The 56247-nt window shown below is 61.3% G+C and carries 50 protein-coding genes, 1 tRNA gene and 2 pseudogenes (2 of these 53 only partly in view); 24 read left to right on the top strand and 29 right to left on the bottom strand.

Annotation, left to right across the window (positions count from 1 at the left end; all coding sequences use genetic code 11):
• From htpX to purH, 4 genes are all read left to right on the top strand, one after another.
• Positions 1-641, top strand: partial view of a zinc metalloprotease HtpX gene (gene htpX / locus ABIE40_RS19145; protein WP_199628016.1) — the 3' portion only. 322 nt of this gene lie to the left of the window's left edge; only the last 641 of its 963 coding nucleotides appear in the window; its start codon lies off the left edge, out of view; the stop codon is at positions 639-641.
• Entirely contained in the window at positions 632-2017 is a 1386-nt protein-coding gene (locus tag ABIE40_RS19140; RefSeq protein WP_199628015.1) for an RsmB/NOP family class I SAM-dependent RNA methyltransferase, read from the top strand. The genes htpX and ABIE40_RS19140 overlap by 10 nt, the downstream gene beginning before the upstream one ends.
• Before the next feature lie 112 nt (positions 2018-2129).
• Entirely contained in the window at positions 2130-3803 is a 1674-nt protein-coding gene (locus ABIE40_RS19135) for a heparinase II/III family protein (protein WP_199628014.1), read from the top strand.
• Positions 3804-3900: 97 nt separating this feature from the next.
• Entirely contained in the window at positions 3901-5517 is a 1617-nt protein-coding gene (gene purH / locus ABIE40_RS19130) for a bifunctional phosphoribosylaminoimidazolecarboxamide formyltransferase/IMP cyclohydrolase (RefSeq protein ID WP_199628013.1), read from the top strand.
• 36 nt (positions 5518-5553) lie between these two features.
• On the opposite strand, the gene ABIE40_RS19125 is transcribed toward purH, so the two are convergent.
• Complete coding sequence (locus ABIE40_RS19125) at positions 5554-6954, bottom strand: MFS transporter (RefSeq protein ID WP_112718093.1); 1401 nt, start codon at positions 6952-6954, stop codon at positions 5554-5556.
• Positions 6955-6985: 31 nt separating this feature from the next.
• Complete coding sequence (locus ABIE40_RS19120; protein WP_199628012.1) at positions 6986-11764, bottom strand: NAD-glutamate dehydrogenase; 4779 nt, start codon at positions 11762-11764, stop codon at positions 6986-6988.
• 277 nt (positions 11765-12041) lie between these two features.
• On the opposite strand from ABIE40_RS19120, the gene pdxY reads away from it, so the two are divergent.
• From pdxY to ABIE40_RS19105, 3 genes are all read left to right on the top strand, one after another.
• A complete protein-coding gene (pdxY, locus tag ABIE40_RS19115; protein WP_199628011.1) occupies positions 12042-12920 on the top strand; it encodes a pyridoxal kinase PdxY in 879 nt (292 codons plus the stop codon).
• A gap of 62 nt (positions 12921-12982) precedes the next feature.
• The gene (locus tag ABIE40_RS19110) at positions 12983-13624 is read left to right on the top strand and encodes a carbonic anhydrase (protein WP_112718099.1); all 642 of its coding nucleotides are present in this window, start codon (positions 12983-12985) and stop codon (positions 13622-13624) included.
• A gap of 91 nt (positions 13625-13715) precedes the next feature.
• Positions 13716-15305: a GGDEF domain-containing protein gene (locus ABIE40_RS19105; RefSeq protein WP_199628010.1), complete on the top strand. Its 1590-nt coding sequence runs from the start codon at positions 13716-13718 to the stop codon at positions 15303-15305.
• A 57-nt stretch (positions 15306-15362) separates the two neighbouring features.
• Here ABIE40_RS19105 and ABIE40_RS19100 read toward each other — a convergent pair whose 3' ends face one another.
• The 3 genes and pseudogenes from ABIE40_RS19100 to ABIE40_RS19090 form a co-directional block, all read right to left on the bottom strand.
• Complete coding sequence (locus tag ABIE40_RS19100; RefSeq protein ID WP_112718103.1) at positions 15363-16184, bottom strand: lytic murein transglycosylase; 822 nt, start codon at positions 16182-16184, stop codon at positions 15363-15365.
• 190 nt (positions 16185-16374) lie between these two features.
• Positions 16375-17409, bottom strand: a complete 1035-nt coding sequence (locus ABIE40_RS19095; RefSeq protein WP_112718105.1) for an aspartate-semialdehyde dehydrogenase — start codon at positions 17407-17409, stop codon at positions 16375-16377.
• 111 nt (positions 17410-17520) lie between these two features.
• Positions 17521-17710: pseudogene (locus ABIE40_RS19090) on the bottom strand (hypothetical protein).
• Positions 17711-17821: 111 nt separating this feature from the next.
• Between ABIE40_RS19090 and ABIE40_RS19085 the strand changes: the two are divergent.
• From ABIE40_RS19085 to ABIE40_RS19065, 5 genes are all read left to right on the top strand, one after another.
• Positions 17822-19570, top strand: coding sequence for an alkaline phosphatase (locus ABIE40_RS19085; protein WP_199628009.1), 1749 nt, complete (start codon positions 17822-17824; stop codon positions 19568-19570).
• An 82-nt stretch (positions 19571-19652) separates the two neighbouring features.
• Entirely contained in the window at positions 19653-20114 is a 462-nt protein-coding gene (locus ABIE40_RS19080) for a hypothetical protein (protein ID WP_199628008.1), read from the top strand.
• Positions 20114-20803 carry an ABC transporter ATP-binding protein gene (locus tag ABIE40_RS19075; protein WP_199628007.1) on the top strand — a complete coding sequence of 230 codons (690 nt, stop codon included), beginning with the start codon at positions 20114-20116 and terminating at the stop codon, positions 20801-20803. The genes ABIE40_RS19080 and ABIE40_RS19075 overlap by 1 nt, the downstream gene beginning before the upstream one ends.
• The gene (locus ABIE40_RS19070) at positions 20800-22059 is read left to right on the top strand and encodes an FtsX-like permease family protein (RefSeq protein ID WP_199628006.1); all 1260 of its coding nucleotides are present in this window, start codon (positions 20800-20802) and stop codon (positions 22057-22059) included. The genes ABIE40_RS19075 and ABIE40_RS19070 overlap by 4 nt, the downstream gene beginning before the upstream one ends.
• Positions 22060-22240: 181 nt before the next feature.
• Positions 22241-24124 carry an MFS transporter gene (locus ABIE40_RS19065; RefSeq protein WP_130283015.1) on the top strand — a complete coding sequence of 628 codons (1884 nt, stop codon included), beginning with the start codon at positions 22241-22243 and terminating at the stop codon, positions 24122-24124.
• Positions 24125-24178: 54 nt separating this feature from the next.
• Here the strand turns inward: ABIE40_RS19065 and lpxE are convergent, their stop codons facing one another.
• The 3 genes from lpxE to leuB all read right to left on the bottom strand — a co-directional run bounded on the left by lpxE (position 24179) and on the right by leuB (position 26973).
• Positions 24179-24907, bottom strand: a complete 729-nt coding sequence (gene lpxE, locus ABIE40_RS19060) for a lipid A 1-phosphatase LpxE (RefSeq protein ID WP_130283016.1) — start codon at positions 24905-24907, stop codon at positions 24179-24181.
• An 81-nt stretch (positions 24908-24988) separates the two neighbouring features.
• Entirely contained in the window at positions 24989-25747 is a 759-nt protein-coding gene (locus ABIE40_RS19055) for a phosphatase PAP2 family protein (protein ID WP_199628005.1), read from the bottom strand.
• A gap of 113 nt (positions 25748-25860) precedes the next feature.
• Positions 25861-26973, bottom strand: coding sequence for a 3-isopropylmalate dehydrogenase (gene leuB, locus ABIE40_RS19050; RefSeq protein ID WP_130283018.1), 1113 nt, complete (start codon positions 26971-26973; stop codon positions 25861-25863).
• Positions 26974-27148: 175 nt separating this feature from the next.
• Between leuB and ABIE40_RS19045 the strand changes: the two genes are divergently transcribed.
• Positions 27149-28081, top strand: a complete 933-nt coding sequence (locus ABIE40_RS19045; protein WP_199628004.1) for a pyridoxal-phosphate dependent enzyme — start codon at positions 27149-27151, stop codon at positions 28079-28081.
• Between the two features lie 58 nt (positions 28082-28139).
• Here ABIE40_RS19045 and leuD read toward each other — a convergent pair whose 3' ends face one another.
• From leuD to ABIE40_RS19030, 3 genes are all read right to left on the bottom strand, one after another.
• Complete coding sequence (gene leuD, locus ABIE40_RS19040; protein ID WP_199628003.1) at positions 28140-28748, bottom strand: 3-isopropylmalate dehydratase small subunit; 609 nt, start codon at positions 28746-28748, stop codon at positions 28140-28142.
• Positions 28749-28884: 136 nt separating this feature from the next.
• Positions 28885-29304 (bottom strand): VOC family protein, encoded by a 420-nt coding sequence (locus ABIE40_RS19035; protein ID WP_112718123.1) that lies wholly within the window; start codon positions 29302-29304, stop codon positions 28885-28887.
• A gap of 126 nt (positions 29305-29430) precedes the next feature.
• Positions 29431-29664 carry a hypothetical protein gene (locus tag ABIE40_RS19030; RefSeq protein ID WP_112718125.1) on the bottom strand — a complete coding sequence of 78 codons (234 nt, stop codon included), beginning with the start codon at positions 29662-29664 and terminating at the stop codon, positions 29431-29433.
• A gap of 111 nt (positions 29665-29775) precedes the next feature.
• Between ABIE40_RS19030 and ABIE40_RS19025 the strand changes: the two genes are divergently transcribed.
• Positions 29776-30678 carry an HpcH/HpaI aldolase/citrate lyase family protein gene (locus tag ABIE40_RS19025; RefSeq protein ID WP_112718127.1) on the top strand — a complete coding sequence of 301 codons (903 nt, stop codon included), beginning with the start codon at positions 29776-29778 and terminating at the stop codon, positions 30676-30678.
• Position 30679: 1 nt separating this feature from the next.
• Positions 30680-30886 (top strand): DUF1737 domain-containing protein, encoded by a 207-nt coding sequence (locus ABIE40_RS19020; RefSeq protein WP_112517868.1) that lies wholly within the window; start codon positions 30680-30682, stop codon positions 30884-30886.
• A gap of 3 nt (positions 30887-30889) precedes the next feature.
• Here ABIE40_RS19020 and ABIE40_RS19015 read toward each other — a convergent pair whose 3' ends face one another.
• Positions 30890-31327 carry a metallopeptidase family protein gene (locus ABIE40_RS19015; RefSeq protein WP_112718129.1) on the bottom strand — a complete coding sequence of 146 codons (438 nt, stop codon included), beginning with the start codon at positions 31325-31327 and terminating at the stop codon, positions 30890-30892.
• Positions 31328-31491: 164 nt separating this feature from the next.
• Here ABIE40_RS19015 and ABIE40_RS19010 point away from each other — a divergent pair, with 164 nt between their 5' ends.
• The 5 genes and pseudogenes from ABIE40_RS19010 to bfr all read left to right on the top strand — a co-directional run bounded on the left by ABIE40_RS19010 (position 31492) and on the right by bfr (position 38272).
• Positions 31492-32427 carry an ImuA family protein gene (locus ABIE40_RS19010; protein WP_354541055.1) on the top strand — a complete coding sequence of 312 codons (936 nt, stop codon included), beginning with the start codon at positions 31492-31494 and terminating at the stop codon, positions 32425-32427.
• 40 nt (positions 32428-32467) lie between these two features.
• Positions 32468-33878 (top strand): annotated as a pseudogene (locus ABIE40_RS19005) (Y-family DNA polymerase).
• Complete coding sequence (locus ABIE40_RS19000; protein ID WP_199628001.1) at positions 33875-37330, top strand: error-prone DNA polymerase; 3456 nt, start codon at positions 33875-33877, stop codon at positions 37328-37330. Before ABIE40_RS19005 ends, ABIE40_RS19000 begins: the two are co-directional and overlap by 4 nt.
• A gap of 86 nt (positions 37331-37416) precedes the next feature.
• Entirely contained in the window at positions 37417-37815 is a 399-nt protein-coding gene (locus ABIE40_RS18995; protein WP_112718135.1) for a (2Fe-2S)-binding protein, read from the top strand.
• A complete protein-coding gene (gene bfr / locus ABIE40_RS18990) occupies positions 37781-38272 on the top strand; it encodes a bacterioferritin (protein WP_130283029.1) in 492 nt (163 codons plus the stop codon). The genes ABIE40_RS18995 and bfr overlap by 35 nt, the downstream gene beginning before the upstream one ends.
• A gap of 207 nt (positions 38273-38479) precedes the next feature.
• Here the strand turns inward: bfr and ABIE40_RS18985 are convergent, their stop codons facing one another.
• From ABIE40_RS18985 to rsfS, 6 genes are all read right to left on the bottom strand, one after another.
• A complete protein-coding gene (locus tag ABIE40_RS18985) occupies positions 38480-39013 on the bottom strand; it encodes an RNA pyrophosphohydrolase (RefSeq protein WP_199628000.1) in 534 nt (177 codons plus the stop codon).
• 9 nt (positions 39014-39022) lie between these two features.
• On the bottom strand, positions 39023-40225 hold the full coding sequence (locus ABIE40_RS18980; protein WP_199627999.1) for a divergent polysaccharide deacetylase family protein: 1203 nt from the start codon (positions 40223-40225) through the stop codon (positions 39023-39025).
• A 78-nt stretch (positions 40226-40303) separates the two neighbouring features.
• Positions 40304-41626, bottom strand: a complete 1323-nt coding sequence (locus ABIE40_RS18975) for a S41 family peptidase (protein WP_112718143.1) — start codon at positions 41624-41626, stop codon at positions 40304-40306.
• A complete protein-coding gene (locus ABIE40_RS18970; protein WP_502944810.1) occupies positions 41616-43040 on the bottom strand; it encodes a murein hydrolase activator EnvC family protein in 1425 nt (474 codons plus the stop codon). The genes ABIE40_RS18975 and ABIE40_RS18970 overlap by 11 nt, the downstream gene beginning before the upstream one ends.
• A gap of 129 nt (positions 43041-43169) precedes the next feature.
• Positions 43170-43652 (bottom strand): 23S rRNA (pseudouridine(1915)-N(3))-methyltransferase RlmH, encoded by a 483-nt coding sequence (gene rlmH, locus ABIE40_RS18965; RefSeq protein WP_112718145.1) that lies wholly within the window; start codon positions 43650-43652, stop codon positions 43170-43172.
• A 121-nt stretch (positions 43653-43773) separates the two neighbouring features.
• Entirely contained in the window at positions 43774-44220 is a 447-nt protein-coding gene (gene rsfS, locus ABIE40_RS18960) for a ribosome silencing factor (protein WP_112718147.1), read from the bottom strand.
• A 199-nt stretch (positions 44221-44419) separates the two neighbouring features.
• Between rsfS and ABIE40_RS18955 the strand changes: the two genes are divergently transcribed.
• Complete coding sequence (locus ABIE40_RS18955; protein ID WP_130283037.1) at positions 44420-44797, top strand: winged helix-turn-helix domain-containing protein; 378 nt, start codon at positions 44420-44422, stop codon at positions 44795-44797.
• Here the strand turns inward: ABIE40_RS18955 and modC are convergent, their stop codons facing one another.
• From modC to modA, 3 genes are all read right to left on the bottom strand, one after another.
• Positions 44798-45865, bottom strand: coding sequence for a molybdenum ABC transporter ATP-binding protein (gene modC, locus ABIE40_RS18950; RefSeq protein WP_199627997.1), 1068 nt, complete (start codon positions 45863-45865; stop codon positions 44798-44800).
• A complete protein-coding gene (modB, locus tag ABIE40_RS18945; protein WP_112718153.1) occupies positions 45862-46563 on the bottom strand; it encodes a molybdate ABC transporter permease subunit in 702 nt (233 codons plus the stop codon). The genes modC and modB overlap by 4 nt, the downstream gene beginning before the upstream one ends.
• 91 nt (positions 46564-46654) lie before the next feature.
• Positions 46655-47446: a molybdate ABC transporter substrate-binding protein gene (modA, locus tag ABIE40_RS18940; protein WP_130283043.1), complete on the bottom strand. Its 792-nt coding sequence runs from the start codon at positions 47444-47446 to the stop codon at positions 46655-46657.
• A 315-nt stretch (positions 47447-47761) separates the two neighbouring features.
• Between modA and ABIE40_RS18935 the strand changes: the two genes are divergently transcribed.
• Positions 47762-48547 carry a class I SAM-dependent methyltransferase gene (locus ABIE40_RS18935; protein WP_199627996.1) on the top strand — a complete coding sequence of 262 codons (786 nt, stop codon included), beginning with the start codon at positions 47762-47764 and terminating at the stop codon, positions 48545-48547.
• Positions 48548-48812: 265 nt separating this feature from the next.
• Here ABIE40_RS18935 and ABIE40_RS18930 read toward each other — a convergent pair whose 3' ends face one another.
• The 4 genes from ABIE40_RS18930 to obgE are packed head-to-tail and all read right to left on the bottom strand — an operon-like array spanning position 48813 to position 52949.
• Positions 48813-49397: a nicotinate-nucleotide adenylyltransferase gene (locus tag ABIE40_RS18930; RefSeq protein ID WP_210341129.1), complete on the bottom strand. Its 585-nt coding sequence runs from the start codon at positions 49395-49397 to the stop codon at positions 48813-48815.
• 37 nt (positions 49398-49434) lie between these two features.
• Complete coding sequence (locus tag ABIE40_RS18925) at positions 49435-50718, bottom strand: glutamate-5-semialdehyde dehydrogenase (RefSeq protein WP_199627994.1); 1284 nt, start codon at positions 50716-50718, stop codon at positions 49435-49437.
• Positions 50711-51880, bottom strand: coding sequence for a glutamate 5-kinase (proB, locus tag ABIE40_RS18920; protein WP_199627993.1), 1170 nt, complete (start codon positions 51878-51880; stop codon positions 50711-50713). Before proB ends, ABIE40_RS18925 begins: the two co-directional genes overlap by 8 nt.
• A complete protein-coding gene (gene obgE, locus ABIE40_RS18915; protein WP_199627992.1) occupies positions 51867-52949 on the bottom strand; it encodes a GTPase ObgE in 1083 nt (360 codons plus the stop codon). Before obgE ends, proB begins: the two co-directional genes overlap by 14 nt.
• A gap of 83 nt (positions 52950-53032) precedes the next feature.
• Between obgE and ABIE40_RS18910 the strand changes: the two genes are divergently transcribed.
• Positions 53033-53896: an endonuclease/exonuclease/phosphatase family protein gene (locus ABIE40_RS18910; protein ID WP_199627991.1), complete on the top strand. Its 864-nt coding sequence runs from the start codon at positions 53033-53035 to the stop codon at positions 53894-53896.
• Positions 53897-53933: 37 nt separating this feature from the next.
• On the opposite strand, the gene ABIE40_RS18905 is transcribed toward ABIE40_RS18910, so the two are convergent.
• From ABIE40_RS18905 to rplU, 4 genes are all read right to left on the bottom strand, one after another.
• Positions 53934-54521 carry a GNAT family N-acetyltransferase gene (locus tag ABIE40_RS18905; protein ID WP_502944795.1) on the bottom strand — a complete coding sequence of 196 codons (588 nt, stop codon included), beginning with the start codon at positions 54519-54521 and terminating at the stop codon, positions 53934-53936.
• Complete coding sequence (locus ABIE40_RS18900) at positions 54518-55174, bottom strand: GNAT family N-acetyltransferase (protein WP_112718169.1); 657 nt, start codon at positions 55172-55174, stop codon at positions 54518-54520. Before ABIE40_RS18900 ends, ABIE40_RS18905 begins: the two co-directional genes overlap by 4 nt.
• Positions 55175-55298: 124 nt before the next feature.
• Complete coding sequence (rpmA, locus tag ABIE40_RS18895) at positions 55299-55568, bottom strand: 50S ribosomal protein L27 (RefSeq protein WP_112718171.1); 270 nt, start codon at positions 55566-55568, stop codon at positions 55299-55301.
• A 36-nt stretch (positions 55569-55604) separates the two neighbouring features.
• Positions 55605-55922 (bottom strand): 50S ribosomal protein L21, encoded by a 318-nt coding sequence (gene rplU / locus ABIE40_RS18890; RefSeq protein WP_112385937.1) that lies wholly within the window; start codon positions 55920-55922, stop codon positions 55605-55607.
• A gap of 303 nt (positions 55923-56225) precedes the next feature.
• On the opposite strand from rplU, the gene ABIE40_RS18885 reads away from it, so the two are divergent.
• Positions 56226-56247, top strand: a tRNA-Ser gene (locus ABIE40_RS18885) (it continues 68 nt past the right edge of the window).

Here is a 56247-nt window from a genome sequence, read left to right as displayed (position 1 = left end):
CCGTTGCCGCCTCGACCGGCCTTCTCCAGGTTCTGTCGCCGCAGGAAGTGGCTGGCGTCATGGCGCATGAGCTCGCCCATGTTCAAAACCGCGACACGCTGACAATGACGATCACTGCAACACTCGCCGGTGCGATCTCGATGCTCGGCAATTTCGCCTTCTTCTTTGGCGGCAATCGCGGCAACAACAACAATCCGCTCGGCTTCATCGGCGTTCTCGTCGCGATGATCGTGGCGCCTTTGGCCGCCATGCTGGTGCAGATGGCGATCAGCCGCACGCGCGAATATTCGGCCGATCGGCGCGGTGCCGAGATTTGCGGCAATCCGCTTTGGCTCGCCTCGGCGCTTGGCAAGATCGCCCGCGGCGCGGCGCAGGTGCCGAATTATGACGCGGAGCGCAATCCGGCGACGGCGCATATGTTCATCATCAATCCGCTCTCCGGCGAGCGCATGGACAACCTGTTTTCGACCCATCCGAACACCGAAAACCGCATCGCCGCGCTGCAGGAAATGGCCCGCGGCGGCATGAATGTCTCGACTGCACCGGTTCGGACTGCTAATCCGTCGCGGAAATCGCGCTCTGTTCCGGATACCGGCCTTGGCCGCGGTGATTCCCAACCGCCTAAAGGTCCGTGGTCTTGAATTCGAACGGCAAGAAGCCAGCCAACAAGAACAGCAACAAACCGGGTGAGCGCCCGCCGGCAAAGCCCGGTCTGCAGGCGCGCTCCGCTGCGGCCAAGATTCTTGCTGCGGTCGTCGACAAGAAGCTGCCGCTCGATGGCGCTCTCGATCACGAGCACGGCAATCCGGCCTACAAGGCGCTCGGCGAAAGCGACCGCGCGCTTGTCCGCGCGATCCTGAATTCGGCGCTCCGGCATTTGCCGCGCATTGATGCAGCGATTGCCTCGCTTCTCGATTGCCCGCTGCCGGATGGCGCACGCGCTCTGCATCACGTTCTCGTCGTCGGTGCGGCGCAGATCCTTTATCTCGACGTGCCCGATCATTCGGCCGTCGACCTCGCCGTCGAGCAGGCGAACAACGATCCCCGCAACCGCCGCTTTGCCAAGCTCGTCAACGCCATCCTGCGCCGTCTCGGCCGCGAGAAGGAAGCGGTCCTGGCCTCCGTTGCCGATGTTCCGGCCATGCCGGACTGGTTCCTGGCGCGTCTAAGCAAGGCTTACGGCAGGCAAGCGGCGCTCGCCATTTCGGATTCCCAGCTGGAACCCGCGGCAATCGACCTGACCGTGAAAGCCGATGCCGCCGCCTGGGCAGAGCGTCTGAACGGCGCCGTGCTGCCGACGGGCGGTGTGCGGCTAGCCGCCTTCGATGGCAGCATTCCCTCGCTTGAAGGCTTCGAGGACGGCGCCTGGTGGGTACAGGATGCTGCAGCCAGCATCCCTGCGAAACTGTTCGGCGATCTCACCGGCAAGCGCGTTGCCGATCTCTGCGCTGCGCCGGGCGGCAAGACAGCCCAGCTGATCCTTGCCGGCGGCAAAGTCACGGCCATTGATCAGTCCGAAAACCGCCTGAAGCGGTTGCGTTCCAATCTCGCGAGGCTCGGGCTGGAAGCGGAAACGCTGGTCACGGATCTCACCAAGTTCCAGCCTGAAGAAGGTTTTGATGCGATCCTGCTCGACGCTCCCTGCTCCTCGACCGGCACGACCCGGCGCCACCCCGATGTGCTCTGGACCAAGGGGCCGGAGGAGATCGAGAAGCTGGCCGGTGTCCAGGAGCGGCTGCTGCGTCACGCGCTGGCGTTTCTGAAGCCCGATGGCGTCATCGTCTTCTCGAACTGCTCGCTCGATCCCACCGAAGGCGAGGATGTGATTGCGCGTGTTCTGGCCGATGTGCCCGGCATTGCCCGGGTACCGATCGAGGCGGCATCCTGGCCAGGCCTTGAGCAGGCCATCAGCCCGCTTGGCGATTTCCGCACGACCCCCGTCATGCTGCCGATGCCTGATGGGATCGCTTCGGGGCTGGATGGTTTCTATGCCGCGGTGTTGCGACGTGTTGCCTGATTGCAAGGCAGCTTCTTATATTTCATCTTTGTCACGAATTAATGCAGCCCACCCGGTGAAAGCGGCTCTCGTTCACCTATTCTTAATCACGAGGGTCAATAGAAAATAAATTATGCAATCCGGCGGGCGTTTTTGGACTTTGTATGTTCGGGAGGCTTGGCGGCGCGTGTCGCGCCGTGCTGCTCTGCTGCGCCTGCGCGCCTTCCGTCATACCATTCAGGCGCCGGAGCGCCTGATCGTTGCGCCGACCGATCTGCGCGCCATCGATTCCCATGTCGCCGACGAGATCATGAATGGGCGCTTTCCGCTGGCGGGGCGGATGCTTGAGACCAACGGCAAGTCGCCCTTCGCTTTCACCCTGCCCTCGCGCGCCTTCGCCAATCGCCTGCATGGCTTCGGCTGGCTGCGGCATATGCGGGCCTACAAGAGCGATCGTGCGTCGCTGATCGCCCGGTCGATCGTCGATAGCTGGCTGTCCCTGCATTCCGGCCGCATCGAAGGCGTGGCCTGGGAAATCGATGTCACGGCGCAGCGGGTCATCGCCTGGCTGTCGCATTCGCCTGTCGTGCTGCACAATGCCGACCGCGGTTTCTATCGCCGCTTCATGCGCTCGCTTGCCTTTCAGGTGCGGTATCTGCGGCGGATGGCGCCTTATGCGCCTGCGGGCGAAGTGCTCTTCCGCCTGCGGATTGCGCTCGCCATGGCGTCGATCTCCATGCCGATGCGCGCTGGTGTGCTGCGAAAGGCCGCGCTGGCGCTCGACAATGAATTCGATCTGCAGATCCTTCCCGATGGGGGACACATCTCGCGCAATCCTCGCGCCGGGCTTGAACTCCTGCTCGATCTGCTGCCGCTTCGCCAAACCTATGTGAATCTCGGTCACGACCTGCCGCAGAAGCTGATTTCCGGCATCGACCGGATGTATCCGGCGCTGCGCTTCTTCCGGCATCAGGATGGTGATCTTGCGCTCTTCAACGGCGCCACCTCGACGCTTGCCAATGAGTTGATGTCGGTGCTGCGCTATGACGAGACCGCGGGCCAGCCATTCAAGGCGATGCCGCATTCGCGCTATCAGCGGCTGGCGGCAGGAAAGACCGTCGTCATTGCCGATACCGGTACTCCTCCGGTAGGTCCGTTGTCCCGCACCGCGCATGCCGGTTGCCTGTCTTTCGAGATGTCGTCCGGGCGCCATCGCTTCATCGTCAATTCCGGTTCACCGAAATTTGCCGGAAAGCGCTATGTGCAGATGGCACGCACCACGGCGACGCATTCGACGGTGACGCTGAACGATACGTCCTCCAGCCACTTCTCGCCTTCGGAATTCCTTGGTCACGTGATGACCGATATGGTGGATACCGTGACGGTAGAGCGTGCCGAGACGGAAGACGGACGTGATGGGCTGAAGATGGTTCACGACGGCTATCTGCGCGACTTCGGCGTGCTGCACGAGCGCGAGTTGTCGATGAACTCTGCGGGCGCTATCATCGCCGGCCGCGACCGGCTGATCCTGCCGGGCGAGAAAGTCAGCGACGAGCCGCTGAAGGCGGCGGTGCGCTTTCACATCCACCCGTCGATCAATCTGAAACAGAACGACCGGGAATCCATTCTGCTGACCGCGCCGGATGGCGAGAGCTGGCTGTTTTCCTCTCCCGGCAACGAAGTGCTGATTTCGGAAGACATCTTCTTTGCCGATGCCTCCGGCATCTGCGGTTCCGATCAGATCGAAATCGACTTCGATTTCGCTGAAAAGCCGGAAATTCGCTGGTTTCTGTCCCGCAAGAGCTAGTCGGCATTTACGCGGCGGCAGCGCTCGTGCTAACGCGGCGCCATAATCCTATACGTCCCTCGCCGGATGTCTCCCGAAGCCCGAACGGAGAAGGTTCATGGCCGTCATTTCCAAGAAGATCCCCGCCCCCGACAAGGTCAAAGCAAAGACCGCGCTGCTGTCCGTCTCCGACAAGACCGGTATCGTCGAGCTTGCCAAGGCGCTGTCGGAAAAGGGCGTTTGCCTGCTCTCGACCGGAGGCACGCACAAGGCGATTGCCGCTGCCGGTCTCGATGTCACCGACGTTTCCGAAGTCACCGGCTTTCCTGAGATCATGGATGGCCGCGTCAAGACGCTGCATCCGACGGTTCACGGCGGCCTGCTTGCCATCCGCGACGATGCCGAGCATCAGGACGCGATGAAGAAGCACGGCATCGAAGGCATCGATATCGCCGTCATCAACCTCTATCCGTTCGAGGAGGTTCGCGCTGCCGGCGGCGATTATCCGACGACCGTCGAGAATATCGACATCGGTGGCCCGGCGATGATCCGCGCTTCGGCAAAGAACCATGCCTACGTCACCATCCTCACGGATCCGGCCGATTATGCCGAGTTGCTGCAGCAGCTTTCCGACGACGCCGGCCAGACGAGCTACAGCTTCCGCCAGCGCATGGCCGCCAAGGCCTATGCCCGCACGGCGGCTTACGACGCGATGATCTCGAACTGGTTTGCCGAAGCGCTGGCAATCGATACGCCGCGCCACCGGGTGATCGGCGGCGTTCTCAAGGAAGAGATGCGCTACGGCGAAAACCCGCACCAGAAGGCTGCCTTCTACGTGACCGGCGAGCAGCGCCCGGGCGTTTCGACTGCCGCTCTCCTGCAGGGCAAGCAGCTCTCCTATAACAATATCAACGATACCGATGCGGCCTACGAGCTCGTTTCCGAGTTCCTGCCGGAGAAGTCTCCGGCCTGCGCCATCATCAAGCATGCCAATCCCTGCGGCGTGGCAACAGGCCCGACGCTGCTCGAAGCCTACAAGCGGGCGCTCGCCTGCGATTCCGTTTCGGCTTTCGGCGGCATTATCGCGCTGAACCAGACGCTGGATGCGGAAACGGCCGAAGAGATCATCAAGCTTTTCACCGAAGTGATCATCGCACCTGATGTGACCGAGGAAGCCAAGGCGATCGTCGCCAAGAAGCCGAACCTGCGCCTGCTGTCGGCCGGTGGTCTTCCCGATCCGCGCGTTGCCGGTATCACTGCCAAGACGGTTTCCGGCGGCCTGCTGGTTCAGACCCGCGATAACGGCATGGTCGAGGATCTCGAGCTGAAGGTCGTCACCAAGCGTGCGCCGACGGCCCAGGAACTCGAAGACATGAAGTTCGCCTTCAAGGTCGGCAAGCATGTGAAGTCGAACGCCGTCGTTTACGCCAAGGACGGCCAGACCGCCGGGATCGGCGCCGGCCAGATGAGCCGCGTCGACTCTGCCCGTATCGCCGCCCTGAAGGCCGAGGAAGCGGCAAAGGCGCTTGGCCTGCCCGTTCCGATGACCAAGGGTGCAGCCGTCGCCTCCGAGGCGTTCCTGCCCTTCGCCGACGGCTTGCTGTCTATGATTGCAGCGGGCGCTACCGCGGTGATCCAGCCGGGTGGCTCGATGCGTGACCAGGAGGTCATTGACGCGGCCAACGAGCACAATATCGCGATGGTCTTTACCGGAATGCGGCACTTCCGCCATTGATCAAGAAAGCCCCGGCCTCGCGCCGGGGTTTTTCGTTCAGGCCTTCTTCCTGTCAGCCGGATAAGGCGTGAAGAACAGCAGCGCCAGGCCGCCGATCAGGAAGATCACCAGCGTTGCCATGCCGAGCCGGGCGGAGCCGCTGGAATAGGTAACGATCGAGAACATCAGCGTCGCCATGAAGCTGGTGGCGCGGCCGGAGAGCGCATAGATGCCGAAATAGCGTCCGGCCTCCTCCAGGCTGACGCTGCGTGCCAGATACGAGCGCGATGAGGCCTGGACAGGCCCGAACGCAAGGCCGATCAGCAATCCGTAGAGAATGTAAGCCTTTTCGGCGGCGGTGCCGAAGAAGCCCCCGGAATCGGCAACGGGCAGTTCGATCAGGCCGAAGAGCGTATAGCCCGGTCCCGTCGAGATGATCCCGACAGTGGCGATGAGCAGCATGATCAGGCTGATGACGATCGTCACCTTCGAGCCGATGCGGTGATCGATGCGGCCGGCAATGATGCAGCCGAAGATCGCGACGACATTGAGGATGATGCCGTAAAGGCCGATCTCGATGGTCGCCCAGCCGAACATGCCGGCGGCGAAGGTGCCGCCGAGGATCAGCAGGCCGTTGACGCCGTCCTGATAGATCATGCGGGCGAGCAGGAACTTCAGGATGCCCTTGCGGTGTTTCAGTTCGCCGATCGTGTTGCGAACCTCTGCGAGCCCCACCTTTACGGCGCGGCCGAACGGTATGCCTTTCGGCGCATCAGGCGTGAAGAGGAACATCGGGATGATGAAGATCAGGTACCAGACCGCGGAAATCGGTCCGGTGACGCGGGCGTCCTCGCCGGTGTGGGGATCGAGCCCGAAGAGCGGATCGAAGCCGAGCAGCGTCTTGCCGGTTTCGAGGCTGCCGGCGAGCAGGGTGACGACGGCGATCAGCACGATCATGCCGCCGAGATAACCGAGGCCCCAGGCGGTGTTGGAGAGGCGTCCGACCTCGTCCTTGCCAACCAGCCGCGGCATCATCGAATCGTTGAAGACGATCGAGAATTCGGCGGCGATCGACGCCAGGATCATGAAGATCATTGGGTAGATGACCGGAGAGCCCGGTGCCGCAAACCAGAGGCCGAACAGGCTGGCGATCTTGATGACCGCGAAGAAGCCGATCCAGGGCTTTCTGGCGCCCGATTGGTCGGCGATCGATCCCAGGATCGGTGAAAGCACGGCGATGATCACCGAGGAGATCGTCGCCATGTTGCTCCACATGGCCTGGGCATGGACGGGATCGGTGGTCAGCCGGGAGACGAAATAGGGACCGAAGATGAAGGTGGTGACGACGGTGAAGAACGGCTGCGCCGCCCAATCGAAAAACATCCAGCCCCAGATACCCGCCTCCGGCGCTTTCTGCGGCGCCGGAGTTCCCTCTCCCGTCCAGTCGATTCTGCTCACACGTCCGCTCCCATTATCGCGGCGGACTGTGTCACCTCGTCCGGTCGCGCGCAAGATCGGTCAGGAGACCTGCGGCAACGGTGATCCGGGCGAGATTCGGCTCGCCGCTGTCGCCGAGGCTGGATAGCTCCTCGGTGATGCGGTTGATGCGGATACGATCGACCGCATGCCAGGCTTGAACCGGCAGCTTTTCCTTGCCGTGCTCCGAGAGCGCCGAAATGACGATGTCGCGGCGTGCGCTGGCGATCTGGTCGATACTGCGGGCCAGAGCCAGGTTCTCGTAGTGATCGGAAGTGACGATCCGGTTGCCGGCGGCAAGTAGGCGGCCGATGCGGAAGGTCTGCGATACTGCGAAATAGCTCTCGGCTGCGCGTGCCAGCGCTTCGCCGGTCCGCTCGGCGATCTGCATGATCTCCGGCACCAGTGCAAAGCCCGGAAGGCCGGCGATATCGGCTGCCAGCTTCTCGGGAAGACCGGCTTCCTGAAACTCCGTCTGCCGTGCTTCGAACTCGGCGGGCGCCTGTGCCGCGAAAGACGGCTTCAGCTTTTTCAGGGCTGCCTGCAGCCGGCTAACGGTTTCGGCGATATCGCCCTTGGCCATGCCGGTTTTCAGCATCAGGCGGGTCAGGACCGTGAAGCTATGGCCGATCTCTTCGTAGATGCGGTTCTGCATCTGGCCGGAAATCTTGCCATCCAGCGCATCGGTCTCGCTCCAGAGGCGCGTCAGATCGAAGCCATCGCGGGCGATGATTGCGGCACGGACGACTTCGGCTGCGGAGGCTGCTGTTGCGTCTACCATGCTGACGGCAAAGGCCGGACCGCCGCGATTGATCGCTTCGTTGGCCAGAACCGTTGCGACGATTTCGCGCTTCAGGCGATGGCTGTCGATATCGGCGGCGTTGGTCTTCTGCATCTTCGCCGGGAAATACCCCGACAGCGTCGAGGCGAAATAGGGATCGTCAGGCAGGTCGCTGGCGATCAGCGCGTCGAAGAGCACGATCTTGGCGTAGGAAAGCAGGACGCCGATTTCCGGGCGGGTCAGCGGCTTTCCGGCGGCATAGCGCTCGGCGAGCGTTGCATCGTCAGGGAGCGTCTCGACCTTGCGGTTCAGCTGCTTTGCGCCTTCGAGAACGGTCATGAAGCGGGCGAGCTCCAGCCCGTTGGCGGTGCCCTTGCGCTCGGTCAGCGAGATCGCGAGCGACTGCAGATAGTTGTTGCGCAACACGAGGCTCGCGACTTCGTTGGTCATTGAGGACAGCAGCTGGTCACGCTTGGCGCGCGTCAGGCGGCTGTCATGCATGGCGTTGGCGAGTGCGATCTTGATGTTGACCTCGACGTCCGAGGTGTTGACACCGGCGGAGTTGTCGATGGCGTCGGAATTGCTGCGGCCGCCCTTCAGACCGTAGGCGATACGGCCCTTCTGGGTGACGCCGAGATTGGCGCCCTCGCCGATCACCTTGGCGCGGACATCGTCGGCGCTGATGCGGATCGGGTCGTTGGCGCGGTCACCGACTTCGGTGTCGGTTTCGGCCGCGGCCTTTACGTAGGTACCGATGCCGCCGAACCAGAGCAGGTCGACCGGGCTCTTGAGGATCGCGGTCATGATCTCGAACGGTGTCGCCACGGACTTGTCGATGCCGATCGCAGCGACAGCTTCAGGCGTCAGGGTTACCGACTTTGCGGCACGGGAGATGATCATCGCGCCCTTCGACAGAACCGACTTGTCGAAATCCTGCCAGCTGGAGCGGGCGAGATTGAACAGGCGCTGACGCTCGGCGAGCGTCTTCTCCATATCCGGATCAGGATCGATGAAGATGTCGCGGTGGTCGAAGGCGGCTAGCAGCCGGATCTTCGGAGAGAGCAGCATGCCGTTGCCGAAGACGTCGCCCGACATGTCGCCGACGCCGGCGACGGTGAAGGGCGTCGTCTGGATGTCGGTATCCATTTCGCGGAAGTGGCGCTTCACGGTCTCCCAGGCACCACGGGCGGTGATGCCCATCTTCTTGTGGTCGTAACCGGCCGATCCACCCGATGCGAAGGCGTCGTCCAGCCAGAAGCCGGCTTCCTGCGCCAGCGCGTTGGCCGTGTCGGAGAAAGTCGCGGTGCCCTTGTCGGCGGCGACGACGAAATAGGGGTCGTCGCCATCGATGCGAACCGTGTTGGCGGGCGGCACGATATCGGCGCCGGAGATGTTGTCGGTGATCGACAGCAGCGTGCGGATATAGGTCTTGTAGGCTTCGCGGCCGGCGTTGAAGATCTCGTCGCGGCTGCCGCCGACCGGGAGCTTCTTCGGATAGAAGCCGCCCTTGGCGCCAACGGGAACGATGACGGCGTTCTTGACCTGCTGTGCCTTCACGAGACCCAGCACTTCCGTGCGATAATCCTCGGCGCGGTCGGACCAGCGCAGGCCGCCACGGGCGACCTTGCCGAAGCGCAGGTGAACACCCTCGACCTCGACGCCGTAGACGAAGATTTCGCGGAAGGGCAGCGGCTGCGGCAGGCCATCGACCAGATGCGGATCGAGCTTGAAGGCGAGCATCGCCTTCGGCGAACCGTCCTCGTTGCGCTGGAAATAGTTGGTGCGCAGCGTGGCGTCGACGACGTTGATATAGCGGCGCAGGATGCGGTCGTCGTCGAGGCTCGGAACGTTGGCGAGCGCCGTTTCGATCGACTGGTGCAGATCGGCAAGCTTCTTCAGCCGCGGCTTCTCGGCGACTGCCGGATCCATGGTTTCATGGAAGAGGCGGAAGATCGCTGCTGCGATATCAGGGTATTTGTCGAGCGTGGCGGCGATATAATCCTGCGAATAGGCAATGCCTGCCTGGCGCAGATAGCGCGCGTAGGCACGCAGCACGTTGGTTTCGCGGGCGGAGAGGGCCGCCGAGAGGATCAGGCGGTTGAAGCTGTCATTGTCGATCGTGCCGTTGAAGGCGGCAACGAAAGCTTCCTCCAGCGGCGCGCCGAAGCGGCCGAGATCGATGTCGGTGCCGCTGCGGGCTTCGAGCTCCATATCGTGGAGCACGACGATGCTGATGGCGCCATCGGCGGCGGGGACTTCGATATCGAAGGTCCTTTCGCTGAGCACGTTGAAGCCGAGATTTTCGAGCAGCGGAACACGGCGCGAGAGCGGCAGCTGTTCGCCGCTGTGGAAGATCTTCAGGGACAGGATGCGCCCGCGCTCGTTGTCGTCGCGGTAATAGAACTCGATGCGGATCGGTTCGCCGGCTGCGCATGCGCTGATATCGGGAAGATCGCCGACGGCTTCATCCGGCGAGAAGGCTTCCTGGAAAGCGTTGCTGACGCCGATCCGGGGCGCCTTCGGGCCTGCCAGCATTTCGAAGCGGCTGTCCCAGCGGGCGGTGATTGCCCGGATCGCTTCCTCGAGCCTGGCCTGGGGAATGCGCGGCGTCTTGCCGCCGGAGCGGCCGATGATGAAGTGGACGCGGGCGACGCCGCCTTCCGGGAAGGCCGGATAATAGGCCGAAACGCGGCCGTCATAGACGGTCTTCAGGTAGGTGCCGATCTTCTCGCGGACGATCGAGTCATATTCTTCGCGCGGTACATAGATGATGACGGAAACGAAGCGGTCGAAATGGTCGATGCGCGGCAGGACGCGCACGCGCGGCCTGTCGGCGAGGTCGTTGATCTGCTCGGCAAAGCTCGACAGCAGCGTCGTGTCGATCTGGAAGAGATCGTCGCGCGGATAGGATTCAAGCGTGTTGTCGAGCATGCGGCCGGAGTGGCTCATCGGGTCGAAGCCGAAATGCTCCTTCACCTTGGCGATCTTCGAGCGGATCAGCGGGATCTCGGACGCCCAGGACGTATAGGCCGTCGATGTGAAGAGGCCGACGATGCGGAGTTCGCCGGTGACGTTGCCATCCTTGTCGAAACGCTTGACGCCGACATAGTCCATATAGGCGCGGCGGTGGACCACCGATTTGACGTTGGCCTTGGTGACGATCAGGAAATCCGGACCGTCGAGGAAGGCGAGGATCTCGGGCGTCGTCGTCACCGCATCCTTGCCGGTGCGCAGGACAAGAACATCGGGATTGGAGAGAATGCCGAGGCCGGTGCCCTTGTCGCGCTCCACCTTGGCGCCGGCGCCCTTGCCGGAATAGACGTATTCGCGCATGCCGAGGAAGGTGAAGTTCTCATCGCGCAGCCAGGTCAGGAAGGCGAGTGCTTCGTCGCGGTCTGCCTTCTTGCGGCTGGAGCCATATTCACGCAGCTCGTCGATCGCCGTATCGAGCTTGGAGAGCATCGGCTTCCAGTCGGAAACCGCCTGATCGACCTGCTCCAGCACCGTCTTGATGCGCTTCTGCAGGTCGGCGGCCTGGGCCGATGTCAGCGGCGAAATATGGATCTGGATATGGCTGACGCGCTTTGCCGGATCGCTCGGCTCATCGGCCGAATACAGCTCAGGAGCGTTGCCGTCTTCGAGGACCAAAATGGGGTGAACCGCCATGAAGAGATCGCGGTAGGTGCTGGTCACCTCGCCCATCACGGACTCGTAGAGGAAGGGCATGTTGTGGTCGGTGATCGTCAGAACCGATACGGCAATGCCCGCGGGCTCGACATCCGCGATGGTGTCGATGCTGACGCGCGGCGTCTTGCCGTTCCAGGCCTGTAATTCGCGGGCGGAATGGACCGCCGACAGCGCGAGCATCTCCGGGGTGTAGCGGTCGAGATCGTCGCCGCTGGCGCGGCCGAAGAGAATTTCGGGCTCAATAAATTTGTCGCCGGTCGCGGCCGCGATCTTCTTGGCGCTCTCGATCTGCTTTTCACGTTTGGGATTTTGTCTTACGGCCATTTCAGATGCTCCCCCCGAGTCGGTCGGTTTTGGGCAAAATATCAGAAGAGTTATCGAAAAAATCTCTAAAAGAGGCGGTTTGACGGCAGCTTTCGTTCATTTTCGCCCCTGTTTGGATCACTTTCCGGAAGAATTGACGCTTATCTCGAATAGCTAAAATAAGTCGTCTCCGGTTTTCTCCGTCCGCTTCGCGACCTTTCCACGCAGAGATGAAGAACGGTTGACAGCTGTGGCGCAAAAAGGGGATCAACGGCGCATCGGGTTCAGGACCATCATCATGCCAGAAAATACCGCTGCCGGAACGGTTATCGTCATCTCCAGTCACGTCGTTCGTGGTTCGGTCGGCAATCGCGCCGCCGTCTTCGCGCTTGAAACGCTCGGACATCAGGTCTGGGCTCTTCCGACGGTGGTTTTGCCCTGGCATCCCGGGCATGGCCGCTCCACACGGCTGACCTTTGCCGAAGCCGACTTCGATGCGGCGATCGATGACCTGATCCGCGCGCCCTGGGTGGGCGAGGTGAAGGCGGTGCTGTCAGGCTATTTCGGCAATGCGGCGCAGGCCAAGTCGGTGGCCCGCCTGGTCAGCTCGCTGCGGCAGGGCAATCCAGATCTTCTCTATGTCTGCGACCCCGTCATGGGCGATCTCGGCGGGCTCTATGTGCCGCAGGCGACGGCCGAGGCGATCCGCGATCACCTGATCCCGCTTGCCTCGCTCGCGACACCCAACCGCTACGAGCTCGCCTGGATGGCCGGCGCACCGCTCGATGACAACAATGCCATCATGGAGGCGGCCCTGTCGCTTGGCCCGTCGCGCATGCTGGTCACCTCGGCTGTTCCGATGATGAGCGGCGGGATCGGTAATCTCTATCTTTCCGGACGCCACGCGCTGCTTGCCGAGCATAGGGCGATCGACAACCCGCCGAATGGGCTCGGAGATCTCCTGGCTGCGCTCTTCATGTCACGGTTGCTCTCGGGCATGGATGACGAGAAGGCGCTGCAGCTGGCGACGGCCAGCGTCTATGAAGTGCTTGCCCGTGCCGTCAAACGCGGAAGCGACGAATTGACGCTTGCGAGTGATGCTTCCAGTCTCGCCACGCCGATGGCCATGGTGCAGATGCGCCGCCTCATGCATCCGGCGCAGCGGCGCAAGCAATAGCAACGACTCATTTTGCACTGCAGCAGTTGATCTTGCCCGCGCCAAGCGGTAATCGAAATGTCATGCAGCGTTTTCCTGGATCACTTCTCGACGGTTATCGCAACTTCATGAGCGGGCGCTATGCCGATGCGCGCGACCGCTACAAGACGCTTGCGGAAAACGGGCAGAGCCCGACCACGCTCGTCATTGCCTGTTGCGACTCCCGCGCGGCTCCGGAGTTGATCTTCGATGCCGGCCCGGGCGAGCTCTTCGTCATCCGGAACGTCGCCAATCTCGTGCCGCCCTATGAGCCGGACGGGCATTTCCATGCGACTTCGGCTGCTCTCGAATTTGCCGTACAGGCGCTCAAGGTCACCGATATCGTCGTCATGGGCCATGGCCGTTGCGGTGGTATCCGCGCTGCACTCGATCCGAGCTCGGAACCGCTCTCGCCGGGCGATTTCATCGGCCGCTGGATGTCGCTCGTCAAGGATGCCGCCGAGCAGATCGGCAGCAACGACGTCATGACCCAGACCGAGCGCCAGACGGCGCTCGAGCGTGTCTCGATCCGCAACTCGATCAACAATCTGAGGACCTTCCCCGAGGTCAAGGCGCTGGAAAAAGAGGGCAAGATCGCCCTTCACGGTGCCTGGTTCGACATCTCGACCGGCGAATTGTGGGTCATGGATGCCGAAACGCGCGATTTCATCCGTCCCGACGTATAGGCCTTCGCATATAGGTTTATGGGTTCTTTAGGGAATCCCGCTAGAATTTCATCGAAACACGTCTTCAACCTGCGGATTGCGGCGGCTTTCGATGAAGTTCGAAACGACCAACAAGATCATTCTCGCGGCCATCCTGCTGCCTTTCATCTTCATGATCGCCGAAGGCGTTCTGGTCGTACGCACGTCGTTCCGCCAGTATGTTTCGCTGGAAAAAGACTATCGTTTCGCTGATGTTCTGGCGCGCGGTGGCTCGATCGCGGCGAACGAGATCCTCGGCGAGACCGTTGCGACCAGGCAGTATCTCACCCATCCGGGCACCGACAATGCGGTCAGCATGCAGCAGAGCCGCGCGCGGCTCGATGAGGAGCGCCGGAAATTCCAGATGAGCCTGCCCTCGGCAGGTATGCTGGATGGCAATCTCCAGAACGAACTCTCCGATCTCGCACTTGCCTATAGCCGTATCATTTCGATCCGCGCCGCTGTCGACCGCGGATACTATGCCGGGGGCGATCCGGGCTATGTCTATTGGCAGGCAGCGCTGAAGCAGCTTGATGTCGTCGATGCGCTATCGCCGCTGATCCAGGATCCCGTCCTGCTGGAAAAATCGAACGAGCTGATGGGTATCCTGCTGAGCTATTACGGTGAGCGGCTGCTGACATTTATCGGCACGCGTCACCTGAGCGAGCACGGCTATTCGCTGCGCTCCAGCGACCTCTATGTGCAGGGCAAGATGATGCAGGCCGAGGGTATGGACCATATGGTCTTCCACTCGACGTCCCCGCTCGTCACGTCGATTAGCGATTACATGAAACTGCCGCAGCAGGTTCGTGCCGACGCGGTGACCGATGCGATCCTGACCCGCGAAGCGCGGCCTCCGCTAGAGGTCCGCAACGATTGGGCGGCGGCGCAGGCTGATCGCATCGCTTTCCTCAAGGAGAAGATCACCGAGGCGACTGCGGACATCCACCGGACCGGCGAAACGCTGGCGCAGCGCTCACACCTGCATGTGATGCTGGTTTTCGTGCTCTGCGGCGGCTTGCTGCTGCTTGCTGGCGTCGTCGCGACATTGGCCACAAAAGGGCTTGGGATGATCTCGCGGCTGACACGGGAGCGTGAGGTTCTGGTCGGTGAGCTCCGCAGTGCGGCGCAGACGGATCTTCTGACCGGGCTTTATAACCGCCGTGGCTTCGAGGCGGCTGCAGCCGCCCTCTTCGAGCAGGCCAAAAGCGGCTCCCGCTGGATCTCGGTGGTGCTCTTCGATCTCGATCATTTCAAGAAGATCAATGATATCCATGGTCATGACGTCGGCGATATCGTGCTGCGCCACGTTGCGGCTGTCGCCAAGCATAATTTCCGCCAGTTCGACCTTCTGGTCCGTCATGGCGGGGAAGAGTTTCTTGCGCTGCTGCCTGATGTGACGCCGGATGAGGCGGCGGCCGTTGCCGAAGCCGTGCGTGAGGCGATAGAGCGTGCAGTGATCATATTGCCGGGCGGAGAAAGCCTGGTGGTAACCGCGAGCTTCGGCTGCGCTGGTCGCACGCAATCCGGCGGCGGTCATCATTTCGAAGATCTGGTCAAGCGGGCGGACATGGCGCTCTATGCCGCCAAGGCTTCCGGACGCAACTGCGTCGTGGCGGGCTCACTGGTGCCGCAACCGATGGCACGAGCCGAAGCTAAATGAAAAAGGCGCCCATGAGGCGCCTTTCGATCTCGTCTGCAATCAATCTGTCGCCGCGGCTTACTGGCCGTCGATCTGCTGACCGATATAGGCGATTGCCTGCTGGTAGACCGTTGCTGCATTCCAACCCTGGATGGCGACGAAGTTCGGCTCGCCCGGCTGGTAGCCTGCGCCGGCGCGCCAGCCGTGACCCTTCAGGAAGTTTGCGGTCGATGCGAGAGCGTCGGCACGCGAGCCGACCATGTCGACGCGGCCATCGCCATCGCCATCGGCGCCGAAGCGGACGACATTGCGCGGCAGGAACTGCGTCTGGCCGATTTCGCCGTGCGCCGCGCCACGCGCCTGCGGGCTCAGATAGCCTTCGGAGACGAGCTGAAGGGCAGCGTAGAGCTGGTCGGTGAAATAGTCGGAGCGGCGGCAGTCGTAGGCCAGCGTCGAGACCGCAGACATGGTGTGCTGCGTGCCCATATAGCTGCCGAAGCCGGTTTCCATGCCCCAGATTGCGATCAGTGGGCCAGCGGGGACGCCGTAACGGCGCTCGATCGAGGTGAAGAGAGCCTGGTTGGAGCGCTTCATGCCCTTGCCGCGGGAGATGATCGCTGCGCCTCCGCGCTTCTGCATGAAGGCGTCGAAGGACAGCTTGAAGCTCTTCTGGCCACGGTCAGCGGCAATTGTCGGGCGATTATAGGCAACGTTTGCGAAGGCGCGGTTGAGAACCGACTGGCTGACGCCCTGCGCTGCAGCTTCCTGCTTGAACTGCTGCACCCAGGCATCGAAGCCGGCGCCGTTATTGCCGCATTGCGCAGCATTGGCCGCTGCCGGAACTACATGGAAAGCGCCCACCGCCGCGATGGCCGCTACCAAGAACTTTGTCATGCGCATGAGAAACCCCGATCTCGATCTGCAGTCGCTGGAATGCCGGGCAGAATGCCAGCCGGGGGTGATTTTGTCACGATCACCTTTTAGCGAGATTGGCGGTCTGCCGCGCGATTGCCGTCTGCCTGTTTAAGGAAAAGCCCCGCAAGTCTGACGACATGCGGGGCTGATAGCAAGCTATGGTTAATATTCGGTATCAGGCGGCCTGCTTGCGCGGCTTGACGAGGCCGCGGTTGACCAGGAGTTCGGCGATCTGAATGGCGTTCAGAGCGGCGCCCTTGCGCAGGTTGTCGGAAACGACCCACATGTTGAGACCGTTCTCGACAGTCGCATCTTCGCGGATGCGCGAGATGTAGGTCGCGTCTTCGCCGGCGGATTCGTAAGGCGTGATGTAGCCGCCGTTTTCATGCTTGTCGATGACCTGGCAGCCCGGGGCGTCGCGCAGGATATCGCGGGCCTGGTCGGCGGTGATCTCGTTTTCGAACTCGATGTTGACCGATTCCGAATGACCGATGAAGACCGGGACGCGAACCGCGGTGCAGGTCACCTTGATCTTCGGATCAAGCATCTTCTTGGTTTCTGCTAGGACCTTCCACTCTTCCTTCGTATAGCCGTCTTCCATGAACACGTCGATGTGCGGGATGACGTTGAAGGCGATGCGCTTGGTGAACTTCTTGTTCTCGATCGGATCGGCAACGAAGACGGCGCGCGTCTGGTTGAAGAGCTCGTCCATGCCGTCCTTGCCGGCGCCGGAAACCGACTGGTAGGTCGAGACGACCACGCGCTTGATCTTGGCAGCGTCATGCAGCGGCTTCAGGGCCACGACGAGCTGGGCGGTCGAGCAATTCGGGTTGGCAATGATGTTCTTCTTGGTGAAGAGCGAGATGGCGTCGGGGTTCACTTCCGGCACGATCAGCGGCACTTCGGCGTCGTAGCGCCAGGCCGAGGAGTTGTCGATGACGACGCAGCCCTGCTGGCCAATCTTCGGCGACCACTTCTTGGAGACGTCGCCGCCGGCGGACATCAGGCAGATGTCGGTGTCGGAGAAATCGTAGTTTTCGAGGTTCGAAACCTTGAGCGTGCGGTCGCCGTAGGAAACTTCCGTGCCCTGGGAGCGGGCGGAAGCGAGCGCCACGACTTCATCGGCTGGGAAGCCGCGTTCGGAAAGAATGTTGAGCATTTCCCGGCCGACGTTTCCGGTTGCTCCCGCGATTGCTACTTTGAAACCCATTTTAAGCTCTCTTTCTCTTCTCTCCTCTTGTCCGGTGAGGGGGGAAGGCGCGAAATCCTCGCGGCTTCCTGTCCCCAGCCGGGCCGGGGAGAGAGCGGCAGGCCAGAGACGTCAGACGGTTTTCGTCGTCGTTTTGGCCTTGGTTTTGGAAGAAACCGGAACGGCAATATCCATCCCGGCACTCAGTGCCCGGTCATTGCATGCAGCAATGGCGTGTTCGCGGCGAACCATGAATAATTCCTTTTCCGCCGTTGCTCTTAAAAGGTTTTCCACAGGAGTCAAGGTTTTTGCGCTGGCCCAACGGCCTCCCGGCGGCTGCGGCAGATTGTCATAGCGATGTCATCGACATGTCATCCCCGGCGGCTATCCCCGGCCCGTTGTTTATTGACTGCAACGAAAACGGGGGTTTTCCATGCGTATGATTTTTGCCGCTCTGGCGGCCACGACGATTCTTGCCGGTGCCGCACAGGCGGCCACCGTCTATCCGCTTGACCGTGCGACGATTCTCGCCGGCTCGCCGTTCGATTTCAAGGTCGAGCTCGGCAAGCAGGTCAAGGCGGAAGACATCAAGATCACGGTCAATGGTCAGGACTACAAGACGGTTCTCGGGGGCGAGGCCAAGTTTGTAGAGCTGGAAAAGGGTAAGGAAGACAAGGCACTCGGTTCTGCCATCATCCTGCGCGGCCTGACGATCGCCGCGCCCGGCGAGTACAAGGTCGAGGTTTCGGCCGGTGACGAGAAGAAGTCGGTCACCTGGAACGTCTACAGCACCGGCACCGCGCCGAAGGCCAAGAACGTTATCTTCCTGATCGGCGACGGTCTTTCCGTTGCGCATCGCACTGCTGCCCGCATCATGTCCAAGGGCATGACCGAAGGTAAGGCCAATGGCCGCCTGAACATGGACGATCTCGACCGTATGGCCTTCATTGGCACCTCGGCGACGGACTCGATCACGACGGACAGCGCCAACACGATGTCGGCCTACATGAGCGGCCATAAGGGCGCCATCAACTCGCTCGGCGTTTATGCCGACCGTACGCCCGATACGCTCGACGATCCGCGCGTAGAAACGCTCGGCGAAGCCCTGCGCCGCCAGACCGCCAAGTCGATCGGCATCGTCACCACTTCGGAGCTCCAGGACGCCACGCCGGCTGCCGTCGTCTCCCATACCCGCCGCCGCGACGACAAGGCCGAAATCACCGGCATGCTGTTCGACGTCAAGCCGGATGTCGTTCTCGGTGGTGGCTCGGCCTACTTCCTGCCGCAGGCAACCGCGGGCTCGAAGCGCAAGGACGACAAGGACTATGTCAAGATGTTCCAGGACGCCGGCTACAAGCTTGCGACCGACAAGACGGAACTTTCGGCAGCTGCCGGCGCCAACGACGGCAAGATCCTCGGCCTGTTCCACACCGGCAACATGGATACGACACTGGACCGTGAATTCCTGAAGAAGGGCACTGTCGGCAAGTTCCCGGCACAGCCGGGTCTCGTCGAGATGACCAAGATCGCTCTCGATACGCTGTCGAAGAACCAGGAAGGTTTCTTTCTGGTCGTCGAAGCCGCGAATATCGACAAGATGACCCATCCGCTCGACAACGAGCGCGCTGTCGTCGACACGATCGAGTTCGACAAGGCAATCGGCGTTGCCAAGGAGTTTGCTGCCAGCAACCCGGATACGATGATCGTCGTCACCGGCGACCATACGCATGGCATCACCATCGTTGGCACGGTCGACGACACCATTGAAGGCACCGACATGCGCGAGAAGGTCGCTGGTCGCGGCTTTACCAACTATGTCGACGCAAACAACGACGGCTATCCTGACAATATCGACGTTTCCAAGCGTCTCGCGATGTTCGTATCGAACTATCCGGATCACTACGAAACCTTCCGCCCGAAGCTCGACAATCCGTTCACTCCGGCGGTTCAGAACGAGAAGAAGGATTTCGTCGCGAACGAAGCCTACAAGGATGTCCCCGGTGCCGTCTTCGTTCAGGGCAACCTGCCGAAGAGCCAGGCTTCCGGCGCTCACACCGTCGACGACGTGGTGCTGCAGGCAACCGGCCCCGGCGCCGAAGGCTTCAAGGGCTATATGGAACAGAGCGACGTCTATCGCGTGCTGGCCGATGCCTTCGCGCTCGGCGCGAAGCAAACCAACTGATCCATCGGGGGACACCGTCCCCTCTCTTCGCCAATCACGTTCCCGGCTGTCACGGCCGGGAACCCATTTGATGGAGATCGGCATGAAAAAGCCTTTGGCCCCGCTTCTCAACCGGCGCGCATTCATGGCCGCTGCCGGCCTACTGCCCTTTGCGCCGTCGATGTCGCGCGCGGCGGATACAGCGCTCAGCTTCGATGAGCTTTATGGCAAATTCGGTGTGCTCGGCCTGGAATTCTCGAACAAGGTCAAGACACTAGCAGGCCAGGAAATTTCGATGCGCGGCTTCATGGCGCCGCCGCTGAAGGCCGAGGCCGCGTTCTTCGTGCTGACCGAAATTCCGATGTCGCTCTGCCCGTTCTGCTCATCCGACGCAGACTGGCCCGACAATATCGTCGTCGTTTATCTCGACGAGAAGCAGACATTTGTGCAGCCGAGCCAGACGATCGAAGTCCGCGGCGTCCTGGAATACGGTTCCTGGAAAGATCCGGAAACCGGGTTTGTGAGCCTCCTGCGCCTGCGGCAGGCCGAGTATTCGATCGCCTGATGCTGGCTCTCGAGATCAACGATCTGTCCGTGGTCTTTCCGGGCTTGAGCGCGCCTGCGCTTGAGATCGGACGGTTGTCTCTTGCGGCCGGAAGCCGGGTAGCGATTACCGGTGCCTCGGGCTCCGGCAAGAGCACCTTTGTCAATATCGTCACCGGGCTTGAGCGCGCCGGAAGCGGCTCAGTCCGCTGGAATGACGAAGATATCTGCCGCCTCTCCGAGAGCCGCCGCGACCGTTTCAGGGCAACGAATATTGGCCTCGTGATGCAGGACTTTCATCTTTTCCCGGGCATTTCGGCAGTCGAGAATGTTCTCTTGCCGGCGCGCCTGTCGGGCGTTGCCGATGCAGCGCTTATCGCCCGGGCTCACGAATTGCTGGCGCGCACCGGCCTGTCGCGCCCCGGCCAGAAAATCGAGACGATGTCGCGCGGCGAGATGCAGCGTGTGGCGATCGCCCGCGCCTTACTGCGCAAGCCAGGTGTCATTGTGGCCGACGAGCCGACGGCTAGCCTCGATTCCGAGACCGGGCACGCTATCGGCGATCTTCTGCTTGATCTTACGATCGCCGCAGGCAGCACGTTGATCGTCATCTCGCATGACACGCGCCTTTCGGACCGGATGGATCGCCGCATCCTGCTGCGCTCGGGACGGATCGTCGACGATACCCTGACGGAGGAGGCTGCAGCATGATCCGTTTCATTCTGGCCGACCTCCGGCGTCTGTGGACCGGTTCGCTCGTCGTCGTGCTGCTCGTGGCGCTGGCAACGGCGCTCGGCGTCAGCGTCATCCTGCAGGAGCGCGCGCTGCGCCTCGGCAGTGCTCGTGCTGCTGACAAGTTCGATCTCGTTATCGGCGCCGGCGGCAGCGAGACGCAGCTGGTGCTGTCGTCCATCTTCTTGCAACCGTCACCCCTGCCGCTGATGCCGGGTGAGGTGCTTGCCAAGCTTGCCGCAGACCCGCGCGTCGCCTGGCTGTCGCCCGTTGGTTTTGGCGATTCCTTTTCCGGCTATCCCGTCGTCGGTACGAGCACCGCGCTGCCTGCGGATCTCTCGGGCGGGTTCAGCGAAGGCCAGGGTTTTGCTGCCGAAACCGAGGCGGTGGTCGGCGCTGCCGTCACGCTGCCGCTCGGGGCCGAGATCAAGCCGATGCACGGCACTACCGAAACCGGTGGCCATACGCATACGGAAATCGTCTATCGCGTTACCGGCCGGATGAAACCGACAGGAACGGCCTGGGATCGCGCCATTTTCGTTCCTATCCAGGCTGTGTGGCATATCCATGGGCTGGAGGCGCATGGCGAAGCGGAGCATGACGAGGCTGGTCATGTGGGGCATGATCACGATCACAATCACGATCACGATCATGAGCCGGAGTCCGGACACGAGCTCGATGCTGACTGGTCTGCGGAAACACCCGGCGTTCCCGCGATCCTGGTGAAGCCGAAGACGATCGCGGACGCCTACAAGCTGCGCCAGGATTATCGCAATGGCAGCACCGTTGCCGTCTTTCCGGGTGAAGTCCTGACGAACCTTTATGCGACGCTCGGCGATGCGAAGCGTATTCTCGTTGCCGTCGCTTCCGGCGCCCAGGGACTGGTTGCGGCGTCGCTCATTCTGGTGACGGTCATCCATATCGGTCAGCGGCGGCGCCAGATCGGGGCTCTCCGGGCCTTCGGCGCGCCGCGGCATGCCATCTTCGGGATCGTCTGGGGCGAGTTCTTCGCGCTGATCGCGATCGGCATCGCTGGCGGGTTTGGCTTGGGTTATGGCGCCGCGCTGATGCTGTCAGGGCTTTTCAGTGCAAGCAGCGGTATCACGGTGCCGGTCGGCTTTGCGCGTCAGGATGTATTTCTTGCGCTTCTGTTGCTCGGCTTCGGAGCGCTGCTTGCGGCTCTACCCGCCGTTCTTGCTTACCGGCAGTCCCCGGCGCAGGCCTTGCGCGCCTGAGGCGTTCGCGGGCTGCGACAATCTGTGCAAACGCATTAGACTAAAGTCATAATCCCAAAGCCGCTCTCTTTATCCGAATCCTTTTCTGCCACACTCTTCACAGGCGAGCCGCGTCCAGGGGCATACTTTGAGGAGAGTTTGGGACGCGCCTTGCTGCTCATCACTCTGTGGAGGACAGACAATGGCAAATGTCGCAAGCGCCGAGGGCGCGAAGGCCGGTCCGATGACCGGCGAGGAGAAGAAGGTCATCTTCGCCTCGTCGCTCGGCACCGTTTTCGAATGGTACGATTTCTATCTTTACGGTTCGCTCGCCACCTATATCGGCGCGACCTATTTCACCCAATATCCGGAAGCGACGCGTAACATCTTCACGCTTCTCGCCTTTGCGGCGGGCTTCCTTGTCCGTCCGTTCGGTGCGCTGGTGTTCGGTCGTCTCGGCGATCTCGTCGGCCGCAAGTACACCTTCCTGGTCACGATCCTGATCATGGGCTTCTCGACCTTCCTCGTCGGTATCCTTCCGGGTGCGGCGACAATCGGCATTGCGGCTCCGATCATCCTGATCGTGCTGCGCCTGCTGCAGGGCCTGGCGCTCGGCGGTGAATATGGCGGCGCGGCGACCTATGTTGCCGAGCATGCGCCGAATGGCCGGCGCGGCTATTTCACCTCATGGATCCAGACGACGGCAACGCTTGGTCTATTCCTGTCGCTGATCGTCATCATCTCGGTCCAGCAGATGCTCGGCTCGACCGCATTCGCTGCCTGGGGTTGGCGCATTCCGTTCCTGGTTTCGGTTCTGCTTCTCGGCGTTTCGGTCTGGATTCGTCTCAAGATGAACGAATCTCCGGCCTTCCAGAAGATGAAGGCCGAGGGCAAGGGCTCGAAGGCGCCGCTGACGGAAGCCTTCGGTACCTGGAAGAATGCCAAGATCGCCATCATCGCGCTGCTCGGCGCCACGATGGGTCAGGCAGTCGTCTGGTACGGCGGCCAGTTTTACGCGCTGTTCTTCCTGCAGAACGTTCTCAAGGTGGATCTGCAGTCGGCCAATATCATGGTCGCGATCGCGCTTATTCTTGCAACGCCGTTCTTCGTGATCTTCGGTTCGCTCTCCGATAAGATCGGCCGCAAGCCGATCATCATGGCGGGCCTGCTGATTGCCGCCATCACCTATCAGCCGCTGTTTAAGGCAATGACCTATATGGCCAATCCGGCCCTCTATGAGGCACAGGCTGCGATCCGCGCAACGGTGACCGCCGACCCGGCAGACTGCAAGTTCCAGTTCAACCCGACCGGTACATCGAAGTTCACCAGCTCCTGCGACGTGGCTACGGCGTTCCTGACGAAGAACTCGGTGCCTTATGACGTCGTGCCCGGCCCGGCCGGACAACCGGCAACCGTCAAGATCGGCGATGCGAGCATCTCCAGCTTCGACGTCATCGCTGCCGGCGACAAGGCCAAGGGCATGACGGCCGCTTTCGAGAAGAGCACCAACATTGCGCTTCACGATGCCGGCTATCCGCTGAACCGCGGCGCCGCCAAGGTTCCGGATTCCAAGCTCGATGCCTTCATCGCGGCTAACCCGGAGCTCAATCTCAACGCCGAGACAATCCGCAGTGGCGAGAAGGAATCGATGCCGGCCGACAAGCTGATCGCCGGCAAGCTGCTGACGGCGGAAGAAGCCAACGGCGTGACCGACATGGCGGTCTATACGGTCGCCGGTGGCGGCAGCTTCGCCATGGTTGCCGATCCGGCGCGCGTGAACTGGGTCGGCACGATCGCCGTCCTCTTCGTTCTCGTGCTCTACGTGACGATGGTCTATGGCCCGATCGCAGCACTTCTGGTCGAGCTCTTCCCGACCCGCATCCGCTATACCGGCATGTCGCTGCCTTACCATATCGGCAACGGCTGGTTCGGTGGCCTGCTTCCGGCAACGGCCTTCGCGATGAGTGCCGCCGCTGGCGATATCTACTACGGCCTCTGGTATCCGATCGTCTTCGCAGGCATCACGCTGGTCATCGGCCTGCTATTCCTGCCGGAAACCAAGAACCGCGATATCCACGCTGACTAAAGATTTGGCGTAGTGACGAAAACAGACCCGGCGCTCTCAAGGCGCCGGGTTTTTCTATGCCCGCAGCATGCGTTTTGGCACCGGCCAGCCATCCGCCACCCTGAAAAGGATGCCGTAGCGCGAAAAGACGATGGCGATCATCAGCGAGAACCAGCCGCCGAGCGCAAGGCCGGCGATCACATCGCTGGGGTAGTGGGCGCTGACCATGACGCGGGTCATGCCGAGCCAGAGGGCGCAGGCGAGGAAGACGACGCGGTAGCGCGGGAAGAGAAGCGACAGCGCCGCGAAGAAAGCGCCGATGGTCGTCGCATGTCCCGACGGGAAGCTTTCGAAGGCGGCGTGACCCGAAAAGGGCGAGAAGGAGAAGATCCCGTAGTCATCGAAATGCTGCGGCCTGGCGCGGCCAATGGCGCGCTTGAGGATATTGGCGAGGATGCCTGACAGGGCGATCGAGATCAGCAGATAGGCGCCGATCCAGCACATCTGCAGCGCCTGGATGCGGGTACGCAGTGATCTGACGATACGAAGCGCCGCTAGGCCTTCGAAGAACAGGAAGGCGCTGACGATGATGATCCATCCGGACGTGCCGAAATCGGTGAGGATGCGGCCGAGGCGTCGGATGACCGGTGGCACCTGTCCGGCGCCGACAGGACCGTCGAGAAGCAGCATCGACAACAGAACTGCGTTGCAGGTGATGAAAAGGCAGGTCTGCCACCGCAATTGCGGCATGCGACAGGTGCTCCGGCGCCAGCGCCTGTCGAGCGAGGAAAGTATCGCCTGCATCAAATCCGATCCGTTCGAAAATCAATCTCAAGAACGGATCGACGCTAGCATCCGGCGGCGACAGTTTTTTTACGGATGCCTTTAAAGAAGGCGGCTGAGCCGCGGTATCGGCCAGCCCTCTCGCCCGACCGAGAAGACAAAGCCGAAACGGGCGAAGGCGATAGAGAGTGCAAAGGCGAGCCAGGCTCCGAGCGCCAGGCCGGCGGCGACATCGCTCGGGTAGTGGACGCCGATGATGACGCGGGTGGCGCCGAGCCAGAGACCAATGCCGATGAAGACCAGCCGGAAGCGTGGGAAGAGCAAGGCCAGCGACATGAAGAGCGCGCCGATATTGGCGGAATGTCCCGAAGGAAAGCTCTGGTGCAGGAAATCCCAGCTGAACGGCGTGAAGCTGAATATACCCTCCTGCTCGTAGAGCAGCGGCCGGGCGCGGCCGATCAGGAACTTCAGCGGATTGGCGATGGCGCTCGCGAGCACGACGGAAAGGCCGACATAGGCGGCCATCTGGCCGAAATAGGTCATCCGGAATCTGCGCCTCACTTTCCAGAGGCGGCGGCGGACGACATAGCCGGTCAGCAGAATGGTGGCAAGGCCGGCAAGGATCCAGGCGAGCCTGCCGATATCGGTCACGTCACCGGCAATCGAGACCAGCGGCGGCGAAAGGCTTTTGACCGCCTGCCCCAGCGGCCGGTCGAAGACGAAGAAGGCAATTGCGACGGCGTTGATGGCGAAGAGCGCGAAAGCTTTCCAGGGAACCCGACGATGGATCGTGCGACGCGCCTCATAGCGCTTCTTCATATAGGCTTTGCAGCCTGGCTTCGCTCCGGCGGTATCGCTCATTCTGTCCCTTCGTGGTTGGCACGGGGGGACATAGGGAGAGGAGGCGTTGGCTTCAATGAAAAAGCCCTCCGCGCGGATGCGCGAAGGGCCTGAAAAGCGTTTCACGTGAAATATCAGGCCGAGAGCGCCTTGAATTCCGCGAGGATGGCATCGCCCATTTCGACGGTGCCGACCTGCTTGCAGCCTTCGCCCATGATGTCGCCGGTGCGGATGCCCTTGTCGAGAACGTTGGCGATCGCCTTCTCGAGGTTGTCGGCTTCGGTGACCATGTTGAAGGAGTAGCGCAGGCACATGGCGAAGGAGGCGATCATGGCGATCGGGTTGGCAATGCCCTTGCCGGCGATGTCAGGTGCCGAACCGTGAACGGGCTCGTAGAGCGCCTTGCGCTTGCCGGTTTTGCCATCGGGGGCGCCGAGCGAAGCAGACGGCAGCATGCCGAGCGAACCGGTCAGCATGGCGGCGACGTCGGAGAGCATGTCGCCGAACAGGTTGTCGGTGACGATGACGTCGAACTGCTTCGGTGCGCGCACGAGCTGCATGCCGCCGGCGTCGGCCAGCATGTGCTCGAGCTGAACGTCGGCGTATTTTTCCTTGTGCGTCGCCGTCACCACCTGGTTCCAGAGCACGCCAGACTTCATGACGTTGCGCTTTTCCATGGAGCAGACGCGGTTCTGGCGGGTGCGGGCCATTTCGAAGGCGACGCCGGCGATGCGCTCGATCTCGTAGGTGTCGTAGACCTGCGTATCGATGCCGCGCTTCTGGCCGTTGCCGAGATCGATGATCTCCTTCGGCTCGCCGAAATAGACGCCGCCGGTGAGTTCGCGGATGATGAGGATGTCGAGGCCTTCGACCAGTTCCGGCTTCAGCGAGGAAGCGGAAGCGAGTGCCGGGTAGCAGATTGCCGGGCGCAGGTTTGCAAAGAGCTGCAGATCCTTGCGCAGGCGCAGGAGGCCTGCTTCCGGGCGCACTTCATAGGGAACGCTATCCCACTTCGGGCCGCCGACGGCGCCGAACAGAACCGCATCGGCGGCAAGCGCCTTCTCCATGTCGGCTTCGGAAATCGCCTGGCCGTGGGCATCATAGGCCGAGCCGCCGACGAGACCTTCGTCGGTGACGAAACCGGCCTTCATTGCATCGTTCATGTAAGCGATGATCTTGCGGACCTCGCCCATGGCCTCGGGGCCGATGCCGTCGCCCGGCAGCAGGAAAAGATTGCGCGCTGTCATGAAACCCTCCGCGGAAAAACAAGCTGCGGCTTCTTAGACCCCGGAAAACGGCATTTCAAGCAAGAGAGAGGCCGAATCGGTACGGTTTGCCGCGCTATCGATCTGTTCTGGAGTGTTGACCCCCGCCCGTCTCCGCGCCAAGAAGACGGTCAGGTTTCAAGAAATGGAATTCAGAATGTCCCCGTCTCCATTGCATCTCAACACCCCTCTCCTGCGCAGCGCTGCCGATTATAGCGCCAGCGGCAAGCCGCTCTTACTGAAGCTCGACGCACTGCAGCCTTCAGGCAGCTTCAAGATGCGCGGCGTCAGCCGGCTGTGCCAGCATGAGGTGGAGAATGGCGCGAAGGAAATCTTCTGCGCTTCCGGCGGCAATGCCGGGATTGCGGCGGCTTTTGCGGGCCGGGCGCTCGGCGTTCCCGTCACGATCGTCGTGCCGGAGACAACGTCTGCCGAGGTTCGCCAGTCGATCGAGGCGACCGGCGCCTCCGTTCTGGTGCACGGCTCGGTCTTCGATGAGGCCAATGCCTATGCGATCAAGCTCTCGGAAGCGCGCAAGGCCGCCTATGTGCATCCCTTCGATCATCCGCTGCTCTGGGAAGGGCACGGAACGCTGATCGATGAGGTCGTTGCGAGCGGGACCCGTTTCGACTGCGTCGTTGCCAGCGTCGGCGGCGGCGGTCTGCTGGCCGGTATCGTCGCCGGGCTGAAGCGCAATGGTCTTGGCGATGTGCCGGTGATTGCCGTCGAAACTGAAGGTGCGGCCTCCTTCCATGAGGCGCTGAAGGCGAAGGAGCGCATTACCCTGCCCGGCATCACCTCGATCGCCAATTCGCTTGGCGCCCGGCAGGTTGCGCAGCATGTCTTCGATCTGCCCAATCACCATCCGATCGAAAGCGTCACGGTGACCGATGCGGAAGCGGTTGCCGCCTGCCTGAAATTTGCCGATGCCCACCGCATTCTCGTCGAGCCCGCCTGCGGCGCGGCGCTCGCCGTTGCCGATGTGCACGCGGGGCTGCTGTCACGCTTCGAAAACCCGCTCATTGAAGTCTGCGGCGGCATCGGGGTGTCGCTCGGCAAGCTCAAGGCGTGGCAGGAACGCTTTTTCTGAGGAGGCAAATAAAAAAGCCGGGCATTGCCCGGCTTTTTCGTCAGATGTTCTCGCTAGCTCATGCAGCCCAGGGGCGCGAAGCGGAATTCTTCTTTTCGAAGCTGTCGATCGCCGTGCCCTTTTCCATCGTGAGACCGATGTCGTCCAGGCCGTTCAGCAGGCAGTGGCGCTTGAAGGCGTCGAGGTCGAACTTGATCGAGCCACCGTCCGGGCCGGTGATCTCGAGGTTTTCGAGGTCGACGGTGAGGATGGCGTTGGAGCCGCGCGAAGCGTCGTCCATCAGCTTGTCGAGATCTCCCTGACTGACCTTGATCGGCAGGATGCCGTTCTTGAAGCAGTTATTGTAGAAGATGTCGGCGAAGCTGGTGGAGATCACGCAGCGGATGCCGAAATCGAGCAGTGCCCACGGGGCATGCTCGCGCGAAGAGCCGCAGCCGAAATTGTCGCCGGCGACGAGGATCTTGGCGTCGCGGTAGGCCGGCTTGTTCAGCACGAAATCGGCGTTCTCGGAACCGTCTTCATTGTAGCGGGCTTCGGCGAAGAGACCCTTGCCAAGGCCGGTGCGCTTGATGGTCTTCAGATAGTCCTTCGGAATGATCATGTCCGTGTCGATGTTGACGACGGGCAGGGGCGCGGCAACGCCGGTGAGCTTCACGAATTTATCCATGACCTAGGCTCCAAATTCAGCGGATGTACTTTCGTTGATCAGCATCTAGTCCAGTTTCCCGCCGAAATGAAGGAGAATCTTTCCAGAATGGCGGCTGCGCGGCGTTTCGCGCAGCCTGACCACTTTGCATAGGCGGCTATTTGGATGCTTCGTTGAGGCCCCAGACGACGCCGAAAGGGTCGCGCAGCTGGCCGTAGCGATCGCCCCAGAACATCAGCTCGATCGGCATGACGACTTCGGCGCCGGCGGCCACTGCGCGGTTCCACCAGGCATCGATGTCGTCAATGACGAGCTGGATCGCAAAGCCTTCGTGACCCTTGAAGGGATGGCCGTATTCCGGATAGGCATCGGACAGCATCAGCGAGCTGCCGTTGATATAGAGATGCACATGCATCGTCCGGCCCTTCTCGTCGGCCGGCACGACATAGGCTTCTTCGGCGCCGAATGCCTTCTTGTAGAATTCTGCGGCCTTGAGCGCACCGTCGACTGTCAGATAGGGCAGCAGGCCATTCTTGACCGGCGGCATCTTGGCGGGTGCGGTTTCCATCGTGCTCATGTTCTTCCTCCGTCTCCTGATTTTGAAGGTCCGGCATCGAGGCCGTCCGCCTCAAGGACGTGAAGGTAGAGCGGGAGCCGACAGCTCCATAAAGAATTTTTCGTGAAGGCTTGGAGGCCGGTGCGATCAGAGATCGATGATGGTGCCGCGGCCGTCGTTCCAGATGCGCATTTCGCGCTGCTGCGTCTGAGCCTTGGCGCGCACCGGAGCCGGTTTCATCTTCAGCGACAGGGCGCGGCCAACCATCAGCACGGTCAGGATGCCGCCGACGGCGAGCGTGACCGAGAAGGTAAACAGCGCAAGAGCCACGAACACGGTGACGCCTGCCAGCATGAGGAAGATGGAACGGATATTCTGCATAATTCTAGACCTCTCTTCGAAAGGAATGTGGTCCTTGATTTCCTTCTGTGCAAGGCAAGCATGGCTTTTTGTTGTCTTGTCAGCCTTCACAAAGCTTGGCACACATTCGTGATGAGCCGAAATTCCCCTGCCCGTTCCCTGAGCCTGCGCCGTTCTGTGCTGAGCGTTCCCGCCATCAATGCCCGCGCATTGGAAAAGACCCATGTGCTCGATTGCGATGCCGTCATCTTCGATCTGGAGGATTCCGTCGCGCCGGAGAAGAAGGATGAGGCGCGGGCAAACCTGAAGGCGTTCTTCGCCGGCCCGGCGCTGGCGGGTAAAGAAAAGATCATCCGCATCAATGCCCTCCCCTCCGGCTTCGGCCTTGCCGATATGGAACTGGTGCGGGCTCTCGAGCCGGATGCCGTGCTGCTGCCGAAAGTGGACGAGCCGCAGGATGTGATGGCGATCAGCGACATGCTTGGCGATGCCGATGCCGCGGAAACGCTGCGGATCTGGGCGATGATCGAGACGCCGCGCGGCATCCTGAATTCGGCGGCGATCGCCGAGTTCGGGCGGACGGCCGGGTCGCGGCTCGATTGCTTTGTCGTGGGCTTGAACGACCTGCGCAAGGAAACCGGCGTTCTGCCGCAGCCGGGGCGCACCTATCTGGTGCCGTGGCTAATGCAGGTGATCCTGGCGGTCAGGGCCTATGGGCTCGATGCGATCGACAGCGTCTTCAACGATTTCAGGGATGCGGATGGCTTCGAGGCGGAATGCGCCCATGCCCGGGCGATGGGTTTCGATGGCAAGATGCTGATCCATCCGGCGCAGATCGAAAGTGCAAACCGGCATTTCGGACCGGATGACGCGGCAATCCGCGAGGCCGAAGAGATTATCGCCGCCTTTGCCGATCCTGCGACTGAAGGCCTCAACGTTATCAATTCAAACGGCCGGATGATCGAACGCCTGCATCTTGTCCAGGCGGAAAGTCTGGTTCATAAATCCCGCCTCATTGCTGAACGGAAATCATGACATGAAGCTCTACCGCCTTCTGACCGGCCAGGACGATGCCGCATTCTGCCACCGCGTAACCGATGCTCTCAACAAGGGCTGGTCGCTGCAGGGCTCTCCCTCGGTCACCTTCAATGCCGAGACCAAGCAGGTCATTGCCGCCCAGGCGATCGTCAAGGACGTCGAAGGCAAGGACTACCACCCGGATATGAAGCTCTCCGAGCAGTAAGATTTACCGGTCGGCCGCCTCTTCGGCGCTCGCCTCGATACGCTCCATGTCGTCATCGCTGAGGCCGAAATGGTGGCCGATTTCGTGGATGAGGACATGGGTGATGATATCGCCGAGCGTTTCGTCGTTCTCAGCCCAGTAATCCAGGATCGGGCGGCGATAGAGGCGGATGCGGTTCGGCAGTTCGCCGGTTTCCATCGTGAACCGTTCCGAAATGCCCCTGCCCTCGAAAAGGCCGAGCAGGTCGAAGGGCGTTTCCAGCGCCATGTCCTCGAAAACGTCGTCGTCCGGGAAATCTTCGATCTCGATCGTCAGATTGGCGGTAAGCGAACGGAATTCATCCGGCAGGTGGCTGTAAGCCTCCATCGCCAGGGATTCAAATGTGCTGAGCGTCGGAGCATGGCGATCGCGCCAATCCTCGCTCTGGTCTATGCGGGCCATCAAAAACCCCTTTCTCTGCCGCCCATATAGAACCTTTGTGAAGGATTTTCGAGTGTGGAATCAATGGCAGGAATAAATTCACAACAAACGGCTGTTGACTCTTCCGGCAAGCTCTGGAATCCATAAGAACATAACAGGAACAATTCTGATCTGGAGTGAACGTCATGGCACAGACGGCCGTGACGCGCGAGCGGCTTTTTGCGCTCCGCGAAACCATTGCAAAGCTTGAAGGAAAACCGGTGCCGGCGCTTGCGGCAGCCGAACAGGAGGCGCTGGGTACAGGAAATGCACCGCGAAAGAAGGATGAGACGCCACGGTTCTGCTTTGGCATTCCGGAGCTGGACGAGGCGCTCGAAGGTGGATTGCCGCTCGATGCGCTGACGGAAATCCGCACGAAGATGTTTCTCGATGCTGGCAGCAGCAGCGGATTTGCGCTGGCGATCGCCGCAGCTTTGCAGCATCGGGCCGAGGAAAAAAATCCCGTCCTCTGGATCGCTGACAAGGTCGGCACGATCGAGGCAGGGGTGCCCTATGCCGTCGGGCTGAAGGATTTCGGATTGCGGCCGGAGCTTTTCCTGCATGCGAGCCCCAGAAAACTGGAGGATGCGCTCTGGCTTGCGGAAGCGGCGCTGGAAAGCGGCGCCTTCGTGACGACGATCCTGGAAATCCGCGGCAATCCGAAATCCTTCGGCCTTGCCGAGAGCCGGCGCTTTCACCTGCGGGCGAAATCGGCCGGTCGGTCCCTGCTGCTGCTGCGGCAATCCGGAGAGGAGGAGGCAACTAGCGCACATTTCCGTTTTCTTGCCGGGCCCGCGCCTGCGCGGGAGCGGCCCCTGCCGGATGGTTCGATGCTGGGCGGTAGCATCGGCAATCCGGTCTTTCATCTCACCCTGGAGAAGAGCCGCAATCCGGCCCCCCTCTCCCTCTTCCTGGAGTGGAACCCCCATGACCGCCAGTTTCTCCCTGTCGAACAACCAGCCGTCACTCGCTTTCCAGAGCAGCGGGCAGCGCATTCTGGCGCTGTACTTCCCGCATCTTTCGACCGACAGGATCGCCCGAAAGCGGTGGGGCCTCTCGTGGCGTTCGAAAGGGCGTCCTGAGGCGGCTCCGATCGTCTGCTCTGGTCGCTCCGACAATACGATGCGGCTGACGGCGCTGGACGAGAAGGCGGAGAAACTCGGCCTCAAGAAGGGTCTCGGCGTCGCCGAAGCTCGCGCCATCCACCCGATCATCGATGTCGTGGAAGAAGATGCGGCAGCCGACAAACGCCTGCTTGAGGCCGTTGCTGACTGGTGTGACCGCTATACGCCGCTGGTTGCCCTCGACGGCAAGGACGGGCTCTTCCTCGACATAACTGGCTGCTCGCATCTCTTCGGCGGCGAGCGGGCGATGCTGAAGGATATCCTGTCGCGCCTTGCCGGCATGGGCTTCGATATCCGCGGCGCGATTTCCTCGTCACCGGGACTATCCTGGGCCGTCAGCCGTTTCGGCGAAGGCGGGGTGATTGCGGAGGACGAGGCGGAAGCGGTTCTCGAGCCCCTGCCGGTCACGGCGCTGCGGCTGGATGTATCTGTCATAGAGGCATTGCAAAAGCTCGGCCTGCGCTATGTCGGCGATCTCATGCAGGCGCCGCGCGCGCCGCTGACCCGCCGCTTTGGCGGCAGTGTTCTTTTGCGGCTCGATCAGGCATTGGGGCATGACGAAGAACCGGTCTCTCCCCGTCTGCCGGTCGCCAGCCTGTCGGCCGAGCGGCGGCTTGTTGATCCCATTGCCGCCGAAGAAGAGATTATCGCTCTTGCCAGCCAGGTCGCGCATTGTCTGAAGCCCTCCTTTGAAACCCAGGGCGTCGGAGGCCGGGTCTTCGAGCTGGTCCTGTTCCGGGTGGATGGATGCGTCTTTCGAATTGCGGCCGGGGCGTCCCGGCCTTTGCGGGATCCGCAGCGTATTGCCGGTCTGTTTTCCGAACGCCTGACAGCAATCCATGACGATATCGATGCGGGATACGGTTTCGAAATCCTGCGGATCAATGTTCTCCGGCATGAGAAGTTTCCACAATGTTCAGGACGATTTTGAAGGGGACAGGCAATCACAGGTCTCGCTTGCAGTCTTCGTCGATAAGATATCGGCCCGTCTCGGCGAGGAATGCCTGACCCGTTTTGAATTGCGCGAAAGCCATATCCCTGAACGGGCAACCTTTGCCGTTCCGGCCATTCAAGTCCTCGACAGAGCGCCGGTGGAGGTAATGCCACCCGCGGCAAAGAGCGAGCGGCCTGCTCGCCTGCTTCCGGCACCTGAATTGATGGAAGCCTTTGCCGCCGAGGTTCCGGATGGCGCGCCGGCGCATTTCCGCTGGAGGCGCATTCGTCACCGCGTCCTGAAGAGCGAAGGGCCGGAGCGGATCGCCATGGAATGGTGGATCGATGGCGTCGGCGCCAAGGAGCGCGACTATTTCAGCGTCGAGGACGAGCAGGGCTATCGTTTCTGGATCTATCGCGAAGGTCACTATGGGCCGGATACCCCGCAATGGTTCATGCATGGAATTTTCGCATGAGCCCGGCCTTCTTCGAGATAGGCGCGAAAACCAACTTCTCCTTTCTTGAGGGCGCCTCCAAGCCTGAGGAGATCGTCACCCAGGCGGCCCTTCTCGGTCTCTCCGGAATCGGGATCGCCGACAGGAATTCCGTGGCGGGTCTCGTGCGCGCCTATGCCCAGACGAAAGTTCTCCGCGGCAAGTATGAGCGAAAGCTGGCGGGCCGGCTGGAAAAGAGAGAGGAGGAAGAAGACATCCTGTATCCGGTGCCGTTTCAGCCGGGAGCGCGGCTCGTCTTCTGCGATCAGACGCCTGAGATCCTGGCTTACCCGAAAGACCGGAAAGGCTGGGGGCATCTCTGCCGTCTGCTGAGTGCCGGGAATCTGAAAGAGGGGGCGGTAAAGGGAACCTGTCTTCTCGAGGAGGCGGATCTCATGGAATGGGGCGATGACATGATGCTTGCTGTCGTGCCCGATCCCAAGCTCATCAAGGATAGCGATCGGCGTGGCGTCTTCCTGGATTGTCTCCGCCGCCTCAAGGACCGGTTCCGTTCCAATCTCTTCCTGGCATTGACCCCATCTTACAACGGTCACGATGCGCTGACATTTGCGGCTTTCGCCAATATGGCGGCAGACATCGGTGTCCCGCTGATTGCGACCAATCAGCCGCTCTATCATGCAAGAACGCGCAGGCCGCTATCCGATGTGGTGACCTCCATTCGCGAGCATGTATCGATCCCCCGGGCTGGTTTTCTTTTGGCGCCGAATGCGGAACGCTATCTCAAGGAAGGCCGGGAAATGGTGCGGCTCTTCAGGAATTACCCGGAGGCGATCGAGAATACCGGCCGTTTCTTTGCTCAGCTGAAATTCTCTCTGGACGAGATCAGTCACAACTATCCGGAGGAAAACGCGCCGGGCGAAACGGCTTATGAGACACTCGACCGGCTGACGCGGGCCGGTGCGGTGAAGCGGTATCACCCCGATAAAGTTCCGGAGAAGATTCAGGATCAGATCGATTATGAACTCGATCTGGTCAGGCAGAAAAACTATGCCTCCTATTTTCTGACGGTTCATCGGATCGTCCAGCATGCGCGCTACGACAAGAAGATACTCTGCCAGGGGCGTGGCTCGGCAGCCAATTCCGTCATCTGCTATTGCCTTGAGATAACTGAAGTCGATCCTGCAAAGAGTACCCTGCTCTTCGACCGGTTCATTTCCATGGACCGGGATGAGCCGCCGGATATCGATGTCGACTTCGAGCATGACCGGCGCGAGGAGGTCATCCAGTTCATCTACGAGACCTACGGCATCAATCATGCCGGCCTGACGGCAGGGGTGACCACCTACCGGACGCGCTCGGCGGGGCGCGAAGTGGCCAAGGCCTTCGGTCTTTCCGAAGATATTCAGTCAGCGATCGGCAGTCTGGTCTGGGGATGGTCGGACGATAGCCTGTCCGAGCGCGAAGCGCGGGCTGCGGGTCTCGACATGTTCGATCCGATGACGAGAAACGTGCTGCAATATGCGTCCGAACTCCTCTCCTTTCCGCGGCACCTGACGCAACATGTCGGTGGCTTCGTCATTACCCGCGATCGGCTCGACGAGATCGTGCCGATCATGAAGACCGCGATGCCCGGCCGCTACATGATCGAGTGGGACAAAGACGATCTGGATAATGTCCGGATTCTGAAAGTCGATGTTCTCGCACTCGGCATGCTGACCTGTCTGCGCAAGGCTTTCGCACTGCTCGAGGATCACTATGGAGTCCGCAAGACGCTGGCCGATCTCGGCAACAGGGAGCACGGCGAAGAGGGGCGGCCGGTCTATGCGATGATGTGCAGGGCGGATACGCTTGGCGTCTTTCAGATCGAAAGCCGGGCGCAGATGAGCATGCTGCCGCGTCTGAAGCCCGACCGGTTCTATGATCTTGTCATCGAGGTAGCGATCGTCCGGCCAGGGCCGATCCAGGGCAATATGGTGCATCCCTATCTCAAGAGACGCGAACAATTCAAAAGCGGCGTCAAGGTCGATTACCCAAGTCCAGAGCTAAAACCGGTGCTGGAGCGAACGCTTGGCGTTCCGTTGTTTCAGGAGCAGGCGATGCAGATCGCCATCACCGCTGCCGGGTTCAAACCGGCGGAGGCAGACAAACTGCGACGAGCCATGGCGACATTCAAGCGCACTGGTACGATCGGAGACTTCGAAAGCCGGTTTATTGAAGGAATGGTTGCCAAGAACTACCCACCGGATTTCGCCCAACAGTGCTTCAATCAGATCAAGGGTTTCGGGGAGTATGGCTTTCCGGAAAGCCACGCGGCTTCCTTCGCGCTGCTCGTCTATGCCTCGTCCTGGATGAAGGCCTATTATCCCGACGTTTTCTGTGCGGCGATGCTGAACTCGCAGCCCATGGGGTTCTATGCGCCGGCGCAGCTGGTGCGCGACGCGCGTGAGCACGGCGTCGAGATTCGCGAGGTCGATATCAACAGTTCGGATTGGGACTGCCTGCTGGAAAAGGCGATTTTCGATAAGAGCAAGGTCGATTTCCGGCATGCCGGGATGCGCGATGTCATCCAATCAAAGCGCGCTGTTCGGCTCGGTTTCCGGCAGGTGAAGGGGCTCTCGGAAGACAGCATGCGGCGGCTCGTTGACATGCGTGGAAACGGTTATCGCTCGATCCACGACCTCTGGCTACGCTCCGGCCTCAAGAAATCCGATATCGAAAGATTGGCCGATGCAGATGTCTTCGGGTCCATCGGGCTTACCCGGCGCGAGGCTCTATGGGCCGTGCGAGCTCTGGATGTGCAGAGCGCCGCCGAGAAGCTGCCGCTATTCGAATGCGCGGGTAAGGATGACCTGCAGATCGAGCCGCAGACGCAGCTGCCGGAAATGCTGCCCGGAGAGCAGGTGATCGAAGATTACCGCTATCTTTCGCTGTCGCTGAAAGCGCATCCCGTCTCCTTCCTGCGTGAGGACTTCCGCAGGGCCGGCATAACGCGCAATGTCGATCTGCTGCAGGTCGCAAATGGCAGGCGGGTGACGATCGCAGGGCTCGTCCTGGTCCGGCAGCGGCCGGGTTCGGCCAAGGGTGTCATCTTCATGACCCTGGAGGACGAAACCGGTGTCGCCAATGCGATCGTCTGGCCGGCGGTGTTCGAAAAATATCGCTCCATCGTCATGGGTGCCCGGCTGGTGAAGATCCGCGGCAAGCTGCAAAGCCAGAGCGGCGTGATCCATACGGTTGTCGAGCATATCGAGGACATGACCCCGGCGCTCGGCATTCTCCAGCAGGAGGCGCGGCGGTTTGGGGCCAGCGACCGGTCGGATGAGGCCATGCGGCCGACGGTCGATCACCGGCAGAAGAAGATCATGACGGCGCTGGAACGCGCAGGTCTCGAGAAACGCATGTCCGGAGAGAAGAGCGATATGGAAGTGGCGGAAACCGTGAAAGTGATGCCGAGAGGGCGTAATTTCCATTGATCCCGCGAAAATGCAGCAAGATCAGATCGATAGGTTTTCGCCGTGCAGGGTGCTCACCTTGATGTGAGCGTCCCGGGCATCTGGTGATGTTTTTTCATCTCGATTTTTTCTTGACACTCACCATCTTCTTTAGCAGAAAACACGATAGTGAATGTCATGTTTGGAATGATGACGTGCTGGTCTGCAGCTGCAACTACATAACCGACAAGGAAATCCGTGAGGTTATCAACAGCCTTCTCGACGAAGACTGTTGGCAGCTGATCGTTCCTGCGAAGGTCTATCATGCCATGGAGAAGCGCGGCCGTTGCTGTGGTTGCTTCCCCAACGTCGTCGACATCATCATCCAGACTACCGAAGACTATCATGCCCGTCGCCACTCGACGGAAGCCGAAATATTTGATTTCATGTCCCGCCTAAAAGAATTCCATGAGGAAAACAGGAGAGCGGACATTGAAAGGCGACAAAAAAGTCATCGAGCGGCTTAACGAGGCGCTGTTTCTCGAACTCGGTGCAGTCAATCAGTATTGGGTCCACTACCGCCTTCTCGAAGATTGGGGCTACACCAAGCTTGCGAAGAAGGAACGCGCTGAATCCATCGAAGAGATGCACCACGCCGACCGTCTCGTCGCCCGCATCATCTTCCTTGAAGGCCATCCGAACCTGCAGACGCTGGCGCCATTGCGCATCGGCCAGAACGTCAAGGAAGTCCTGGAAGCCGATCTTGCCGGCGAATATGACGCCCGCACGGCTTACAAGAAATCACGCGATATCTGTCACGATGCCGGAGACTACGTGTCCATGAAGCTGTTCGAAGAGCTGCTGATGGACGAGGAAGGCCATATCGACTTCCTGGAAACGCAGCTCGAGCTGCTGGAGAAGATCGGCGAAGCCAAGTATGGCCAGCTGAATGCCGATCCCGCCAACGAGGCGGAAGGTCACTAAGATCAAACAAAACGGCCGCGAAAGCGGCCGTTTTCATATCCTGCTTTGGGTGCCCATCCGCCGCCGTCGTAGACCGCGTCTCTTATGGAGACATACCGCTGAGGCAACACGGCAGCGGTTACGCCGGTAGTTTGGTCTCTGGCTCTGTGATCACCCTGCCCACGGAGCGTGATCGACGACCTTGAACGTGGCGATCCGCTTGCCGTCTCAGTCCGCCGCCTTCAGCCCGGCGAGATGCGAGAACTCAGCGACAACCTGGTCGTAGACGGCGCGCTTGAATGGCACGATGAGGCCGGGCAGATCGGCCATCGGCTTCCATTCCCAGGCGTCGAATTCGGGCTCGTGGCCGCCGGGTGGCGGGTTGATGGCGATCTCGTTTTCTTTGCCTTCGAAGCGGAAGGCGAACCAGCGTTGGGTCTGGCCGCGGAACTTACCCTTCAGGCCGATGCCGATCAGCTGCGGCGGCAGGTCGTAATTGATCCAGTCGCTCGCCTCCGCGAGCAGGGAGACGGTTTTCATGCCGGTCTCTTCGTAGAGTTCGCGATAGGCGGCCTCCAGCGGGTCCTCGCCCTTGTCGATGCCGCCCTGCGGCATCTGCCAGAGTTGTGGCGAGCCATCATATTCGGAATTGCCGACCGGGATGCGGCGGCCGGCCCAAACCAGTCCTTCGCGGTTCAAGATCATCACGCCCACGCAGGGGCGATAGGGCAGGTCTTCAGCCTTTACAGGCGCCTTGGTCATTGCATGTCCTCAGGGCTTTTGCGGGTCGTTGGCAAGCGCTGCGACGCCGACGATCTCGATGCCGCGCATGGCCGCTTCTTCGCTCCACTTGGAGATGGCGTCAATGCTCTCGTCGAAAGCCGAGGCGACGCCGATCGCCTGGCCGTTGCGCTTGGCGATCCGTTCCAGCTCGTCGAGCTTCTGCATGATGGCGTTGACGTCGAGCTGGTTGTCCAGCTGCAGGTCGGCGAAGGCATAGGGCAGCTCGGTGCCCTTGGCGACGGCCTCAGTCTTCGACTGTGCCGAGGAGCCGTCGTCGAGGAAGAGCAGCCCGCGCTTGCCGATATCGCGCATCACCGGCTCCATAGCGTCGGGGTTCGACAGGAAGCGGCCGCCGAGATAGTTCATGACGCCGGTGTAGTTGGTGATCTCGCCCATCGCCTTGTGCAGGTTCTCGATATTCCTGGCCGGCGGTTTCGAGGTCAGCAGCGTTTCCGGGCCGGGATCGTTTGCCGGATAATCGAAGGGCTCCAGCGGCACCTGCATCAGGATTTCGTGCCCACCGCGGCGAGCCTCCTGCATCCAGCGCTGCAGGCTGTTGCCGCTGGCGGCGAAGGCAAAGGTGATCTCTTCCGGCAGTTCCTTGATGGCGCGTTGCGTGCCCGTCTGGCTGAGGCCAAGGCCGCTGACGACGATGGCGATGCGGGTGCCGCGGGCGCCGGACCACGGGCGTGCGTACTGGTCCATCGGGCGGCGTCCATCAGGACCGACGATCGGCAGACGTCCGAAGGGAGAGTCCTCCAGCAGCTTGTCGTTCGGCATCGCCGCCATGCGCGGATCCTGGCCGATCTGCGTCGCGTCGACCAACGCCGGACCATTGCCGTCGCGCGGGCGCGGACTGTATTTGGTGACGACAGAGCCGTCGCCTGTCACCATCGTCTCGACATTGGCGCCTGAATGGGGATCGGAGCGCGGCATGCCGCTGGCAGGCTGTTTGTCCGCTGCGGGAGGTGTCTGCGCGGTATCCGTCGGCACACCTGAGGAGCCTGTACCGGCTACCGGCGGTGCGGGTGGCTTCTGCAGGCCGTCGTCGCGCATTGCTGTGTAAAGCGAGAAGCCGCCGATGGCGATCAGGCAAAGGCTGGCGGCGACCCGGCCGATGCGCAGGATGCCTGGCCTCCTCGGGCCAGATTTACGCTTCTGGCCAAGCGGTGCATGCAAATCCGTTCCCAATTTCCTCGCCCGCCCCAAACCGGGAAACAGTCAGAATCATCAGGCCGGATGTTACTCCGGCCTGATGCAATCTCGAAATTACTTTGCGGAAACCGCCTTTTCCGGGTTCGGCGGGAAGGCCGGATCGGTCTTCTTGCCGCGGAGCAGATCCAGCGCATAGTTGAGCTGGACGTCGTCCTTCGGATCCGGCGGGACGTAGGCAACAGAGCCGGAGCCTTCGTCTGTCTCACTCTGGCCCTTGATGTGGCCGCGCAGGCTGGATTCGCCCTCGGTCACCATCTTGCCCTTCAGATCGTCCGGAAGCGGCTCGTCGACCTTGATGTCAGGCGTGATGCCGGTGCCCTGGATCGAGCGGCCCGACGGCGTGTAATAGAGCGCTGTCGTCAGGCGCAGGGCGCCGTTTTCGCCGAGCGGGATGATCGTCTGAACCGAGCCCTTGCCGAACGAGCGGGTGCCGAGCACCGTTGCGCGACGCAGATCCTGCAGAGCGCCGGCGACGATTTCCGAAGCCGAGGCAGAACCCCCGTTGATCAGCACGATCACCGGCTTGCCGTCGGTCAGGTCACCCGGGCCGGCGTTCCAGCGGCGGGTTTCATCCGGGTTGCGGCCGCGGGTGGAAACCACTTCCCCGCGCTCCAGCAACGCGTCGGAGACCTTGATCGCCTGGTCGAGCAGACCGCCCGGATTGAGGCGCAGGTCGAGGACGTAGCCCTTAAGCTTGTCGGCCGGAACGGTTGCCTTGATCTTGGTGATTGCCTTTTCGAGATCCGGATAGGTCTTCTCGGTGAAGGAGATGACGCGCAGGTAGCCAACATCGTCCTCGACGCGGGACTTCACGGCCTGTACGGCCACGACGTCACGGACGATTGTCAGTTCGATCGGCTTGTCGGCGCCCTTGCGGATCAGCGTCAGCTTGATCGGCGTGTTGATGGCGCCGCGCATCTTCTCGACAGCGTCTTCCAGCTTCAGGCCGCGGACCGACTGGCCGTCGATTTCGGAGATGTAGTCGCCTGCGAGAACGCCGGCCTTGGCTGCCGGGGTGTCGTCAATCGGGGTGATGACCTTGACGAGCTCGTCTTCCATGGTGACTTCGATGCCGAGACCGCCGAATTCACCCTTGGTCTGGGTGCTCATGTCCTCGGCGTCCTTGGCATTCATGTAGCTGGAATGCGGGTCGAGGGAAGAAAGCATGCCGTTGATGGCATTTTCGACGAGCTTGTTCTCGTCCGGCGGCGTCACGTACTGGGCGCGCACACGTTCGAAAACATCACCGAATACCGAGAGCTCCTTGTAGGTGGATGCTCCCGCCGCCTCGGCGGGCACGCCTGCCGAATAGATGACGCTCATCGCGGTCGCACCCATCAATGCGCCGACCAGAACAAGAGAAGCCCTACGAATCATTGCGTGCCTTTCCAGTGTCTTTGGCGGTCCACCACGGCCGGGAATCGACCGGTTTACCGTCTTTTCGAAATTCAATGTAAAGCGTTGGAAGGTTTGTTTCCAGCGCCAATGCTGTCGCGCTTGCCACTCTTTTTGCGCCCATTGCCGCAAGCGGTTCACCGGCAAAAACGAACTTGCCCTGGCGGGTGCTGATGGTGTCCATCCCCGATAGAACCAGGTGGTAACCGTCGCCCGTATCAAGAATGATCATCTGGCCATAGCTGCGGAAGGCGCCGGCATAAACCACCAGTCCGTCCGCCGGTGCGGTGACCACCGAATCCGGGTTGGTCGCCAGCGTCATGCCCATGGCCTCGTGCCCGGTGCCGTCGGCATCGCCGAACTGACGCAGAATATCGCCCGCCACGGGCAGCTCCAGCTTCGCCTTCAATTCTCCGAACGGATATGCGGGCGCAATGCGGTTTTTATCGGGCACACCGCTGTCTGCCAGGGCCTTCGCCTGGGCCCTTTGTTCATCGGTCAGAAGCTTGCGATTTTCCTCTTCACGACGGGCCGCCTCTGCGGCGTCGCGCACGGAAGAGATCTCCGATTCCATCGATGCGACGAGGCCTTCGAGCGTCGTCGCCTTGCCGGCGAGCTCCTCGGAATGCTTCTTTTCGGCCTCCAGCTCGGCAGCGTTGCTGCGGCTCAGTTTGTCGTTTTCGGCGAGCAGCAGATCCATGCGCCGCTCCTCCTCGATGCCGTTGGTCATCGTCGCCGTCAGGTCGGCGCGTTCCTTGGTGCTGGCTGCCTGCAAGGTGGCGAGATTGGTCAGGTCAGCAGCTAACTTATCGGTTTCCTTGCGCATTCCCGGTACGACAGCGCCAAGCAGAATAGCGCTGCGGACGGATGCGAGTGCGTCATCGGGGGTTACCAGAAGCGCCGGCGGCGGGTTGCGGCCCATGCGCTGCAGTGCTGCCAGCACTTCGGCGAGCAGGCCACGGCGGTCATGCAGCGAGCGACGGATGCCGTCTTCCTTGACGCCGAGATCGGCGAGCTTTTTCTCGCTGTCGAGGATCTGCTTTTCAAGCGTCTTGCGGCGGGTAGCGGAATCGATCAGCGCCTGGCGAATGGTCGTGCTGCTCTTGTCGAGATCAGCGATGCTCTTCTCAAGCTCGTTCACTTTGTCTGACGAAAGATTGATCGTCTTCGAGAGAGCATCGAGCTCGGCGCGGGTCTCGTCACGCTTCTTGGCGAGTTCTGCGGCCGGATCCGGCGGCGGCGCTTCTGCGGCCTGAGGCGTTGTCGGTGGTGCGACAGGCGCAGGCGTGGCCTGATCACCACTCTGGGCGGGTGCATCCTGCGCTTTCGATGGAAGCGGCAAGAGGGAAGGCACGGCTGCCGCGGTAAGACCCGCCGCAAGAAGAGGCAAAATCAGGCTCGTTCGCTTGCGGGCGCGTCGTGTCATGCGTGTTCGGGGCAACTCTCAAAATCGCGCGGAGACTAAGCTGATTTGGCAGCTTTGACCAGAAAGATCGCAGCGGCGGAATACACGGCTGCGTGAGGCTCAGACGCGGTGGTAGGGGTGGCCGGAGAGGATGGTCACGGCGCGGTAGAGCTGTTCGGCGATCAATGTGCGGACGATCTGGTGCGGCCATGTCATCTTGCCGAGGCAGAGCGTCATGTCGGCGCGGTCGTAGAGAGCGGGATCGAGCCCGTCGGCGCCGCCGATCGCGATCGTCAGGTCGCGCTTTCCGTTGTCGCGATAGGTGCCGAGCGTGCTTGCGAAGGCTTCACTGTCGAGCGCCTTGCCGCGCTCGTCGAGCAGGATGAGGATACCGCCATCCGGAAGCGTCTTCAGCAGCATTGCCGCTTCCTCGCGCTTGCGGGTATCGGCATTGGAGGCGCGGCTTTCGGCGACTTCGGCAACACGGGAAAATTCGAGGCCTACCGCCGGGCCAGCCTTGGCAAAGCGGTCGAAATAGCGGGCCGCAAGATCCTTCTCCGGGCCGGATTTGAGCCGCCCCACGGCAAAAAGGCCTATGCGCATATCATCCGCTCCTGTTCAGCGCCCTTCAAGAACGCAAAACCGGCCTACTGAGGCCGGTGTCCATTGTTTCCGGCCTTGCTGCATGCCGTATGTCAGGCGCCGGATGAAGGCCGGGTGCCTGTTAGTGGCGCGTTTCTTCGTCCATATCCGGAGCGGCCCACATCTTTTCGATGTTGTAGAACTCGCGGATTTCGGGGCGGAAAACGTGCACGATGATATCGCCGGTATCGATCAGGATCCAATCGCCACCTTCCTGTCCTTCAACACGAGCGGCACCGAAGCCGTCGTCCTTCAGGTCGGAGAGGAGGTGGTCGGCAATCGCCATGACATGGCGGTTCGATCGCCCGGAGACAACGACCATGTAGTCGCCCAGCGCAGATTTCCCAGCAATGTCGATGGTGGCGATATCTTCAGCTTTCGAGTCCTCGAGGCTGGCGAGGACGGCTTGCAGGGCGCGGGCAGCGGCATCGGCGCCACGTTCCGGGCTCTTCGGGATAACGGCGAGCGTTCTTCCCTTGGCGTGTACTGTTGTCAGTGCTTTCCCTTTCCTGGAATAACAGACATGCACATCAACTGATTTGGGTCGTCCAAATCATAGTTAAGATAGGCATCAAACCATTAATCTTTCAAGACACAGGCCCGGTTTCGTCGCGCGAAGACTTGCGCTGGCGATCAACAATTATGACAGGCCGCAGTCGATGGCGGCGGTGTACAGCGGCAAAGGCCCGGCGTAAAGTGCCGCCATTGTTTTAGAAAATGCGGATTACATGCCCGAGCTCGCCAAGAACAATCTCATTCCGGTGCTCCGTATCAGCTTCCCGCACGAGGATCGCCTCGGCCGCGGCAAGATGGAACTGCTCGAGCATATTCGCGAAACAGGATCGATTTCGGCGGCGGGCAGGGCGATGGACATGTCCTATCGCCGCGCATGGCTGCTGGTCAGCGACATGAACCGGATGTTCAAGCAGCCGGTCGTCGAATCGCAGCGGGGTGGCCAGAAGGGTGGCGGCGCGGCGCTGACGCCGTTTGGCGAGGAGTTGCTCGCCTGCTTCCGCCGGATGGAAGCGACAGTGCGCACGACCCTTGCCAGCGAGCTCGCGTGGCTGGAGGACAACCGCAGTCCTGCCGATGGCGGACAGCGCTGATCACGGCTGCAGCGCCACCGTCTTGATGATGGCGTAGACGGGCTTGCCCGGCGCCAATGACAGTCTCTCGACAGAGAGCGCAGTGATGCGCGACAGCACGATATCGCCACCGCAATCAACCTGGATCTCGACCGTTCCGTCGTCGGCCGGCGCCAGATCGCGGATGCTGCCTTCGAGGATGTTGAGGGCGCTGAGGCCTTCCGGCTTTTGGGTCGCGAGCATGACGTCACGGGCCGGGATGAGGATGCGCACGCGCTTGCCGGGCTGGACCGCTGTTCCGGGGAGCTGCAGCTGCGCGGTTTTCAGCGCCACGGTGGCGAGCCGGTGGATGGTATCGACGCTTTCGACCGTTCCTTCCAGCAATGCGCCGGCCTCGCGCCGCCCCTCTTCCGTCGATGGCTTGCTCAAGACATCGACGGCACTGCCGATCGCGTCCACCCTGCCGTCGCGCATGACGACGACCTGACTTGCGAGGCGTGCCACTTCGGCGATGGAATGGCTGACATAGACGATCGGGATCTGCGTCTCGTCACGCAGCCGTTCGAGATAGGGCAGGATTTCGGCCTTGCGCGCGTCGTCGAGTGCGGCCAGCGGCTCGTCCATCAATAGCAGGCGCGGGGACGAAAGCAGGGCCCGGCCGATGGCAACGCGTTGTCTTTCGCCACCGGAAAGTTTGGCCGGGCTGCGGCCAAGAAGTGGTTCGATGCCGAGCATGTCTATGACCCGGTCGAAATCGCTGGCCCCGCCCGTCTTCGGTGCGAACCATCGGCCGTAGGTCAGGTTGCTGCGGACGCTCAGATGCGGAAACAGCCGCGCTTCCTGGAAGACGTAGCCGAAGCGGCGGCGATGGCGGGGAACGAAGATGCCCTTTGCGGTATCGGTCAGCGGCTCGCCGTCGAGCAGCACCTTGCCCTCTTCGGGCCGGGTCAATCCGGCGATGATGCGGATCATCGAGGTCTTGCCCGAGCCGGAGCGGCCGAACAAAGCGGTCACGCCGCTTGCGGACGTGAAGGCGCCGTCGAGGCGAAAGGACCCGAGGCGATGTCTGGCTTCGACGGTCAGCGTCATTCCGGATCGATCCTCCGGCCGGCGAGATAGGCCATGAATTCGGAGGCCAGCAGGGCCGCCATCGAAATGACGACTGCCACCATCGTCAGCCTGAAGGCGCCGGCATCGCCGCCCGGTACCTGGGTGAAGGTGTAGATCGCGGCAGACAGCGTCTGCGTCTCGCCCGGAATGTTGGAGACGAAGGTGATGGTCGCGCCGAATTCGCCCATCGCTTTTGCGAAGGAGAGGATCATGCCGGCGATGATGCCGGGAAGCGTCAGCGGCAGGGTGACGGTGAGGAAGACCCAGAGGGGGCTGGCGCCCAGCGTTCCCGCGGCTTCCTCGAGCTTGCGGTCGACGGCCTCGATCGACAGGCGGATGCTGCGGACCATCAGCGGAAAGCCCATGACGGCACAGGCAAGCGCCGCGCCCGTCCAGCGGAAGGAGAAGACGATGCCGAGATACTGGTCAAGCAGGCTGCCGATTGGCCCGCGGCGGCCAAACAGGACGAGCAGAAGGAAGCCGGTGACGACAGGGGGAAGAATAAGCGGCAAATGGATGATGCCGTTCAGCAGTGACTTGCCATAGAAGCGTCCGCGAGCGAGCAGCAGGGCGGCGCCAATGCCGAATGGCAGGCTTGCCACCATCGCCACGGCGGAGACGCGAAGGCTCAGCATGATGGCGGTCCACTCTTCGGCGCTGAGGCCAAGGGCATCCAAGATCGCGGTTCTCCAAAAAATAGAAGGCTCGCTGATGTGCGAGCCTTCACGCTAAGCTGCAGAATGAAATTCCGCAATCATTTCAGTTCGATCACTTCAGGATCGTGAAGCCCTGCGCCGTGAAGAACGGAGCTGCCTTGTCGGACTTCAGGAAATCGAGATAGGCAGCCGCATCGGCATTCTTGCTCTCGGCGAGAAGGGCGACCGGGTAGATGATCGGCGGATGGGAATCGGCCGGGAAGGTGCCGACGATCGCAACGCCCTTATCGGCAGCCGCGTCGGTCTGATAGACGATGCCGTAAGGCGCTTCGCCGCGGGAAACGAGGGCCAGCGCGGCGCGGACGCTTTCGGCAAAGGCTGCCTTCGGCTCCACGGCCTTCCAGATGCCGAGCTTGTCGAGCGCGGTCTGGCCGTATTTGCCTGCCGGGACCGACTTCGGCTCGCCCATGGCAAGCTTGCCGTCGCCGATCAGGCCGGCAAGATCGAAGCCCTGCTTGATGTCGACAGGCTTGGCCTTGTCCTTGGCGGCGACCAGAACCAGGCGGTTGCCGAGCAGGTTGGAGCGCGTGTCGTCCTTGATCAGCTTCTTGCCGGCGACATAGTCCATCCAGTTGAGGTCGGCGGAGATGAAGACATCAGCCGGTGCGGCATTCTCGATCTGCTTTGCCAGCGCGCCACTTGCTGCGTAGGAAACGACGGCTTCCTTGCCGCTCTCCTTTGCCCAGGCCGCATTGGCGGCATCGAGCGCATCCTTGAGGCTGGCTGCGGCAAAAACGGTGACCTTCTCGGCGGCTGCGGCCGGCTGCGGTAGGGTGCCGAGGCCGATAAAGCCTGCCGAAATCGCGGCAATAGCCAGTTTCATCCAATGGCGGCGGTTTTGCATGTCATTCACTCCCCAGTTCGAAATATCGAAGGGAATATATCGATCTGTTGCTGCTTTGCTAGCGATATATTTGGCAGGACATATTGCGGAAGCGCTATAGATTATCTGCCCAAGTATTGCCACAAATGACGAAGCAACCGCGACATTTTTCTCGCGATGATTGCATCTATTCTGCCGGAATCCCTTGGAAACCAAAGTAAAATCGAGTCCACTGCGGGTTGATCTTGCCGAAACTGTTTTATCTGCTGTTTAATGACGGTAGAAATATGCAGGAATCGCTATGGAATTAACAAGCATAGAGGATCGGCAGTTTTGATGAACTCGGCGACACGGAAATTCATCTTTCACGACTTGCAGACGATCGAGGGATACATTGATCCCCCGGATGCACTGGTGTTCCTCGCGTTGTTGCAAAGTCAAAATAGCAAGAGCCTTGCCGGCGGCATTGCAGAGATCGGCGTGTTCTACGGGCGCTCATATTACCTCTTCCGCAAAATCTGCGGTCCGGAGCAGAAGGTTGTGGCGATCGATCTCTTCGATCTTGGCCAGACCGATGACGGCGCCTCGCCGCAATATGGCCGTTTCCTAGAGAATGGCCGGCGTCTCGGACTTGCTGTCGATGAGGAGCTGGTCATCAAGGGCGATAGCACCCGGCTTTCGGCCGATGAGATCAGTGCCAAGGCGGGCGAGATCCGCTTCTTCAGTATTGATGGCGGGCATATGCTGTCGCATGTCGTGGCCGACAGCCGGCTGGCGAAGGATTGCCTGGCGCCGCATGGCGTGATCGCCTTCGACGACACCTTCAATCCGGCATGGCCGGAGGTCACGGTGGGGGTCGCCGACTTCCTGCGCGAGAATGGCTCGGAGTTCTCGGCCTTCTGCATGACCAAGTACAAGACCTATGTCTGCCGCCGCGACCACCATCAGCTCTATTACGATGTCATCGCGAAGGCGCCGGACCTGACTGCCTTCGACCATGTCGAAACGGAATTTCTGGGGTCCAAAGTTGCAAGGCTCCACAATCCAATCAGCAGGCGAATGGTCTATGAATTGATGATCCGGTCAGGAATGAGCGCCTTTTCCGAACGGGTCTACCGATAGCCCGTTCGGATTGCCGCAAAAAGCAGCATCATCATGCGAAGTATTTAGCCTAGCCTTGCGCATGATGCATTGCTGCAATGCGATATGCGATCTTCACGTTTCGATCGATTATGGTAAAACATACTCATCGAAACGGCCACTCCTCCTCCCAGGCCGTTCGATATGGATCGGCAACACTCCTCCTCCCAGTTGTCGATCAAGTTTATGAAGCCCGACGGATCCTCCCCCGTCGGGCTTTTCATTTCTCCACACTTCCAGAATTCGTTTATTCGGCAGCCTTGCGGATTGCCGTCGAGCTCAAGGCAGAGCGCGGTCCGTGGATGAAGGTCCAGGCGGGCGCCGGCTTCTTCCAGAGCGCCCTTGCGTCATCTTCATCGATACGCGCAAAGGCGAAGGTCTTGGCCATTTTCGAAGAGAGATAGGAGAGCGTCGAGCCGGGCCGGTCGATCACGGCGATCGGGAAGGTGCGGGCGATATCCTGCCACTTCTGCCATTTGTGGAAGGTTTCCAGGCTGTCGGCGCCCATGATCCAGACGAAATGGACATGCGGATTGCGCGCCTTCACCCGTGCCAGCGTATTGGCCGTGTAGCTGATGCCGATCGACTGCTCGAAGGCCGTCACCTTTATATGCGGATCGGTGGCGATTGCCTCGCTGAGCGCGATGCGCTCGGCGAGTGGCGCCAGATGGTTGCGGCTTTTCAGCGGATTGCCTGGTGTAACCATCCACCAGAGCTGATCGAGACCCAGGCGGCGAATGGCGATCTCGGCCACCAGCGCGTGGCCTTGATGCGGCGGGTTGAACGACCCGCCAAAAAGACCGACGACCATGCCGCGCTCGGTGTGCGGCATGCGAAGATAGTGCCGGTCGATTTCTTCTGGGATCACGTCAGGGCCGCGTCTGTCCGGTACCGCGAACGCGGTACTTGAAGGAGGTCAGCTGCTCGACGCCGACTGGGCCGCGGGCGTGCATCTTGCCGGTGGCGATGCCGATCTCCGCCCCCATGCCAAACTCGCCGCCATCGGCGAACTGGGTCGAGGCATTGTGCAACAGGATGGCAGAGTCGATTTCCGTGAAGAAGCGCTCGACGACGGCAGGATCCTCGGCAATCACGGCTTCGGTGTGGTTCGATGAATAGGTCTGGATGTGCTTGATCGCGCCGGAGATACCATCGACGAGCGCTACTGAGATGACCGCATCGAGATATTCCGTCGACCAGTCCTCCTCGGTGGCCGGCTTGATGCCCGGAGCGGCCTTGAGGACATCGGCAGAGCCACGGATTTCGCAGCCGGCGGCAGCAAGTCCATCGAGAAGCGGCTTCAGATGCGTTTCAGCGACCGCGCGGTCGACCAGCAGCGTCTCGACAGCGCCGCAGACGCCGGTGCGGCGCATCTTGGCGTTGACAATGATCTCCTTGGCCATGCCGAGATCGGCAGACTTGTCGACATAGATATGGCAGAGGCCTTCGAGATGGGCGAAGACCGGGACGCGGGCCTCGTTCTGTACGCGGGCGACAAGGCTCTTGCCGCCACGCGGCACGATGACGTCGATTGCGCCTTCGAGGCCGCGCAGCATGGCACCGACCGCCGCACGGTCGGTCACCGGAACCAGCTGGATCGCATGCTCGGGCAGACCGGCTTCCTTCAAGCCCTCGACCAGGCAGGCATGGATCGCCTGCGAGGAACGGCGCGAATCCGAGCCGCAGCGCAGGATTACCGCATTGCCGGCCTTCAGGCACAGCGCGCCGGCATCTGCCGTCACGTTCGGACGGCTTTCGAAGATGACGCCGATGACGCCGAGCGGCGTGCGGGTGCGCTGGATCTTCAGGCCATTCGGCCGGTCCCAGGCGGCGATGACTTCGCCGACCGGATCCTTGAGCGCGGCAATCGTGCGGATACCCTCGGCCATTTCGGCGACGCGCTTGTCGTTCAGCGTCAAGCGGTCGACGAAGGACGCCAGCAGGCTGCCGCCTTCGACATCCTTCAGGTCCTTGGCGTTTTCGGCGAGGATATGCGCCTTGTTGCGCAGGATCGCATCAGCCATGGCGTTCAACGCCTTGTTCTTGCTTTCGGTGGAGGCAAAGCCCAACGGTCGTGCTGCAGCCTTTGCCTTGCGGCCGATGTCGTTCATCAGCACATCAATGTCAGGGCCCTGCACAACTGTATCAAGCATAGCTTGCGTCCTTCTTCTGCCTTTCCGATTTCGAACTTATCTGCGCCGTCATCACCATGTCGTCACGGTGGATCATGGCGGCGCGGCCGGGATAACCGAGAATCTTCTCGATCTCTGCGGACTTGCGGCCGGCGATCTGGCGGGCCTCGTCGGCGTCGTAGCTCGCGAGACCACGGGCAATCTCGCGGCCGGAGGGGCCGATAATCGCAACTGTATCGCCGCGGCTGAAGACGCCGTTGATCTTGCGCACGCCCGCGGGAAGCAGGCTCTTGCCGGCCCCGAGCGCCGTCATCGCGCCCTCGTCGATATGGAGCTCGCCGGCGGGCTGCAGCTGACCGGCAATCCAGGTCTTGCGGGCGGTCACGGGCGTTCCAGATGGCGCAAACCAGGAAGAGCGGGCGCCATTGGCGATGGCCGATAGCGGGCTATCCGTCTTGCCCGAGGCAATGATCATGGCGCAGCCGGAGGTCGTCGCGATCTTGCCGGCGTCGATCTTGGTGCGCATGCCGCCGCGCGACAGCTCGGAGGCGGCACCACCGGCCATCGCTTCGATCTCGGGGGTGATTTCGGCGATCGTCTCCAGGAATTTCGCATCCGGGTCGAAATGCGGCGGCGCCGTATAGAGGCCGTCGATATCCGAAAGCAGGATCAGCAGGTCGGCGCCGGTCATCGTTGCGACGCGTGCGGCCAGGCGATCATTGTCGCCATAGCGGATTTCGCTGGTGGCAACCGTGTCATTCTCGTTGATGATCGGCACGGCGCCGATCTTCAAGAGCTGGTTGATGGTGGCGCGGGCGTTGAGATAGCGGCGGCGCTCTTCGGTATCGCCGAGTGTCAGCAGGATCTGCCCGGCGACGATCTCGTCGCGCGACAGGCTTTCCGACCAGGCGCGTGCCAGCGAAATCTGGCCGACGGCGGCGGCGGCCTGGCTTTCTTCCAGCTTCAGGGCGCCGGAGGGAAGATCGAGAACCGAGCGGCCGAGGGCGATAGCACCGGAGGAAACCACGAGAACATCGGCGCCCTTGGCCTTCAGCGCCGCGATATCGGCGCACATGGCATCGAGCCAAGCCTTCTTCAGGCCCGTCTTGCGGTCGACGAGCAGTGCAGAGCCGATCTTGATGACGATGCGGCGATAGCGGTCGAGCGGCTTACGCGTTGTCATCCACTTCGCCTTCTTCATCGGATGCCATATCGCGGTGACGAAGCTTCGGCGTCTTGGCGATCTTTTCAGACGAGCCGGCATTGGCCTCGGTGATGATCTCGCGCAAAGCACGCAGCACCTCGGTCATGCCCTTGCCGGTCGCTGCCGAAATCTGGAACGGGGTGCGGCCGCAGGCCTTGGCAAGTTCCTTGGTCTTCTTCTTCAGCGTTTCGTCGTCAAGCACGTCGATCTGCGACAGCGCGACGATCTCGACCTTTTCGCCGAGTTCCTCACCATAGGCTTCGAGCTCGTAGCGGACGGTCTTGTAGGCTTTGCCGACCTTCTCTTCCTGCGCGGAAACAAGATGCAGAAGAACGCGAGTGCGCTCGACATGGCCGAGGAAGCGGTCACCGATGCCGACGCCTTCGTGGGCGCCCTCGATAAGGCCCGGAATGTCGGCGAGAATGAATTCTTGGCCGTCCACGGTGGCAACGCCGAGGTTCGGATGCAGCGTGGTGAAGGGATAGTTGGCGATCTTCGGGCGGGCGCGGGTGACCGAGGCCAGGAAGGTGGACTTGCCGGCATTCGGCATACCGACGAGACCGGCGTCAGCAATCAGCTTCAGCCGCATCCAGATGGTCTTTTCCTCGCCCTCAAGGCCGGGATTGGCCCAATCGGGCGCCTGGTTGGTCGAAGACTTGAAATGCGCATTGCCGAAGCCGCCGTTGCCGCCGGCTGCAATGCGGAAGCGCTGACCTTCCTCGGTGAGATCGCAGATCAGCGTTTCGCGGTCTTCTTCGAAAATCTGCGTGCCGACCGGCACCTTGAGCGTGACGTCGCCGCCATTGGCGCCGGTCCGGTTGCGGCCCATGCCGTGCGTGCCGATCTGCGCCTTGAAGTGCTGCTGATAGCGGAAGTCGATCAGAGTATTGAGCCCGTTGACGGCCTCGGCCCAGACATCGCCACCGCGTCCGCCATCGCCGCCATCGGGGCCGCCGAACTCAATGAACTTCTCGCGCCGGAACGAGACGCTGCCCGCGCCACCGTCTCCAGACTTGATATAGACCTTTGCTTCGTCGAGAAATTTCATTTTACTTCCAGTACCGGTGGCTATTAACGCGCCCCATTCGCCGCTTTCGATATAGGCGGTTCATGCGGAGGTCAAAGAATATCGTGAAGTTTGCGAGCTATAACATACAGTACGGCTTCGGTCTTGATGGGATTTACGACCTGGGACGCATTGCGGAGAGCCTCGAGGGTGCTGACGTCATCGCCCTGCAGGAGGTGACCCGAGGCTACGAGAAGAATGATTTTGCCGACATGCCGGCCGATCTGGCGGCCTTCTTTCCCAACCATTTCTGGGTCTATGGCGCGCCGTGCGATCTGCATGTTGCGGCCGGCGAGGGCGGCTTTCCGCCGCGTGGCACGCGCTTCCAGTTCGGCAACATGATCCTGTCGCGTTTTCCGATCCTGTCGACGCGAACGATCCTGTTGCCGCGCAGCCGCACGGTCTCCAAGCTCAACCTGCAGCGCGGCGCGACCGAGGCGCTGATCGATATTCCCGGCCGGCCGCTGCGCGTCTATTCCGTGCATCTCGACCACGTCTGGATCGACGAACGCATTGCCCAGATCCGCCATCTCAACGAGCGGATCAATGCGTTCCGCCTTGAAGGCGGGTCGGTCAGCGGAGCGGCGGAGATCGGTCTGGAGGAGTTGCCTCTGCCGGAGGATTACGTCGTCATGGGCGATTTCAACATGGTGCCGGAATCGCCGGAATATTGTGCTTTCGCCGGTGCCAGGGACGGGTACTACGGCCGCACGCCGCGCGTCGGCACGCCGGTCGATGCGCTTGCGGCGCTCGATGGTTATCATCCGGGAAGCTATAGCTGGATGGATCCTGGGGATCACGGAAAGCGCATGCATCTCGATTATTGTTTCGTCAGCGGCGGATTGGCAGGCAGCCTGAGAGGCGCCCATATCGATACGGGGTCTGTCGGTTCCGATCATTTCCCCATCTGGGCCGAGATCGAAATCTAGAAACGCCGCGGCGCAACCGCGGCGTTTCCTTCATGTTTCAGGCGGCCCTGGCAGCCTGCAGTGCGCCGGGCTGGAGAACGGTTTCGACATGCGCCACCATGGTGTTGCGGGCGAAACTGTAGATCTCCGAGCAGCCGGTCATGCGGAAGCCGAGCTTTTCCTGCAGCCGGAGCGATGCCGGATTGTCGGCAAACACGCCCGAATGAACAGGCATGTCGGGCATCCGCCGCGAGAAGCGCTCCAGAACGGCTTCGACAGCCTCGCCCATGTAGCCGCGCCGCCAGTAGTAGCGGTTCAGCCAGTAGCCGAGGTGCCAGCGGCCATGACGAAGCTCGACGGAAACCATGCCGATATGGGCATCGTCACCGTTGGTGATCGCCAGGTTCCAGCCCGGCAGGGCGCCTGAAGTGACCGGAACCAGCCAGTCCAGAGCATCCTGCCGGTGATAGGGTGCCGGGACGCGCGAAAGCATGCGCGTCACGGCAAAGTCGGACAGCGTTTCCGCCATGGCATCGGCATCGCTCAGCCGGTGAGGGCGGAGCGACAGTCTTGCCGTGCCGATAACCGGGGCGGGCCCCGGCGTCATCGGTTGGACCTTCGGCCGGTCGAGCAGGGCAGCACTCATGACAGAGCCCCCCAGCTTCTCAGCGACATCCAGGTCTTCCGATCCAGCCGGTACCATTCGACGGGCACGTTGGAACCGAGCGCCAGCGATGCGGCAAGGCCGGATCCCTGGAATTGGAAGCCGCACTTCTGGATGACCCGCCGCGAGGCGATGTTCATCACCCGGCAACGGGCATCGATTTGGTCGATGTTTTCCCTGGTGCGGAAAACCATGTCGACCAGCGCGTGGCACGCTTCCGTCGTGTAGCCTTGACCCCAAAAGGGTTCGCCGAGCCAGTAGCCGATCTCGACGGTGCGGCCATCGGCATGCGGCTCGACACCGCAGCAACCGATAAACGCGCCGTTTTCAGCTTTGGTAATCGCATAGACGCACTTGCCGATCTCGCCATTCTTCGTGCGACGCACGAAGTCAGCGGCATCATTGGCGGTATACGGGTGCGGCATGCGCGATACCATTGTGGCGACTTTGGCGTTGTTGGCGAGATGGGAAAGGGCGTCAATGTCTTCCTCGTGCGGCGCGCGCATGACGAGCCGTTCCGATAACAAGACAGGGCAATCAGTCCTTAACCGCTCCGGCCTCAGCCGTTCCTTGGGAGACCTCTGGTCTTCCCGGGTTGACCGTGATTGGTCGACCCTGATCAGTTCGCCTTGCATGTTCAGTCCTCCTTATGGACAAAGAAAAAGGGGAGATGGCGCCCCATCTCCCCTGTTTTCTGGACTGAACCTGATACGCTCAGCCGGGTCGATGAGACGCCGGCTGTTTTAGAGCGCTACCGGCTTATTCCGCTGCTTCGGCTTTCGGCATTACAGATACGTACACGCGACCATTGGCCTTCGTTCGGTAGTCCACATTGCCTGCCGTAAGCGCAAAAATGGTGTGATCCTTGCCGAGGCCGACATTGGCGCCCGGATGCCACTGCGTACCGCGCTGACGCACGATAATGTTGCCTGCGATGACGGCTTCGCCGCCGAACTTCTTCACGCCAAGGCGCTTAGACTGAGAATCGCGACCGTTGCGCGACGAACCGCCAGCTTTTTTGTGTGCCATTGGATTTCTCCTTTAAACCTTGTTGCCCGAAACCGATTACTTGGCTGCCAGGATGTCCGTGATACGGACAACCGTGTGATGCTGGCGATGACCGCGCGAGCGCTTCGAGTTCTGACGGCGGCGCTTCTTGAAGGCGATGACCTTCTTGCCACGGTTCTGCTCGACCACTTCGGCCTTTACCGATGCGCCCTTGACGAAGGGTGCGCCGATCGCCGCATCGGCGCCTTCGCCGATGACGAGTACTTCGGTGAATTCAATGGAGTCGCCAGCGGATGCTTCAAGCTTCTCGATGGTCAGCACGTCGTTTGCTGCCACACGGTACTGCTTACCGCCGGTCTTAATGACTGCGAACATTGTTTAATCCTTTCATGTTCGATCCAGCTCTCCCCGCAAGATGCAGGTGGCCGTCTTTTTATCAGTCTGTGTTAAGCAGGGATTTCAGGGCGGATGCCCCAAACTCTGTCTGCCGGTGAAGCCCTACGCGAGCGCGGGGCGGGCAAGGCACGGACTTTTCCACGCCTATTGCGGACGCGGGATAGACGAGTGTCAAAAATCTGTCAAGGCAGAAGGATGAAAAAGCTTCGCAATTTCGTCTTGCCAGTCCGTGATTCTATCGCTATGAGACAGCCCGCGCCCAACAGCGCCAACCAGAACTGCGGAGAGGTGGCAGAGTGGTTGA

Source organism: Rhizobium sp. OAE497, assembly GCF_040546565.1.
Taxonomy (GTDB): domain Bacteria; phylum Pseudomonadota; class Alphaproteobacteria; order Rhizobiales; family Rhizobiaceae; genus Rhizobium.
Note: the sequence above shows the minus strand (reverse complement) of the source record. Positions and strands in the feature narration are given on the sequence as shown.

Bases quoted from the DNA above. Each gene is read 5' to 3' on its own strand.
- ABIE40_RS19135 (WP_199628014.1), top strand. From the start codon at position 2,130: ATGCAATCCGGCGGGCGTTTTTGGACTTTGTATGTTCGGGAGGCTTGG.
- purH (WP_199628013.1), top strand. From the start codon at position 3,901: ATGGCCGTCATTTCCAAGAAGATCCCCGCCCCCGACAAGGTCAAAGCA.
- ABIE40_RS19120 (WP_199628012.1), bottom strand. From the start codon at position 11,764: ATGGCCGTAAGACAAAATCCCAAACGTGAAAAGCAGATCGAGAGCGCC.
- pdxY (WP_199628011.1), top strand. From the start codon at position 12,042: ATGCCAGAAAATACCGCTGCCGGAACGGTTATCGTCATCTCCAGTCAC.
- ABIE40_RS19110 (WP_112718099.1), top strand. From the start codon at position 12,983: ATGCAGCGTTTTCCTGGATCACTTCTCGACGGTTATCGCAACTTCATG.
- ABIE40_RS19105 (WP_199628010.1), top strand. From the start codon at position 13,716: ATGAAGTTCGAAACGACCAACAAGATCATTCTCGCGGCCATCCTGCTG.
- ABIE40_RS19100 (WP_112718103.1), bottom strand. From the start codon at position 16,184: ATGCGCATGACAAAGTTCTTGGTAGCGGCCATCGCGGCGGTGGGCGCT.
- ABIE40_RS19095 (WP_112718105.1), bottom strand. From the start codon at position 17,409: ATGGGTTTCAAAGTAGCAATCGCGGGAGCAACCGGAAACGTCGGCCGG.
- ABIE40_RS19085 (WP_199628009.1), top strand. From the start codon at position 17,822: ATGCGTATGATTTTTGCCGCTCTGGCGGCCACGACGATTCTTGCCGGT.
- ABIE40_RS19080 (WP_199628008.1), top strand. From the start codon at position 19,653: ATGAAAAAGCCTTTGGCCCCGCTTCTCAACCGGCGCGCATTCATGGCC.
- ABIE40_RS19075 (WP_199628007.1), top strand. From the start codon at position 20,114: ATGCTGGCTCTCGAGATCAACGATCTGTCCGTGGTCTTTCCGGGCTTG.
- ABIE40_RS19070 (WP_199628006.1), top strand. From the start codon at position 20,800: ATGATCCGTTTCATTCTGGCCGACCTCCGGCGTCTGTGGACCGGTTCG.
- ABIE40_RS19065 (WP_130283015.1), top strand. From the start codon at position 22,241: ATGGCAAATGTCGCAAGCGCCGAGGGCGCGAAGGCCGGTCCGATGACC.
- lpxE (WP_130283016.1), bottom strand. From the start codon at position 24,907: ATGCAGGCGATACTTTCCTCGCTCGACAGGCGCTGGCGCCGGAGCACC.
- ABIE40_RS19055 (WP_199628005.1), bottom strand. From the start codon at position 25,747: ATGAGCGATACCGCCGGAGCGAAGCCAGGCTGCAAAGCCTATATGAAG.
- leuB (WP_130283018.1), bottom strand. From the start codon at position 26,973: ATGACAGCGCGCAATCTTTTCCTGCTGCCGGGCGACGGCATCGGCCCC.
- ABIE40_RS19045 (WP_199628004.1), top strand. From the start codon at position 27,149: ATGTCCCCGTCTCCATTGCATCTCAACACCCCTCTCCTGCGCAGCGCT.
- leuD (WP_199628003.1), bottom strand. From the start codon at position 28,748: ATGGATAAATTCGTGAAGCTCACCGGCGTTGCCGCGCCCCTGCCCGTC.
- ABIE40_RS19035 (WP_112718123.1), bottom strand. From the start codon at position 29,304: ATGAGCACGATGGAAACCGCACCCGCCAAGATGCCGCCGGTCAAGAAT.
- ABIE40_RS19030 (WP_112718125.1), bottom strand. From the start codon at position 29,664: ATGCAGAATATCCGTTCCATCTTCCTCATGCTGGCAGGCGTCACCGTG.
- ABIE40_RS19025 (WP_112718127.1), top strand. From the start codon at position 29,776: ATGAGCCGAAATTCCCCTGCCCGTTCCCTGAGCCTGCGCCGTTCTGTG.
- ABIE40_RS19020 (WP_112517868.1), top strand. From the start codon at position 30,680: ATGAAGCTCTACCGCCTTCTGACCGGCCAGGACGATGCCGCATTCTGC.
- ABIE40_RS19015 (WP_112718129.1), bottom strand. From the start codon at position 31,327: ATGGCCCGCATAGACCAGAGCGAGGATTGGCGCGATCGCCATGCTCCG.
- ABIE40_RS19010 (WP_354541055.1), top strand. From the start codon at position 31,492: ATGGCACAGACGGCCGTGACGCGCGAGCGGCTTTTTGCGCTCCGCGAA.
- ABIE40_RS19000 (WP_199628001.1), top strand. From the start codon at position 33,875: ATGAGCCCGGCCTTCTTCGAGATAGGCGCGAAAACCAACTTCTCCTTT.
- ABIE40_RS18995 (WP_112718135.1), top strand. From the start codon at position 37,417: ATGTTTTTTCATCTCGATTTTTTCTTGACACTCACCATCTTCTTTAGC.
- ABIE40_RS18985 (WP_199628000.1), bottom strand. From the start codon at position 39,013: ATGACCAAGGCGCCTGTAAAGGCTGAAGACCTGCCCTATCGCCCCTGC.
- ABIE40_RS18975 (WP_112718143.1), bottom strand. From the start codon at position 41,626: ATGATTCGTAGGGCTTCTCTTGTTCTGGTCGGCGCATTGATGGGTGCG.
- rlmH (WP_112718145.1), bottom strand. From the start codon at position 43,652: ATGCGCATAGGCCTTTTTGCCGTGGGGCGGCTCAAATCCGGCCCGGAG.
- ABIE40_RS18955 (WP_130283037.1), top strand. From the start codon at position 44,420: ATGCCCGAGCTCGCCAAGAACAATCTCATTCCGGTGCTCCGTATCAGC.
- modC (WP_199627997.1), bottom strand. From the start codon at position 45,865: ATGACGCTGACCGTCGAAGCCAGACATCGCCTCGGGTCCTTTCGCCTC.
- modA (WP_130283043.1), bottom strand. From the start codon at position 47,446: ATGCAAAACCGCCGCCATTGGATGAAACTGGCTATTGCCGCGATTTCG.
- ABIE40_RS18935 (WP_199627996.1), top strand. From the start codon at position 47,762: ATGAACTCGGCGACACGGAAATTCATCTTTCACGACTTGCAGACGATC.
- ABIE40_RS18930 (WP_210341129.1), bottom strand. From the start codon at position 49,397: ATGCCGCACACCGAGCGCGGCATGGTCGTCGGTCTTTTTGGCGGGTCG.
- ABIE40_RS18925 (WP_199627994.1), bottom strand. From the start codon at position 50,718: ATGCTTGATACAGTTGTGCAGGGCCCTGACATTGATGTGCTGATGAAC.
- proB (WP_199627993.1), bottom strand. From the start codon at position 51,880: ATGACAACGCGTAAGCCGCTCGACCGCTATCGCCGCATCGTCATCAAG.
- obgE (WP_199627992.1), bottom strand. From the start codon at position 52,949: ATGAAATTTCTCGACGAAGCAAAGGTCTATATCAAGTCTGGAGACGGT.
- ABIE40_RS18905 (WP_502944795.1), bottom strand. From the start codon at position 54,521: ATGAGTGCTGCCCTGCTCGACCGGCCGAAGGTCCAACCGATGACGCCG.
- ABIE40_RS18900 (WP_112718169.1), bottom strand. From the start codon at position 55,174: ATGCAAGGCGAACTGATCAGGGTCGACCAATCACGGTCAACCCGGGAA.
- rpmA (WP_112718171.1), bottom strand. From the start codon at position 55,568: ATGGCACACAAAAAAGCTGGCGGTTCGTCGCGCAACGGTCGCGATTCT.
- rplU (WP_112385937.1), bottom strand. From the start codon at position 55,922: ATGTTCGCAGTCATTAAGACCGGCGGTAAGCAGTACCGTGTGGCAGCA.